At 63.3% G+C, this 54,788-nt stretch carries 52 protein-coding genes and 1 pseudogene (1 of these 53 running past the window's edge); 26 read left to right on the forward strand and 27 right to left on the reverse strand.

Annotated elements, in window-relative coordinates; all coding sequences use genetic code 11:
• Nucleotides 1-64: 64 nt before the first annotated feature.
• Nucleotides 65-739, reverse strand: coding sequence for a ribose-5-phosphate isomerase RpiA (gene rpiA / locus ACTJJN_RS00005; protein ID WP_003249004.1), 675 nt, complete (start codon nt 737-739; stop codon nt 65-67).
• 133 nt (nt 740-872) lie between these two features.
• On the opposite strand from rpiA, the gene ilvA reads away from it, so the two are divergent.
• Together ilvA and ACTJJN_RS00015 are read left to right on the forward strand one after the other, a co-directional pair.
• Complete coding sequence (gene ilvA, locus ACTJJN_RS00010; RefSeq protein WP_012054019.1) at nt 873-2,387, forward strand: threonine ammonia-lyase, biosynthetic; 1,515 nt, start codon at nt 873-875, stop codon at nt 2,385-2,387.
• Nucleotides 2,388-2,456: 69 nt separating this feature from the next.
• Complete coding sequence (locus tag ACTJJN_RS00015) at nt 2,457-2,882, forward strand: DUF2269 domain-containing protein (protein WP_012054018.1); 426 nt, start codon at nt 2,457-2,459, stop codon at nt 2,880-2,882.
• A 129-nt stretch (nt 2,883-3,011) separates the two neighbouring features.
• On the opposite strand, the gene ACTJJN_RS00020 is transcribed toward ACTJJN_RS00015, so the two are convergent.
• Entirely contained in the window at nt 3,012-3,668 is a 657-nt protein-coding gene (locus ACTJJN_RS00020; RefSeq protein ID WP_012054017.1) for an HAD family hydrolase, read from the reverse strand.
• Between the two features lie 141 nt (nt 3,669-3,809).
• Between ACTJJN_RS00020 and ACTJJN_RS00025 the strand changes: the two genes are divergently transcribed.
• The gene (locus ACTJJN_RS00025) at nt 3,810-4,289 is read left to right on the forward strand and encodes an RNA pyrophosphohydrolase (RefSeq protein WP_012054016.1); all 480 of its coding nucleotides are present in this window, start codon (nt 3,810-3,812) and stop codon (nt 4,287-4,289) included.
• A gap of 22 nt (nt 4,290-4,311) precedes the next feature.
• The gene (gene ptsP / locus ACTJJN_RS00030; RefSeq protein ID WP_003249020.1) at nt 4,312-6,591 is read left to right on the forward strand and encodes a phosphoenolpyruvate--protein phosphotransferase; all 2,280 of its coding nucleotides are present in this window, start codon (nt 4,312-4,314) and stop codon (nt 6,589-6,591) included.
• A gap of 237 nt (nt 6,592-6,828) precedes the next feature.
• Here ptsP and ACTJJN_RS00035 read toward each other — a convergent pair whose 3' ends face one another.
• Entirely contained in the window at nt 6,829-7,575 is a 747-nt protein-coding gene (locus tag ACTJJN_RS00035; protein ID WP_012054015.1) for an NRDE family protein, read from the reverse strand.
• Between the two features lie 130 nt (nt 7,576-7,705).
• Between ACTJJN_RS00035 and ACTJJN_RS00040 the strand changes: the two genes are divergently transcribed.
• Genes ACTJJN_RS00040 through ACTJJN_RS00050 form a run of 3 tightly spaced genes read left to right on the forward strand, consistent with a single transcriptional unit; the run spans nt 7,706 to nt 10,334 of the window.
• Nucleotides 7,706-8,488: a sulfite exporter TauE/SafE family protein gene (locus ACTJJN_RS00040; protein ID WP_003249024.1), complete on the forward strand. Its 783-nt coding sequence runs from the start codon at nt 7,706-7,708 to the stop codon at nt 8,486-8,488.
• 16 nt (nt 8,489-8,504) lie between these two features.
• The gene (gene lgt / locus ACTJJN_RS00045) at nt 8,505-9,311 is read left to right on the forward strand and encodes a prolipoprotein diacylglyceryl transferase (RefSeq protein ID WP_003249027.1); all 807 of its coding nucleotides are present in this window, start codon (nt 8,505-8,507) and stop codon (nt 9,309-9,311) included.
• A 51-nt stretch (nt 9,312-9,362) separates the two neighbouring features.
• Complete coding sequence (locus ACTJJN_RS00050) at nt 9,363-10,334, forward strand: thymidylate synthase (protein ID WP_003249029.1); 972 nt, start codon at nt 9,363-9,365, stop codon at nt 10,332-10,334.
• Nucleotides 10,335-10,423: 89 nt separating this feature from the next.
• On the opposite strand, the gene cadR is transcribed toward ACTJJN_RS00050, so the two are convergent.
• Complete coding sequence (cadR, locus tag ACTJJN_RS00055; RefSeq protein WP_003249034.1) at nt 10,424-10,867, reverse strand: cadmium resistance transcriptional regulator CadR; 444 nt, start codon at nt 10,865-10,867, stop codon at nt 10,424-10,426.
• 83 nt (nt 10,868-10,950) lie between these two features.
• On the opposite strand from cadR, the gene ACTJJN_RS00060 reads away from it, so the two are divergent.
• From ACTJJN_RS00060 to ACTJJN_RS00080, 5 genes are all read left to right on the forward strand, one after another.
• Nucleotides 10,951-13,203: a heavy metal translocating P-type ATPase gene (locus ACTJJN_RS00060; RefSeq protein WP_012053981.1), complete on the forward strand. Its 2,253-nt coding sequence runs from the start codon at nt 10,951-10,953 to the stop codon at nt 13,201-13,203.
• 9 nt (nt 13,204-13,212) lie between these two features.
• The gene (locus ACTJJN_RS00065) at nt 13,213-14,082 is read left to right on the forward strand and encodes a LysR family transcriptional regulator (protein ID WP_003249038.1); all 870 of its coding nucleotides are present in this window, start codon (nt 13,213-13,215) and stop codon (nt 14,080-14,082) included.
• A 231-nt stretch (nt 14,083-14,313) separates the two neighbouring features.
• On the forward strand, nt 14,314-15,372 hold the full coding sequence (locus ACTJJN_RS00070) for a putative 2-aminoethylphosphonate ABC transporter ATP-binding protein (RefSeq protein WP_003249040.1): 1,059 nt from the start codon (nt 14,314-14,316) through the stop codon (nt 15,370-15,372).
• Nucleotide 15,373: 1 nt separating this feature from the next.
• Nucleotides 15,374-17,098, forward strand: coding sequence for a putative 2-aminoethylphosphonate ABC transporter permease subunit (locus tag ACTJJN_RS00075; protein ID WP_012053980.1), 1,725 nt, complete (start codon nt 15,374-15,376; stop codon nt 17,096-17,098).
• An 18-nt stretch (nt 17,099-17,116) separates the two neighbouring features.
• Nucleotides 17,117-18,142, forward strand: a complete 1,026-nt coding sequence (locus tag ACTJJN_RS00080) for a putative 2-aminoethylphosphonate ABC transporter substrate-binding protein (RefSeq protein ID WP_012053979.1) — start codon at nt 17,117-17,119, stop codon at nt 18,140-18,142.
• A 156-nt stretch (nt 18,143-18,298) separates the two neighbouring features.
• On the opposite strand, the gene ACTJJN_RS00085 is transcribed toward ACTJJN_RS00080, so the two are convergent.
• Both ACTJJN_RS00085 and ACTJJN_RS00090 read right to left on the reverse strand, forming a co-directional pair.
• Nucleotides 18,299-19,663, reverse strand: coding sequence for a GTPase/DUF3482 domain-containing protein (locus ACTJJN_RS00085; protein WP_012053978.1), 1,365 nt, complete (start codon nt 19,661-19,663; stop codon nt 18,299-18,301).
• A complete protein-coding gene (locus ACTJJN_RS00090) occupies nt 19,656-21,047 on the reverse strand; it encodes a DUF2868 domain-containing protein (protein ID WP_012053977.1) in 1,392 nt (463 codons plus the stop codon). Before ACTJJN_RS00090 ends, ACTJJN_RS00085 begins: the two co-directional genes overlap by 8 nt.
• Before the next feature lie 54 nt (nt 21,048-21,101).
• Here ACTJJN_RS00090 and ACTJJN_RS00095 point away from each other — a divergent pair, with 54 nt between their 5' ends.
• Nucleotides 21,102-21,617 (forward strand): dihydrofolate reductase, encoded by a 516-nt coding sequence (locus tag ACTJJN_RS00095; protein ID WP_003249048.1) that lies wholly within the window; start codon nt 21,102-21,104, stop codon nt 21,615-21,617.
• Between the two features lie 275 nt (nt 21,618-21,892).
• On the opposite strand, the gene ACTJJN_RS00100 is transcribed toward ACTJJN_RS00095, so the two are convergent.
• On the reverse strand, nt 21,893-23,284 hold the full coding sequence (locus ACTJJN_RS00100; protein WP_003249050.1) for an L-cystine transporter: 1,392 nt from the start codon (nt 23,282-23,284) through the stop codon (nt 21,893-21,895).
• A gap of 244 nt (nt 23,285-23,528) precedes the next feature.
• On the opposite strand from ACTJJN_RS00100, the gene ACTJJN_RS00105 reads away from it, so the two are divergent.
• Nucleotides 23,529-24,584: a phosphorylcholine phosphatase gene (locus ACTJJN_RS00105; protein ID WP_012053976.1), complete on the forward strand. Its 1,056-nt coding sequence runs from the start codon at nt 23,529-23,531 to the stop codon at nt 24,582-24,584.
• Nucleotides 24,585-24,699: 115 nt separating this feature from the next.
• Here ACTJJN_RS00105 and ilvD read toward each other — a convergent pair whose 3' ends face one another.
• Nucleotides 24,700-26,541, reverse strand: a complete 1,842-nt coding sequence (ilvD, locus tag ACTJJN_RS00110) for a dihydroxy-acid dehydratase (protein ID WP_003249056.1) — start codon at nt 26,539-26,541, stop codon at nt 24,700-24,702.
• A 270-nt stretch (nt 26,542-26,811) separates the two neighbouring features.
• Nucleotides 26,812-28,008, reverse strand: coding sequence for a class I SAM-dependent rRNA methyltransferase (locus ACTJJN_RS00115; RefSeq protein ID WP_221099935.1), 1,197 nt, complete (start codon nt 28,006-28,008; stop codon nt 26,812-26,814).
• Between the two features lie 175 nt (nt 28,009-28,183).
• Between ACTJJN_RS00115 and ACTJJN_RS00120 the strand changes: the two genes are divergently transcribed.
• Both ACTJJN_RS00120 and mutM read left to right on the forward strand, forming a co-directional pair.
• On the forward strand, nt 28,184-29,002 hold the full coding sequence (locus tag ACTJJN_RS00120; RefSeq protein ID WP_173881454.1) for an HDOD domain-containing protein: 819 nt from the start codon (nt 28,184-28,186) through the stop codon (nt 29,000-29,002).
• A gap of 3 nt (nt 29,003-29,005) precedes the next feature.
• Nucleotides 29,006-29,818 (forward strand): bifunctional DNA-formamidopyrimidine glycosylase/DNA-(apurinic or apyrimidinic site) lyase, encoded by an 813-nt coding sequence (mutM, locus tag ACTJJN_RS00125; RefSeq protein WP_010955661.1) that lies wholly within the window; start codon nt 29,006-29,008, stop codon nt 29,816-29,818.
• Between the two features lie 160 nt (nt 29,819-29,978).
• Here mutM and ACTJJN_RS00130 read toward each other — a convergent pair whose 3' ends face one another.
• From ACTJJN_RS00130 to ACTJJN_RS00150, 5 genes are all read right to left on the reverse strand, one after another.
• Nucleotides 29,979-30,230: a YfhL family 4Fe-4S dicluster ferredoxin gene (locus ACTJJN_RS00130; protein ID WP_003249063.1), complete on the reverse strand. Its 252-nt coding sequence runs from the start codon at nt 30,228-30,230 to the stop codon at nt 29,979-29,981.
• Nucleotides 30,231-30,337: 107 nt separating this feature from the next.
• Nucleotides 30,338-30,817: a pantetheine-phosphate adenylyltransferase gene (gene coaD, locus ACTJJN_RS00135; RefSeq protein WP_003249065.1), complete on the reverse strand. Its 480-nt coding sequence runs from the start codon at nt 30,815-30,817 to the stop codon at nt 30,338-30,340.
• Nucleotides 30,818-30,929: 112 nt separating this feature from the next.
• Nucleotides 30,930-32,528, reverse strand: a complete 1,599-nt coding sequence (locus ACTJJN_RS00140; protein ID WP_012053974.1) for a GMC family oxidoreductase — start codon at nt 32,526-32,528, stop codon at nt 30,930-30,932.
• 20 nt (nt 32,529-32,548) lie between these two features.
• Nucleotides 32,549-33,034, reverse strand: a complete 486-nt coding sequence (locus tag ACTJJN_RS00145) for a hypothetical protein (RefSeq protein WP_012053973.1) — start codon at nt 33,032-33,034, stop codon at nt 32,549-32,551.
• Nucleotides 33,035-33,044: 10 nt separating this feature from the next.
• Complete coding sequence (locus ACTJJN_RS00150) at nt 33,045-34,475, reverse strand: coniferyl aldehyde dehydrogenase (RefSeq protein WP_014754745.1); 1,431 nt, start codon at nt 34,473-34,475, stop codon at nt 33,045-33,047.
• A gap of 151 nt (nt 34,476-34,626) precedes the next feature.
• Here ACTJJN_RS00150 and ACTJJN_RS00155 point away from each other — a divergent pair, with 151 nt between their 5' ends.
• Both ACTJJN_RS00155 and ACTJJN_RS00160 read left to right on the forward strand, forming a co-directional pair.
• Nucleotides 34,627-35,292 (forward strand): TetR/AcrR family transcriptional regulator, encoded by a 666-nt coding sequence (locus ACTJJN_RS00155; RefSeq protein ID WP_003249070.1) that lies wholly within the window; start codon nt 34,627-34,629, stop codon nt 35,290-35,292.
• A 35-nt stretch (nt 35,293-35,327) separates the two neighbouring features.
• Nucleotides 35,328-36,182, forward strand: coding sequence for a sulfurtransferase (locus ACTJJN_RS00160; RefSeq protein ID WP_012053971.1), 855 nt, complete (start codon nt 35,328-35,330; stop codon nt 36,180-36,182).
• A 118-nt stretch (nt 36,183-36,300) separates the two neighbouring features.
• Here ACTJJN_RS00160 and ACTJJN_RS00165 read toward each other — a convergent pair whose 3' ends face one another.
• The 6 genes from ACTJJN_RS00165 to ACTJJN_RS00190 all read right to left on the reverse strand — a co-directional run bounded on the left by ACTJJN_RS00165 (nt 36,301) and on the right by ACTJJN_RS00190 (nt 43,549).
• On the reverse strand, nt 36,301-37,293 hold the full coding sequence (locus tag ACTJJN_RS00165) for a hydrolase (RefSeq protein WP_014754743.1): 993 nt from the start codon (nt 37,291-37,293) through the stop codon (nt 36,301-36,303).
• A 60-nt stretch (nt 37,294-37,353) separates the two neighbouring features.
• A complete protein-coding gene (locus ACTJJN_RS00170; RefSeq protein WP_014754742.1) occupies nt 37,354-38,724 on the reverse strand; it encodes a M16 family metallopeptidase in 1,371 nt (456 codons plus the stop codon).
• Nucleotides 38,717-40,018, reverse strand: coding sequence for a M16 family metallopeptidase (locus tag ACTJJN_RS00175; protein ID WP_041167264.1), 1,302 nt, complete (start codon nt 40,016-40,018; stop codon nt 38,717-38,719). The genes ACTJJN_RS00170 and ACTJJN_RS00175 overlap by 8 nt, the downstream gene beginning before the upstream one ends.
• A gap of 90 nt (nt 40,019-40,108) precedes the next feature.
• On the reverse strand, nt 40,109-40,711 hold the full coding sequence (gene rsmD / locus ACTJJN_RS00180) for a 16S rRNA (guanine(966)-N(2))-methyltransferase RsmD (protein ID WP_003249075.1): 603 nt from the start codon (nt 40,709-40,711) through the stop codon (nt 40,109-40,111).
• On the reverse strand, nt 40,711-42,201 hold the full coding sequence (locus ACTJJN_RS00185; RefSeq protein ID WP_012053967.1) for a M16 family metallopeptidase: 1,491 nt from the start codon (nt 42,199-42,201) through the stop codon (nt 40,711-40,713). Before ACTJJN_RS00185 ends, rsmD begins: the two co-directional genes overlap by 1 nt.
• Nucleotides 42,194-43,549 carry a M16 family metallopeptidase gene (locus tag ACTJJN_RS00190; RefSeq protein WP_012053966.1) on the reverse strand — a complete coding sequence of 452 codons (1,356 nt, stop codon included), beginning with the start codon at nt 43,547-43,549 and terminating at the stop codon, nt 42,194-42,196. The genes ACTJJN_RS00185 and ACTJJN_RS00190 overlap by 8 nt, the downstream gene beginning before the upstream one ends.
• Before the next feature lie 231 nt (nt 43,550-43,780).
• On the opposite strand from ACTJJN_RS00190, the gene ftsY reads away from it, so the two are divergent.
• From ftsY to rpoH, 4 genes are all read left to right on the forward strand, one after another.
• Nucleotides 43,781-45,235 (forward strand): signal recognition particle-docking protein FtsY, encoded by a 1,455-nt coding sequence (gene ftsY / locus ACTJJN_RS00195; protein ID WP_088512580.1) that lies wholly within the window; start codon nt 43,781-43,783, stop codon nt 45,233-45,235.
• Between the two features lie 2 nt (nt 45,236-45,237).
• On the forward strand, nt 45,238-45,909 hold the full coding sequence (gene ftsE / locus ACTJJN_RS00200) for a cell division ATP-binding protein FtsE (protein ID WP_003249079.1): 672 nt from the start codon (nt 45,238-45,240) through the stop codon (nt 45,907-45,909).
• Nucleotides 45,906-46,931, forward strand: a complete 1,026-nt coding sequence (gene ftsX, locus ACTJJN_RS00205; protein ID WP_003249081.1) for a permease-like cell division protein FtsX — start codon at nt 45,906-45,908, stop codon at nt 46,929-46,931. The genes ftsE and ftsX overlap by 4 nt, the downstream gene beginning before the upstream one ends.
• A gap of 111 nt (nt 46,932-47,042) precedes the next feature.
• Complete coding sequence (rpoH, locus tag ACTJJN_RS00210; protein WP_012053964.1) at nt 47,043-47,897, forward strand: RNA polymerase sigma factor RpoH; 855 nt, start codon at nt 47,043-47,045, stop codon at nt 47,895-47,897.
• A gap of 154 nt (nt 47,898-48,051) precedes the next feature.
• Here rpoH and mtgA read toward each other — a convergent pair.
• A pseudogene (mtgA, locus tag ACTJJN_RS00215) lies at nt 48,052-48,797 on the reverse strand (monofunctional biosynthetic peptidoglycan transglycosylase).
• 29 nt (nt 48,798-48,826) lie between these two features.
• On the opposite strand from mtgA, the gene ACTJJN_RS00220 reads away from it, so the two are divergent.
• The 4 genes from ACTJJN_RS00220 (at nt 48,827) to trmB (ending at nt 51,100) form a co-directional block, all read left to right on the forward strand.
• Nucleotides 48,827-49,198 carry a DUF423 domain-containing protein gene (locus ACTJJN_RS00220; protein WP_003249087.1) on the forward strand — a complete coding sequence of 124 codons (372 nt, stop codon included), beginning with the start codon at nt 48,827-48,829 and terminating at the stop codon, nt 49,196-49,198.
• 102 nt (nt 49,199-49,300) lie between these two features.
• Nucleotides 49,301-49,501: a sulfur carrier protein ThiS gene (gene thiS / locus ACTJJN_RS00225; RefSeq protein ID WP_003249090.1), complete on the forward strand. Its 201-nt coding sequence runs from the start codon at nt 49,301-49,303 to the stop codon at nt 49,499-49,501.
• A gap of 54 nt (nt 49,502-49,555) precedes the next feature.
• Nucleotides 49,556-50,368: a thiazole synthase gene (locus ACTJJN_RS00230; RefSeq protein ID WP_003249091.1), complete on the forward strand. Its 813-nt coding sequence runs from the start codon at nt 49,556-49,558 to the stop codon at nt 50,366-50,368.
• A 9-nt stretch (nt 50,369-50,377) separates the two neighbouring features.
• On the forward strand, nt 50,378-51,100 hold the full coding sequence (gene trmB, locus ACTJJN_RS00235) for a tRNA (guanosine(46)-N7)-methyltransferase TrmB (RefSeq protein WP_004575478.1): 723 nt from the start codon (nt 50,378-50,380) through the stop codon (nt 51,098-51,100).
• A gap of 208 nt (nt 51,101-51,308) precedes the next feature.
• Here the strand turns inward: trmB and ACTJJN_RS00240 are convergent, their stop codons facing one another.
• The 6 genes in view from ACTJJN_RS00240 to metX are tightly spaced (at most 22 nt apart) and all read right to left on the reverse strand, a layout consistent with a single transcriptional unit that may run on beyond the window.
• A complete protein-coding gene (locus ACTJJN_RS00240; protein ID WP_003249095.1) occupies nt 51,309-51,635 on the reverse strand; it encodes a DUF3392 domain-containing protein in 327 nt (108 codons plus the stop codon).
• 9 nt (nt 51,636-51,644) lie between these two features.
• Entirely contained in the window at nt 51,645-52,820 is a 1,176-nt protein-coding gene (gene hemW / locus ACTJJN_RS00245) for a radical SAM family heme chaperone HemW (protein ID WP_003249098.1), read from the reverse strand.
• Nucleotides 52,817-53,413, reverse strand: a complete 597-nt coding sequence (gene rdgB, locus ACTJJN_RS00250) for an RdgB/HAM1 family non-canonical purine NTP pyrophosphatase (protein WP_003249101.1) — start codon at nt 53,411-53,413, stop codon at nt 52,817-52,819. Before rdgB ends, hemW begins: the two co-directional genes overlap by 4 nt.
• Nucleotides 53,410-53,844 (reverse strand): DUF4426 domain-containing protein, encoded by a 435-nt coding sequence (locus tag ACTJJN_RS00255; RefSeq protein WP_064613754.1) that lies wholly within the window; start codon nt 53,842-53,844, stop codon nt 53,410-53,412. The genes rdgB and ACTJJN_RS00255 overlap by 4 nt, the downstream gene beginning before the upstream one ends.
• Before the next feature lie 22 nt (nt 53,845-53,866).
• The gene (gene metW / locus ACTJJN_RS00260; RefSeq protein ID WP_088512579.1) at nt 53,867-54,487 is read right to left on the reverse strand and encodes a methionine biosynthesis protein MetW; all 621 of its coding nucleotides are present in this window, start codon (nt 54,485-54,487) and stop codon (nt 53,867-53,869) included.
• 7 nt (nt 54,488-54,494) lie between these two features.
• Nucleotides 54,495-54,788, reverse strand: the 3' end of a protein-coding gene (gene metX / locus ACTJJN_RS00265) for a homoserine O-succinyltransferase MetX (RefSeq protein WP_003249108.1). 846 nt of this gene lie beyond the right edge of the window; only the last 294 of its 1,140 coding nucleotides appear in the window; its start codon lies beyond the right edge, outside the window; the stop codon is at nt 54,495-54,497.

Here is a 54,788-nt window from a genome sequence, read left to right on the forward strand (position 1 = left end):
AGAGATCGCCACGGTTCCAGGCCGGTGGGGTACCTTGTAGGAGCGGGTTTACCCGCGAAGGGTTTTACTCGGCCTTCAGGCTCTTCACGCCTTCAGCGGTACCCAGCAGCAGCAGATCCGCCGGCCGCGCCGCGAACAGGCCGTTGGTCACCACGCCGACGATGGCGTTGATCTGTGCTTCCAGCTCCACCGGGTTGGTGATCTGCAGGTTGTACACATCCAGGATCACGTTGCCGTTGTCGGTGACCACGCCTTCACGGTACACCGGGTCACCACCCAGCTTCACCAGCTGACGTGCCACGTGGCTGCGGGCCATGGGGATTACTTCGACCGGCAGCGGGAAGGCCCCCAGTACCGGCACCAGCTTGCTGCCGTCGGCGATGCAGATGAAGGTCTTGGCCACGGCCGCGACGATCTTTTCGCGGGTCAGGGCTGCGCCGCCGCCCTTGATAAGGTGCAGGTGTGCGTCGCTCTCGTCAGCACCGTCCACGTAAAACTCAAGCTCGCTGACGCTGTTCAGTTCGTAGACCGGGATGCCATGGCCCTTCAGGCGCTGGGCAGTGGCTTCGGAGCTGGCGACTGCGCCGTCGAACGCGGTCTTGTGCTGAGCCAGGGCATCGATGAAGAAGTTGGCGGTCGAACCGGTACCGACGCCTACGACGCTCTTTTCATCCAGCTTGGGCAGAATGAAGTCGACAGCGGCCTGGGCGACGGCCTGTTTGAGTTGGTCCTGGGTCATGCGGGCTCCGGAAGGGGCAGGGCGGTTTCAAAGTTGCCTAGTATAACGGCTCGCACGGCTTTGCTGTGGTCGCCCGACGTAGCGCTGGGGTAGACTCCCAGCCCTCGTCCCGCGGCCCAGTGATGCTTTCCCGATGCTCGAACAGTACGTCAAGAAGATCCTCACCTCGCGCGTCTATGACGTTGCCGTCGAAACCCCGTTGCAGAGCGCCGGGCAGCTGAGCAAGCGCCTGGGCAACCAGATTCTGCTCAAGCGCGAAGACCTGCAGCCAGTATTCTCGTTCAAGATCCGCGGCGCCTATAACAAACTGGCCCAGCTGAGCCCGGAAGAACTGGCCCGTGGCGTGGTCACCGCCTCGGCCGGCAACCACGCCCAAGGCCTGGCCCTGGCCGCGCGCGAAATGGGCATCAAGGCCACCATCGTGATGCCCAAGACTACTCCGGAGATCAAGGTCGAAGGCGTGCGCTCGCGCGGTGGCAAGGTGGTGCTGCATGGCGACTCGTTCCCTGAGGCACTGGCCTATTCGCTGAAACTGGTCGATGAAAAGGGCTTCGTCTACGTTCACCCTTACGACGATCCGCACACCATCGCCGGGCAGGGCACCGTCGCCATGGAAATCCTGCGCCAACACCCTGGCCGGCTGGATGCGATCTTCGTGCCGGTGGGCGGTGGCGGCCTGATCGCCGGCATTGCTGCCTACGTGAAGTACCTGCGCCCGGAAATCAAGGTAATCGGTGTCGAGCCGGACGATTCCAACTGCCTGCAGGCGGCCATGGCTGCCGGTGAGCGTGTGGTGCTGCCGCAGGTCGGGCTGTTCGCCGATGGCGTGGCGGTGGCGCAGATTGGCCAGCACACCTTTGATATCTGCCGCCACCATGTGGACGAAGTCGTCACTGTCAGTACCGATGAAATCTGCGCAGCAATCAAGGATATCTACGACGATACCCGCTCGATCACCGAGCCTGCTGGCGCGCTGGGTGTGGCGGGCATCAAGAAGTACGTCGAGCTATACGGCGTCAGCGGCCAGACCCTGGTGGCCATCGACTCCGGTGCCAACGTCAATTTCGATCGCCTGCGCCATGTGGCCGAACGTGCCGAGCTGGGTGAAAAGCGCGAGGCGATCATCGCCGTGACCATCCCTGAGCGCCCGGGTAGCTTCAAGGCCTTCTGCGAAGCTATCGGCAAGCGTCAGATCACCGAGTTCAACTACCGCAAGCACACCTCTGACGAAGCGCATATCTTCGTTGGGGTGCAGACCCACCCGGAAAACGACCCCCGCGCAGCGCTGGTGCAGCAACTGACCGAGCAGGGCTTCCCGGTTACCGATCTGACCGACAATGAACTGGCCAAGCTGCATATTCGTCATATGGTCGGCGGCCACTCGGCCGGTGCCAGCGACGAAATGGTGCTGCGCTTCGAATTCCCCGAGCGGCCGGGTGCGCTGTTCAACTTCCTCAACAAGCTGGGCGGGCGCTGGAACATCTCGATGTTCCACTACCGCAACCATGGCGCGGCTGATGGGCGCGTGGTGGCGGGGCTGCAGGTACCGGAGGACGAACGTCACCTGGTGCCGGCAGCGCTGGCCAAGATCGGTTACCCGTACTGGGACGAGACCGAAAACCCGGCCTACAAACTGTTCCTGGGCTGAGCGGCTAAGCTAGGGCTGATGGCCCGCGAAGAAGCGACCGCAAAATGCCCGTTTAAGGACGACCGAGACATGGAACACCTGACCACGCTCAAGACCCTGCACATCATCGCCACCGCGCTGCTGCTTCTGGGCGCCCTGGGCCTGGCGATCTGGACCTGGCGCGCCCGCCGCCAGGGCGATGCCGAAGCCTACGCCAAGCTGCTGCGCCGGCCGTTGGTGTTCGTCTGGTTGGTGATGGGCCTGTGCCTGGTGAGCATGCCGTTCACCGGCTGGTGGCTGGTACACCTGGTGGGCTGGCCACTGGGGCAGACCTGGGTGTTGGCATCCAGTGTCATCTATACATTTGGCGCGTTTGCCGTGTGGTGGCTGCTGGTGCGGCTGAACCGGCTGCGCAAGGCCGAGGTGGTGGGGTTGCGGTTTACCCTGGCGCTGGCGGTATTCAGTGGGGTTTGCTTCCTGTCCATTGCCGGGCTGATGGGGGCCAAGCCGGTCTGACAGCCTTGTGCTGATTGTGCCGGCCTATTCGCGGGTGAACCCGCTCCTACAGGTACAGCGCAGCCCTCAAGGCCTGTGGTGATTCCTGTGGGAGCGGGCGTGCCCGCGAAAAGACCGGCACGGAAAACCTCAATCCCGCAGCGAGATCACCGGCCATCCACGCTTATCCGCCTCGGCCCGCAGGTCCGGGGCCGGGTCCACAGCCACTGCATGCGTCACCCGCTGCAACAACGGCAGGTCATTCATCGAGTCGCTATAGAAGTAGCTGTCCTCAAGATCAAAGCCGTTCTCCAGCATCCAGCGTTCCAGCCGCGTCACTTTGCCTTCACGGAAACACGGTATATCGGTACTACGCCCGGTGTAGCGGCCGTCGCGCACCTCGCATTCGGTTGCCAGCAACACCCGCACCCCCAGGCGCCGGGCGATTGGTGCGGTGACGAAGCGGTTGGTAGCGGTGATGATCACCAGCTGGTCGCCCGCCTCGCGGTGCTGCTGCAGCAAGGCCAGGGCCTTGGGCAGGACGATGGGCTCGATGCAGTCGCGCATGAAATCGCGGTGCCATTCGTCGAGTTGGGGCATGGGTGTTGCCGCCAGGATTTCCATGGAAAAGGCCAGGTAGGCCTGAAGGTCCAGGGTGCCATTGAGGTAATCCTGGTAGAAGCTGTCGTTGCGTTGCTTGTAGGCGACCGGGTCGAGAATGCCGCGCTCGCAAAGATAGTCACCCCAGGCATGGTCGCTGTCGCCACCGAGGAGGGTATTGTCCAGGTCGAATAAAGCCAGGCGCATCGCGGTCACTCGCATCAGCCACAGGGTAGGCCCGCAGAATACGGAGTTTTCACGCAGCTGCACATAAGCTTGGCGGGCGCGTTGCTGCGCTCGCAAGCTTTGTGGAACAATGCGTTGACATGCGTTTGCGAGGTTGCTGCCGTGATCGACCCGGATGGTTTTCGCCCCAATGTCGGGATCATTCTCACGAATGATGCCGGGCAGGTGCTATGGGCTCGACGGATCAACCAGGATGCCTGGCAATTCCCCCAGGGTGGTATCAACCCTGACGAGACGCCGGAAGACGCCCTGTACCGCGAGCTGAACGAAGAAGTTGGCCTTGAACGCGACGATGTAGAAATTCTTGCCTGCACCCGTGGCTGGTTGCGTTATCGTTTACCCCAGCGATTGGTACGTACCCACAGCCAGCCGCTGTGCATCGGCCAGAAGCAGAAGTGGTTCCTGCTGCGCCTGTTGAGCAACGAACAACGGGTGCGGATGGACCTGACCGGCAAGCCGGAATTCGACGGTTGGCGCTGGGTGAGCTATTGGTATCCGCTGGGCCAGGTTGTGACATTCAAGCGCGAGGTGTACCGGCGCGCCCTGAAAGAGCTAGCACCGCGTCTGTTGACGCGCGACTGACGACGGAGTTCGACCCCGAGCCATGCTCAATACGCTGCGCAAGATCGTCCAGGAAGTAAACTCCGCCAAAGATCTCAAGTCGGCGTTGGGGATCATTGTCTTGCGCGTCAAGGAAGCCATGGGCAGCCAGGTCTGCTCGGTCTACCTGCTCGACCCGGAAACCAACCGCTTCGTGCTGATGGCGACCGAAGGCCTGAACAAGCGCTCCATCGGCAAGGTCAGCATGGCCCCCAACGAAGGCCTGGTTGGCCTGGTCGGTACCCGGGAAGAGCCGCTGAACCTGGAAAACGCCGCCGACCACCCGCGTTACCGCTACTTTGCCGAAACCGGCGAAGAGAAATTCGCCTCCTTCCTGGGTGCGCCGATCATCCACCACCGCCGTGTGGTCGGGGTACTGGTCATCCAGCAAAAGGAGCGCCGTCAGTTCGATGAGGGCGAGGAAGCCTTCCTGGTCACCATGAGCGCCCAGCTTGCCGGGGTTATCGCCCACGCCGAGGCTACCGGCTCGATCCGTGGCCTGGGCCGTCAGGGCAAAGGTATTCAGGAAGCGCGCTTCGTGGGTGTGCCGGGTTCGCCTGGTGCCGCGGTGGGGCGTGCGGTGGTGATGTTGCCGCCGGCCGACCTGGAAGTGGTCCCGGACAAGACCGTCGATGACATCGACGCCGAACTCAAGCTGTTCCAGAACGCCCTGGAAGGTGTGCGCGACGACATGCGCAAGCTGTCGGCCAAACTGGCCACCCAGCTGCGCCCGGAAGAGCGTGCGCTGTTCGACGTCTATCTGATGATGCTGGAAGACGCAGCCCTGGGCGGTGAGGTGACCGAGGTCATCAAGACCGGCCAGTGGGCCCAGGGCGCCCTGCGCCAGGTGGTTGGTGAGCACGTCAACCGCTTCGAGCTGATGGACGACGACTACCTGCGTGAGCGTGCCTCCGACGTCAAGGACCTGGGGCGCCGCCTTTTGGCCTACCTGCAGGAAGCGCGCTCGCAGTCGTTGGTGTATGCCGACAACACCATCCTGGTCAGTGAGGAACTGACACCGGCCATGCTCGGTGAAGTGCCGGAAGGCAAGCTGGTCGGCCTGGTCTCGGTACTCGGCTCGGGCAACTCCCACGTCGCCATCCTCGCGCGTGCCATGGGCATCCCCACGGTGATGGGCCTGGTCGACCTGCCATACTCCAAAGTCGACGGTATTGAACTGATCGTCGATGGCTACAAGGGCGAGGTGTTCACCAACCCCAGCGAAGTGCTGCGCAAGCAGTACAGCGAAGTGGTCGAGGAGGAACGCCAGCTGGCCCAAGGGCTGGATGCACTGCGTGAACTTCCGTGCGTCACCCCCGACGGCCACCGCATGCCCCTGTGGGTCAACACTGGCCTGCTCGCTGACGTGGCCCGTGCCCAGCAGCGCGGCGCCGAAGGGGTAGGCCTGTACCGCACTGAAGTGCCGTTCATGATCAACCAGCGCTTCCCCAGTGAGAAAGAGCAGCTGGCCATCTACCGTGAGCAGCTGGCGGCCTTCCACCCGCTGCCGGTGACCATGCGTACCCTCGACATCGGTGGCGACAAGGCTCTGTCGTACTTCCCCATCAAGGAAGAAAACCCGTTCCTCGGCTGGCGCGGCATCCGCGTCACCCTCGACCACCCGGAAATCTTCCTGGTGCAGACCCGCGCCATGCTCAAGGCCAGCGAGGGCCTGAACAACCTGCGCATCCTGCTGCCGATGATTTCCGGCATTCACGAGCTGGAAGAGGCGCTGCACCTGATCCACCGTGCCTGGGGTGAAGTGCGTGACGAAGGTACCGATGTACCGATGCCGCCCGTGGGTGTGATGGTGGAAATCCCGGCGGCGGTGTACCAGACCAAGGAGCTGGCGCGGCAGGTGGACTTCCTGTCGGTAGGCTCCAACGACCTGACCCAGTACCTGTTGGCGGTGGACCGCAACAACCCGCGGGTCGCCGACCTGTACGATTACCTGCACCCGGCGGTACTGCAGGCGCTGAACACGGTGGTGCGCGACGCCCATGGCGAAGGCAAGCCGGTGAGCATCTGCGGCGAGATGGCCGGTGACCCGGCGGCAGCGGTCCTGTTGATGGCCATGGGCTTCGACAGCCTGTCGATGAACGCCACCAACCTGCCGAAGGTCAAGTGGATGCTGCGCCAGATCAATATGGGCAAGGCCAAGGAACTGCTGGCCGAGGCCTTGAGCCATGACAACCCGCAGGTTATCCACAGCTCGCTGCAGCTGGCCCTGAAGAACCTTGGGTTGGCGCGGATGATTGGGCCTGGGGCTAATAAAACCTTGTGAGGGTGATGCGGCCTGTCCCGGCCTCTTTGGGGGTGAACCCGCTCCTACAACCGGCCTGCGCCTAAACCCTCGATGTGTGTCACCCGATTATTGTAGGAGCGGGTTTACCCGCGAATACGATGGCGGCGGCAACGGTGAACGGGTGGTGGAGATTGGCCAGCAGGTCCGGCCNGTGTCCAAATCCGTGGTAGGAGCGGGTTTACCCGCGAAGAGGCCCGAACAGACAACATCGAATGTTCAGGCCAACAACTCAATTTCCCCCAAATGCCCGCCAAAAGGCCCGAAACTGCGCTCAACCAGCCGTCTTTGCCCCTGATCATCCACAATGAGCACTGTGCTCGCCCGTGTCCCGTAATTCTGGCTGGCGATGAAGACGCTCGATAGCAACTTCTCGGTTGCCAACCCCACGCCTGTTTCGGGTAGGTCACCATCAGCCGCGGGCTCGTTATCCGCGAGCAAAGCCAGCAGCCTGTGCGGCTCCGGCGTGTCCAGCAGGTTTTCCAGCCCGTCACGTGCCTTCACCAGCTTCGGCCACGGTGTATCCAGCCCGGCGTTCGAAAGCCCGTAAACCCCAGCCTTCAGCAGGCGCGGCGTGGCCTCACGGGCATGCAGATAACCCAGTTGCTGCCCATCACCCACCAGCAGGTTGAACCCCGAGTACTGCCCGCTACGGCTGGTCACCTGGTCCAGGTAAGCCTCAACCCCTAGCTCGCCCTGCAGAAACGCCGCCACCAGCTCACCCCGCGAGCGGGGCCCCTGCGCCTGGCCCGGGTCGCGGATGTTGGTCAGCGCGGCAAAGCGCCCCTGTGGGCCTACGCCCAGCCAGGTACCGCCTGCCTCCAGGTCGCGCCCGGCATGCACCCCAGGTGCATCCTCCCAGGCCGCCAGGGGCTGAGTGGGGCGGGCATAGAATTCGTCGCGGTTGGCCGCCACGATCAGCGGCAGGGCGTGCCCCGGCCGCCAGGCAAATACGATCAGGCACATAGGTTGGGCCTCTGTGTTTTTTTGTCACTGTACCCACAGGAACGATGCGGATCCATCCTGACACAGAGTTCACTAGAGCCCCGAGCCCGGCTTCCGTTACCATGCCGGATTGATTTCTAGGGGATGCCGAATGGAATTCGTGCTCTATCTGTTGTTGGGCGCCTGTGCCGGTGTGCTGGCCGGGCTGTTCGGCGTGGGCGGCGGCATCATCATCGTGCCGGTGCTGGTGTTCAGCTTTACCCTGCAGGGTTTCGACGCTTCGGTGCTGACTCACCTGGCCGTTGGCACGTCACTGGCCACCATCGTCTTCACCTCGATCAACGCCGTGCGGGAGCACCACCGCAAGCGGGCGGTGCAATGGCCGATCTTCATCTGGATGACCATCGGCATCCTCCTGGGGGCCGGTGTCGGTGCCAAGACCGCTTCGCTGATCCAGGGCCCACTGCTGCAAAAGATCATCGGTGTGTTCGCCTTGGTCATCGCCGCGCAGATGGCCCTTGACCTCAAACCCAAGGCCAGCCGTGGCGTTCCCGGCAAACCTGGGCTGATCGGTGCAGGTGGGGTGATTGGCTGGGCTTCGGCCATTTTCGGCATTGGCGGTGGTTCGCTGACGGTGCCGTTCCTCACCTGGCGTAGCCTGCCCATGCAGCAGGCAGTGGCCACGTCATCGGCCTGTGGCCTGCCGATTGCTGTGGCCAGTGCCCTGAGCTTCATGCTGCTGGGTTGGCACGAGGAGCACCTGCCGCCCCACAGCCTGGGTTACGTGTACCTGCCGGCGCTGGTCGGCATTGCCGTGACCAGCATGTTCTTCGCCCGCTTCGGCGCGCGCCTGGCGCACAAGCTGTCGCCCCGTTTGTTGAAACGCCTGTTCGCAGCCCTGTTGTTCTGTGTTGGCCTCAGCTTTTTGATTTGAATCGAGAGGAAGTTCCATGCTGCCTTACCCGCAGATAGACCCCGTGGCCTTGGCCATCGGGCCGCTGAAAATCCATTGGTACGGCCTGATGTACCTGATCGGCATCGGCGGTGCCTGGCTGCTGGCCTCACGCCGGCTGAACCGCTTCGACCCCACCTGGAGCCGCGAGAAGCTGTCCGACCTGGTGTTCTGGCTGTCGATGGGGGTGATTGTCGGCGGGCGCCTGGGCTATGTGCTGTTCTACGACCTGCACGCCTACCTGGCCAACCCGACGCTGATCTTCGAGGTATGGAAAGGCGGTATGTCGTTCCACGGCGGCTTCATCGGCGTGATGCTGGCGGCCTTGTGGTTCGGCAAGCGCAACAACAAGTCGTTCTTCGAGCTGATGGACTTCGTCGCCCCGCTGGTGCCGATTGGCCTGGGTGCCGGGCGTATCGGCAACTTCATCAACGCCGAACTGTGGGGCAAACCCACCGACGTGCCATGGGCGATGATCTTCCCGCCGTTCAGCGACCCGGCCCAGTTGCCGCGCCACCCGTCGCAGCTTTACCAGTTCGCCCTTGAGGGCGTGGCGTTGTTCGTCATCCTGTGGCTGTTCTCGCGCAAGCCGCGGCCGACCATGGCGGTGTCAGGCATGTTCGCGCTGTTCTACGGTATCTTCCGTTTCATCGTCGAATTCGTGCGGGTGCCGGATGCTCAACTGGGTTACATCGCCTGGGGCTGGCTGACCATGGGTCAGATTCTCTGTGTGCCGATGATCCTGGCTGGCCTCGGTCTGATCTGGTGGGCTTATAATCGCAAGCCCACGGCGAAACCCGCCTGATTAATCCCACGGCAGGGGCGATCCCCCTGCCGTTTTTGCTACAGGTAAGCCATGAAACAGTATCTGGACCTGGTCCGCGACGTCATTGATAACGGCACGTTGCAGGGAAACCGCACCGGCATCCGCACCATCAGCCTGCCGGGCGCGATGCTGCGTTTCGACCTGCAGAAGGGCTTTCCGGCCATTACCACGCGCAAGCTGGCGTTCAAGTCGGCGATCGGTGAAATGGTCGGTTTCCTGCGTGGCGTGAAGAACGCCGGTGAGTTCCGCGAGCTGGGCTGCAAGGTCTGGGACCAGAACGCCAACGAAAACGCCCAGTGGCTGGCCAACCCGTTCCGTCAGGGCCATGACGACCTGGGCGAGATCTATGGCGTGCAATGGCGCCAGTGGCCGGGCTACAAGCGCATCCCGCTGAGCAACCCGGCGGCCATCGAAATGGCCGAGCAAGCCGGTTTCCGCCGTATTGCCCAGGACGAAGAGGACGGCGTCGCGTTCGTCATCCTGTACAAGGCGATCGACCAGGTGCGCCAGTGCCTGGACACCATCGCCAACGACCCGGGTAGCCGCCGCATCCTGTTCCACGGCTGGAACTGCGCGCAACTGGACGAAATGGCACTGCCACCGTGTCACTTGCTGTACCAGTTCCACCCGAATGTCGAGACCAGGGAAATTTCCCTGACCCTCTACATCCGCTCCAACGACCTGGGGCTGGGCACGCCGTTCAACCTCACCGAAGGCGCGGCGCTGCTGTCGCTGTTCGGCCGCCTGACCGGCTATACACCGCGCTGGTTCACCTACTTCATCGGCGATGCCCATGTGTATGAAAACCACCTGGACATGCTCAACGAGCAGCTCAAGCGCGAGCCGCTGGAAGCGCCGAAGCTGGTCATCAGCGACCGTGTGCCGTCGTTTGCCGAGACTGGTAAGTACGAGCCGGAGTGGCTGGAGAAGATCGAACCGAGTGATTTCTGGCTGGAAGGCTATGAGCACCATGCGCCGATGACAGCGCCGATGGCGGTCTGATAGATCTCCATTGTTTGAACTGGCCTCTTCGCGGGTGAACCCGCTCCCACAGGGTACTGNGGAGCGGGTTCACCCGCGAAGCTTTTGGCTCAATGCCCGTGACTCCGCCCCACATGCGAATGTTCGGTATCCGGCACCGATACCGCCCCGTTTGTCTCCAGTTGCTGCAAGATCGCGCATTCACTCCCCTGCGTGTTGCAGCGCCGCCGCAGCTCCACCAGCTGCTCTTGCAATGCCACCAAGCCATCGATCCGCGCCTGAACATGCTCGATATGCTCGTCGATCAGCGCATTGACGCTGCCGCACGCGTCGTCGGGGCTGTCGCGCAGGCGTAGCAGGCTGCGAATTTCGTCCAGGGTCATGTCCAGCGTGCGGCAGTTGCGGATGAAGGTCAGCCGCTCCACATGGGCCTGGGTGTACAACCGGTAGTTGCCCTCGCTGCGCGCCGGCTCTGGCAGCAGGTTTTCACGCTCGTAGTAGCGGATGGTTTCCACCGCGCAGTCGGTGGCTTTGGCCAGTTCTCCGATCTTCATCACGAAATCTCCAGCAAGTGGCTTGACCCTATAGTGGCTACAGGGTGTTCACTTGGCAACAGGCTCAATTTAAGGATGACCCCATGAACCAGCCTGTCAGCCACGAACACAAGCATCCGCACGATCACGCTCATGGTGATGACGACCATGGCCATGCTGCCCACGGCCACAGCTGCTGCGGCGCCAAAGCCGCGCCGCCGCTGGTGCAACTGAGCGAAACGGCCAGTGCCCAGGCACAACTCAGTCGTTTCCGCATCGATGCCATGGACTGCCCCACCGAGCAGAACCTGATTCAGGACAAACTGAGCAAGCTGGCCGGTATCGAACAGCTGGAATTCAACCTGATCAACCGCGTGCTTGGCGTGCGCCACACCTTGGACGGCACCGCCGATATCGAGCGGGCTATCGACAGCCTGGGCATGAAGGCCGAGCCGATTGCCGCCCAGGACGACGGCAGCGCCAGCGTGCCCCAACCGGCCAAGGCCCGCTGGTGGCCACTGGCATTGTCGGGCGTCGCCGCGATCGCCGCCGAAATCGTGCACTTTGCTGCACTGGCCCCTGAGTGGGTGGTAGCGGGACTGGCGCTTGCCGCGATCCTCGGTTGCGGCCTGGGTACCTACAAGAAGGGCTGGATTGCCCTGAAAAACCGTAACCTCAACATCAATGCGCTGATGAGTATCGCCGTGACGGGGGCCGTATTGATCGGCCAGTGGCCGGAGGCGGCGATGGTCATGGTGCTCTTCACCGTTGCCGAACTGATCGAAGCGCGCTCGCTGGACCGTGCGCGCAATGCCATCGGCGGGTTGATGCAGCTGACCCCGGACGTGGCTACGGTGCAGCAGGCCGATGGCCAGTGGCGCGAGCTGGAAGTGCGTGAGGTGGCCATCGGCGCACTGGTTCGGGTGCGCCCCGGTGAGCGCATCGGCCTGGACGGTGAAGTGACCAGCGGGCAATCCAGCGTCGATCAGGCGCCGATTACCGGCGAAAGCCTGCCTGTGGAGAAGGGGGTGGGCGACAAGCTGTTCGCTGGCACCATCAACCAGGCGGGGGCGCTGGAGTTTCGCGTCACCGCCGCTGCCGGGCAGTCGACCCTGGCGCGGATCATCAAGGCTGTGGAGGAAGCGCAGGGCGCGCGGGCGCCTACCCAACGCTTCGTCGACCGTTTCTCGCGTATCTACACCCCGGTGGTATTCGCCATTGCCCTGGCCGTGGCGCTGTTGCCCCCGCTGTTCATGGCTGGCGCCTGGTTCGACTGGGTTTACCGCGCCTTGGTGCTGCTGGTGGTGGCCTGCCCCTGCGCGCTGGTGATCTCGACCCCGGTGACCATCGTCAGTGGCCTGGCCGCCGCTGCGCGCAAAGGCATCCTGATCAAGGGTGGCGTGTACCTGGAGGGTGGCCGCCACCTGGATTTCCTGGCCCTGGATAAGACCGGCACCATTACCCATGGCAAGCCGGTGCAGACTGACGCCAAGGTGCTGGCGCCGCTGTTCGAAGACCGTGCGCAAGCCTTGGCGGCCAGCCTGGGCGAGCGTTCGGACCACCCGGTGTCCCGCGCCATTGCCGAGTTCGGCAAGCAGCAAGGCCTGGCCTTGAGCGAGGTCAGTGACTTCGCCGCCCTGGCCGGGCGTGGCGTGCGTGGTGTCATCGCCGGTGAGGTCTACCACTTGGGCAACCACCGCCTGGTCGAGGAACTGGGGCTGTGTTCGCCAGCGCTGGAGGCCCAGCTTGATGCGCTGGAGCGCCAGGGCAAGACCGTGGTCCTGCTGCTCGACCGATCCGGCCCTCTGGCACTGTTCGCCGTGGCCGACACGGTCAAGGACAGCAGCCGTCAGGCGATCGCCGAATTGCATCAACTGGGTATCAAGACTGTCATGCTGACCGGTGACAATCCGCATACTGCGCAGGCCATTGCCGCCGTGGTGGGGATCGACCGCGCCGAGGGCAACCTGTTGCCGGCCGACAAGCTGAAAACCATTGAGGCGTTGTACGCCCAAGGCCATCGGGTAGGCATGGTCGGTGACGGCATCAACGACGCCCCGGCGCTGGCCCGCGCCGAAATCGGTTTTGCCATGGCTGCTGCCGGCACCGACACCGCCATCGAGACGGCTGATGTGGCGCTGATGGACGATGACTTGCGCAAAATCCCGGCCTTCGTCAGGCTGTCGCGCCAAAGTGCGGCGATCCTCATGCAGAACATCGTTCTGGCGTTGGGCATCAAGGCGATATTTCTGGCGATCACCTTTGCCGGCATGGCCACGATGTGGATGGCGGTGTTCGCTGATATGGGCGTGAGCTTGCTGGTGGTGTTCAACGGCTTGCGCCTTTTGCGCAAATAGAGGACGTGCATGCTGAGTTCCGAGCTGAAGGCCTTCTACATGGTGGCCCGTCTGGGCAGCATCACCCAGGCGGCGAAGAAGCTTGGCCTCAGCCAGCCCACGGTGACCACGCAGATCCGCAGCCTGGAAGGCCAGTACGCCGTGGAGTTGTTCTACCGCGGCGGGCGGCGCCTGGTGTTGAGCGAGGAGGGCTTACGCCTGCTGCCGATGGTCAAGGCGCTGCTGCAGCAGGAAGCCGACATCGAGTTCGAGCTGCGCAACAGTGGTCAGGCCCAGGGCAGCCTGCGCATTGCGGCCACTGCGCCTTACTACATTCTCGACCTGGTCAAGATCTATCGCGAACGCTTACCGCAGGTTGAAGTGGCGGTGGAGATCGGCAACTCGCAGCAGGTGCTGGAAATGCTCGAGGATTACCGGGTGGATATTGCCGCGTCGTCGCAATGGGTGGAGGACGCGCGGTTGGTGCGGCGGATACTGGGCACTGACCCTTTGGTGGTGGCGGTGCACCGCAACCACCCTCTGGCCCAACGCCAGACGGTGTCGATCGAGGTGGTGTCGGGGCATTGCCTGCTGATGCGCGAGAAGGGCTCGACCACACGCAAGCTGACCGAGCAGATGATGCAGGAGGCCGGGGTCAAGGCCGGCGCCCTGATGGAAATCGGCAGCCGCGAGTCGATTCGCGAAGCGGTGCTGCGCAATATCGGCATCAGCGTGATTGCCCGCCATGAGGTGCCGCACAACCCCGAACTCCGGGTGCTGGCGCTGGAGAATGCGCCGGTGATGCACGAGTACCTGTATTGCCTGAAGGAACGGCGCCAGGCCCGGTTGCCAGCGGCATTCCTGGGGGTGGCGCAGGAAGTGGCCGGTTCGCAGTTCTAGATTTTTGCTGGCTTCTTCGCGGGTAAACCCGCTCCTACATTTCAGCGTACCCGCGTGCCTGCATTTTCCGCGAACATGCATGCCGTTGTAGAAGCGGGTTTACCCGCGAAGAGGCCGGCACAGGCCACTACTAAATCTGCCTATACCACTATCACCGGCTTTTGCCTTAAAGCCACAGAACCTTCGCACAGCCTGCCTAGCATGGCCCCATCTCTTTGATGAGGCCATGCCATGAACCACACCACCCCCGGCGCACAGATAAAAGTGTGCAACATCCACAAGCGCTTCGGTGCCTTTACGGCGCTCAACGATGTCTCGCTGGACATCGCCGCGGGCGAACTGGTGTGCCTGCTCGGCCCGTCCGGTTGTGGCAAGACCACGCTGCTGCGCTGCATTGCCGGCCTGGAGCGCCAGGACCGCGGTACGCTGTACATCGGCGAACGCGATATCTCCAAGCTGTCACCCCAGGCGCGGGACTACGGCATCCTGTTCCAGTCCTATGCGCTGTTTCCCAACCTTACCGTCGAAGCCAATATCGCCTATGGCCTGACGGGCAGTGGTCGCGAGCAGGCCCGTCAGCGGGTGGCCGAAATGCTCGAACTGGTTGGCCTGTCTGGCAGCGAGAAGAAGTACCCAGGCCAGCTCTCCGGTGGCCAGCAGCAACGTGTGGCCTTGGCCCGCGCGCTGGCACCGTCGCCATCGCTGCTGCTGCTCGATGAGCCGATGTCGGCGCTGGACGCCCGGGTGCGCGAGCACTTGTGCACCGAACTGCGTCAGCTGCAGCGCCAACTGGGCATCACCACGTTGATGGTTACCCACAACCAGGACGAGGCCATGTTGATGGCCGACCGCATTGCGGTGATGAACAACGGCCAGGTCGAGCAGTACGCCACCCCGCAGGAAATCTATGACCACCCGGCCACGCCGTTCGTGGCCGAGTTCGTCGGCCAGGGCAACTGGCTGCCGTTCCAACGCCGCAGCGACAGCCATGCCCTGGTCGGGGACATGAACATGCGCCTGGCGCCGGGTTCAGCCCAGGCCAGCAGTGGCCGGCTGTTCTGCCGCCCGGAGGCGATCACGGTCAACCCGGTGGTGCACGAAGAAAACCTGTTCCCGGCCATGGTCCGCGAAATCACCTTCCTCGGTAACCGCTGCCGCATGAGCTTTGAACTCAAGGCCCTGCCAGGCCATGCCCTGCTGGCCGAACTGGCACCCGAGGCCATGCCGCGCCTGGGTTCGCAGGACATCTGGGTGGCGTTGCCGCCGCAGAGCCTGCAGGTGTTTGCCTGAGATGGCCGCGCCAATGTCCCTGCCGTTGAGCCAGGCCAACGTCGCGCCGCGTGCTGGCATCGCCCTGGGTGACCGGCTGTTCGTCATCGGCGGCAAGAGCCTGCTGCTGATTCTGTTGGTGCTGGCCGTGCTGATGCCGTTGCTGGCGATCTTCTGGCGTGGTTTCAGCGGTGAAGCGGGCCAGGGCGGTGGCTTGCTGGCGGCCCGTGAATTGTTCACCAGCGCCAGCTTCCATTGGTTGCTTGGCAACAGCCTGTCGGTGGCCTTCACTGTCGCGGCCATTGTGGTACCGCTGGCCTATTTGTTCGCCTTTGCCCTGCAACGCACGTTGATCCCGGCCAAGGGCCTGTGGCGGGGGATTTCGCTGCTGCCATTGCTGGCACCGTCGATGCTGCCGGCGATCGCCCTGGTCTACCTGTTTGGCAATCAGGGCCTGCTGCGTGGGTTGCTCAGCGACAATATCTACGGCTTCTGGGGCATCGTGCTGGGCGAGGCCATCTACACCTTCCCGCATGCGCTGATGATTCTGCTGTCGGCACTGTCACTGGCCGATGCTCGCCTGTTCGATGCGGCCTCCAGCATGGGGGCAGGCTCGTGGCGGGCGTTCACCAGCATCACCTGGCCAGCCTCGCGCCAGGCAGTATTCGCGGCGTTCTGCCTGGTATTCACGCTGACTATCACAGACTTCGGTGTACCGGTCGTGGTGGGGGGCGACTATCAAGTGCTGGCGCTGGAAGCCTACAAGGCGGTGGTGGGCCAGCAACAGTTCGGCCGTGGTGCGCTGATCGGCATGGTGCTGCTGTTGCCGGCCCTGTTCAGCTTTACCGTCGACGCCTGGCTGCGTAGACGCCAGGGCGACACCATGGGTGGCCGTGCGCAGGTGTTCGAACCCAAGCCATCACGCGGTCGTGATGCCTGCTTCCTGACCATTGTGCTGCTGGTGTGCGCGGCGTTGCTGGTGGTGATCGGTATGGCGGTGTACTCCTCGCTGGTCACTTTCTGGCCCTACAACCTGTCGTTGTCGCTGCGCCACTACCTGTTCGAAGACACTGCCGGTGGCGGCTGGCTGGCCTACCGCAATAGCGTGACCATGGCCATTGGCACCGCACTGATCGGCAGCATCGTGATCTTCACCGGTGCCTTCCTGATGGAGAAGACCCAGGGCCAACGCCTGCTCAACCATGCGCTGCGCCTGCTCAGCTTCATCCCCATGGCCGTGCCGGGCCTGGTGCTGGGCCTGGGCTACGTATTCTTCTTCAACCTGAACGGTAACCCGCTGCATGTGCTGTACGGCGGCATGGGGTTGCTGGTGGTGTGCACCATTGCCCATTACCTGACCACCGCGCAGATGACCGCGACCACCGCCCTGCGCCAGCTCGACGGCGAGTTCGAGGCTGCCGCGATGTCGCTGAAAGCGCCGCTGTACAGGCACTTCCTGCGCGTGACCGTGCCGATTTGCCTGCCGGCACTGCTGGACATCATCCGCTACCTGTTCGTATCGGCAATGACCACCGTGTCGGCAGCGATTTTCCTGTACAGCCCCGACACCCTCCTGGCTGCCGTTGCCGTGCTGAACATGGACGACGCCGGCAACGTTGGCGGTGCCGCCGCCATGTCCACCTTGATCCTGCTGACCAGTGCCGGCGCTTCACTGTTGCTGGCTGCAGCCTCGCGCGGCCTGCTGCGCCGCTCCCAAGCCTGGCGCCAACGCGCCGCGACCGTCTGACCTGATAGGAACCTACCCATGCACAAGCACCTTGCCCTTGCCGCTGCCGTTTCCGCCGTGTTCAGCCTGCAGGCTTCGGCCGCTGCTACCCAGCTGACGGTCTACACCGCTCTGGAAGCCGAGCAGCTGAAAACCTACAAACAGGCCTTCGAGAAAGCCAACCCGGATATCGAGATCAAGTGGGTGCGTGATTCCACCGGCATCATCACTGCCAAGCTGTTGGCGGAGAAAGAGCGCCCGCAAGCCGACGCTGTGTGGGGGCTGGCGGCATCGAGCCTGGCCATACTCGATCAGAACGGCATGCTCGAAGCTTATGCGCCCAAGGACCTGGGCAAGATTTCCGGCAATTATCGTGACGCCGCCAACCCGCCAGCCTGGGTCGGCATGGACGTGTGGGCCGCCACCATTTGCTTCAACACCATCGAGGCCGAGAAACAGGGCCTGAGCAAACCGGTGAGCTGGCAGGACCTGACCAAGCCTGAGTACAAAGGCAAGATTGTCATGCCCAACCCGGCCTCGTCCGGCACCGGCTTCCTGGATGTCAGTGCCTGGTTGCAAACCTTTGGCGAGCCGCAGGGCTGGGCCTACATGGATGCGCTGCACCAGAACATCGGCCAGTACGTCCATTCCGGCTCCAAACCGTGCAAGTTGGCGGCGGCGGGCGAGTTCCCGATCGGAATTTCGTTCGAATACCCGGCCGTTCAGCTCAAGCGCCAAGGCGCGCCGTTGGACATCGTGTTGCCAAAGGAGGGTTTGGGCTGGGAGATCGAGGCAACCGCAGTGATCAAAGGCTCGCCCAAGGCCGATGCGGCCAAGCGCCTGGCCGATTTCTCAGCCAGCCCGGCGGCCATGGAACTTTACAAGGAAAACTTCGCCGTACTGGCCGCGCCGGGCATCGCCAAGCCGCAGACCGAGCTGCCGGCGGATTATGAGCAGCGGTTGATCAAGAACGACTTTGTCTGGGCTTCTAAAAACCGTGACCAGATTCTGGCCGAATGGCGCAAGCGCTATGACGGCAAGTCGGAGAAGGTGGCCCAGCAGTAACGCTTCACTATTGAGGGCCGGCCTCCACCCGCCGTTCACCGTTGCCGCCGCCACCGTATTCGCGGGTAAACCCGCTCCTACGCAGATTGGGGGTGGGCACACTACACAGGCCGCCGTAGGAGCGGGTTCACCCGCGAAAGGGCCGGGCCTGCTGGCTCAAATCTGTGAAACCAGCGCCTCCAGCTGTTCCTGCCGCTCAGCCTGATTCAGCTTCGCCCCGGGATTCAGGGTGGACCATTGCGGGTGCGCCCGCGCCTTGACCAGCGCCTCCGGCAACTTGCCCTCGCGCCAGGCCTTTTCATCCAGCTCACCCAGCCTGATGCTGTCCTGCGCTGCATGCCCGCGGTTATCCAGCGCCACCATCAACTGCTGCTGACGCAAGGCCAGCAAACGCAATACAGTGTCGTCCACGGTCAGCTCGCGCTTGCCCTTGAGCTTGCCCATCAACCGTGACCCATAGTTGCGCGCCGTCTGCAGCGCGCCACCGGCAATCGCCCCGGCCAGCGCCGCTGCGCCGAGGGTAAGGCCACCAACCAGCAAATCGACCCCGGCACCGGCCGCAGCACCCGCCGCCACACCGCTGCCCAGGCGCACGCCCAGCAGTTTCAACGTCTCTGGATTGAACAAATCATCGCCCCAGCGGCCGTCCAGCAATGGCAGGTCGCTGGCATGGGCATCCTCGCGGCGGAAGGCATACAGCTTGAGCAAGGCTTCGACGCAGCGTTGTTCACGTTGGCGAATGTCCTGACGCAGCGCCGCGATGGCCCGGGCTTCTGCCGCCGGTTCGGCCTCGACACTGCGCCGGCATGCAGCGCAATCGAGCAGCAGTTCGGCAATCAGGCGCTTGCCGCTGTGCCGGCGTGCCAAGCGCTGCGCCTGCTGGTCGTCGATCAGCCGTTGCAGCGCCGGGCGGGCGTTTTCCAGCAGCAGCGCCAGGCTTTCGTACAAACGGCGCTCGCCATCTTCCGGCGGGGCCACGCTGTCGAACCGCACCAATGCGTGAAGCCCAAGCCGGGCAAGGGCTTCACGCCATTCCGGTTCGCGGTGCTGGCTGCTGGCGACGAAGTTGAGCACCGGCAGCAACGGCTTGCCGCAGTTGGCCAGTACTTCCAGTTCGTCGCGGTACTTGGCCAGCACCGGCTCGCGCGCATCAATCACATACAGCCCGGCATTGCTGGCCAGCAGTTGGCGCAATACCTTGGCCTCCTGCTCGAAACGTTGGCGCGCTTCGCTGCCCTGCAGAAAACGCTCCAGCCGGGCCGGGCCATCCAGGCGCTCGCCCGGGCGTTCCAGACGTTCAAGGTAGTCGAGCAGGGCGATGGCATCTTCCAGGCCGGGCGTGTCGTACAGCTCCAGCAGGGGTTCACCGTCCACAGACAGCCGCGCACCTTCCACATGGCGGGTAGTGCTGGGGCGGTGGGACACTTCGCCAAAACCGACGTCGCGGGTCAGGGTGCGCAGTAGCGAGGTTTTGCCAACATTGGTATGGCCGACCACGGCCAGTTTCAGTGGCTCAGTCATGGCCATGCTCCAGCCAGGTCAGCGGTGAGGTGTCGGCATGTTGCAGGCCAAGGCGGTCAAGGGCCTCGTGCCAATCGCCCAGGCGCTCGGCATCGAGGGGCTGGCCTGGTGCAGCCTGCAGCAGCCAGATACGGGTTGCGCCGGCATTGCGCGCCAGTTCGGCGAGCAGCGCCAAACTGCCGCGGTCCGGCGAGCGACGTGGGTCGCAGGCGATGGCCAGGCGTGCCGGTGGGAAGCGGCTGAGCTGTTCCAACAGCCGGTTGCGTGATTCGCGGCTGTCGAGCACGCCGGCATCGGTCACGCTTTTCGGTAAGGCAGGTGGCCAGGGGCGCTGGTCGTCCAGCTCCAGGCCCACCAGCAGGGCACCGCTGCTGCCGCTTTCCAGCTGCCCGGCGGCAAACTGCGGCAAGGCTTGCGGGGCAGCATCCTGCACGCCAATGCGCTCGCTGCGCGGCATCAGTGCCTCGCGCAGTTGCGCGTAACCGGGCAACCCCAGGTCCAGCGTCAGGCGTTCACGGCCCTGGCGCCAGCGCCACAGGCATAACCCGGCCAGCAGCAGGCGGGGCAGCAGGCCGTATACCAGCACCACGCCGAGCAGCCAGCTGGCCCAGGCCTGGCGGGCCACGTCCAGGGCTGGCAGGCTGTCGCCGCTGGCCCGGATCATGGCTTCGTCGGGCACGGCGAAGCCCAGCAACGAGGGGAGGGCGCCCAGCGCTTGGGTCAGGTGAATGAACGGCTCGGCGGCGAGCAAGGTGGTCTCCCAGACAAAGCCATAGCGCCGGGTCGCCAGCAAGACCAGCAGCATGCCCAGCGCGGTGAGCATCGCCAGCAGCCAAAGGCCGTGTACCAACAGGCCGAGCAGCCACCGGTTGAGGCGTTGACGTTGCAGCAGCACCAGCAGCGCTGGCGCCAGGTGCGCGGCCTTGGCATCGCGGGCAAAGCGTTCGCTTAGCCACAGCCACAAGCGGCCCAGCCCTGCGCCATGCTCGCCGCTCAGGGCAAAACCCATGCCCCAGCCAAGTAGCATCAGCAGGTTCAGCCCGAGCAGGCTGCCCAGCGCCCAGAACACATTCACCGGGCGCTGCCCGTCACCGAGGGCGGCCAGCCCCAGGCCCGCGCCGCTGAGCACGGCCATCAGCAACAAGGCCAGCAGCGCCAGGCGCGCGCCCTGCTTCCAATGGCGCAGGGCGCCGGTCATGTCATCGCGCTCGGCCAGGAACAGCGCACGTGTTTCGATGCGCGTGGCCAGGTCGCCACCTAGCTGGCGGGCGTAGCGGTTGGCTTCCTGGTCTTCCAGCGGGCCGGCATGTTCTTCGCGCAGGCGTACCGCTTCGGTGAGCCAGCGCTTGTCCAGTGGCGTGGGTGCAGTCACAAGGTCTTCCATTGCACAGGTCAAGGCAGAAGCATAACCCACACGCCCGGTGCTATCCTCGCTGGCATGAATACATCACTCCCCCTCAGCCTGATCGCGGCTTATGCCGAGAACCGCGTGATCGGCATCGACAACTCCATGCCCTGGCATTTGCCGGGGGACTTCAAGTACTTCAAGGCCACCACCCTGGGCAAGCCGATCATCATGGGGCGCAAGACTTGGGACTCGCTGGGGCGGCCGCTGCCTGGGCGGCTGAACATCGTGGTCAGCCGCCAGCCGGGGCTTGAACTTGCAGGTGCCGAAGTGTTCGCCTCGCTTGAAGAGGCGTTGGTGCGGGCCGAGCAGTGGGCGCGCGAGCAGGGCGTCGGTGAGCTGATGCTCATTGGTGGGGCGCAGCTGTATGGGCAGGCGCTGGAGAAGGGGCTGGTCAGCCGCATGTACCTGACGCGGGTTGAGTTGGCGCCAGAGGGGGATGCGTGGTTCCCGGCGTTTGATGAAGGGCAGTGGAGGCTGACTTCTAGCGAGGCACAGGCTGAGGAAGGTAAGCCGGTGTATCACTTCGAGGTTTGGGATAAGGGGTGAGATTGTTGGGGGCTGCTCTGCAGCCCTTCGCGGGTGAACCCGCTCCTACAGCGGCCTGTGTCCGACCCCCGATGTGTATCCACCACCCAGTAGGAGCGGGTTTACCCGCGAATACGATAGCGGCGGCAACGGTGAACGGCGGGTGAAATTGGCCGGCAGGCCTGGCCCTTTCGCGGGTAAACCCGCTCCTACGGGAGACCGCAGGGTGTTCGGATTTTGAGCAAGACACGAACGAACTTGTTGCGAAAGGGGCGCAACGCGCCCCCGGCGATCTATCAGGTGTGGCTCAGCTCGGCATGTTCATCACCGGCCAGCACTTCCTTGTCAGTCTCTTTCAACAGTTGGCTGGTGACAACGCCCGCCGTCATCGAACCGTTCACGTTCAACGCCGTACGGCCCATATCGATCAGCGGCTCCACCGAAATCAGCAACGCCACCAGTTCCACCGGCAAGCCCATGGCTGGCAGCACGATCAGCGCGGCAAAGGTGGCACCGCCGCCCACGCCGGCAACCCCTGCAGAGCTCAGCGTGACGATGGCCACCAGGGTGGCGATCCACAGCGGGTCGAAGGTGTCGATGCCTACCGCTGGCGCGACCATCACCGCCAGCATGGCAGGATAGAGCCCGGCGCAGCCGTTCTGGCCAATGGTGGTGCCGAACGATGCGCTGAAGCTGGCGATCGATTGCGGCACGCCCAGACGGCGGGTTTGTGCTTCGATGTTCAGCGGAATGCTGGCGGCGCTGGAGCGGCTGGTGAAGGCGAAGGTCAGCACCGGCCACACCTTGCGGAAGAAGCGCAGCGGGCTCACGCCGGTGGCGGCGAGGATGATGCCGTGCACCACGAACATCAACCCCAGGCCCAGGTACGACACCACCACGAAGCTGCCCAGCTTGAGGATGTCCTCCGTGTTGGAACTGGCCACTACTTTGGTCATCAACGCCAGCACGCCATAGGGGGTCAGCTTCATCACGACCCGCACCAGGCGCATTACCCAGGCCTGCAGGGTGTCGATGGCCGACAGGGCGCGCTCGCCCTTCTCGGCGTCGTCCTTGATCAACTGGAGCGCGGCCAGGCCGAGGAACACGGCAAAAATCACCACGCTGATGATCGAGGTCGGCTTGGCCCGCGCCAGGTCGCCTACCGGGTTGCTGGGGATGAACGACAGCAGCAGTTGCGGGATGTTGAGGTCGGCAACCTTGCCCGCGTAGTCACTGTGGATAACCTGCATGCGTGCGCTTTCCTGGGCGCCGGCCACCAGGCCCTCGGCGCTGAGGCCGAACAGGTTGGTCAACACAATGCCGATCAGGGCGGCAATGGCCGTGGTCAGCAGCAGGGTGCCGATGCTCAGCACGCTGATGCGGCCCAGCGAAGAGGCAGTGTGCAAACGTGCCACGGCACTGAGGATCGAGGCGAAGATCAGCGGCATGACGATCATCTGCAGCAGGCCGACATAGCCGTTGCCGACCAGATCGAGCCAGGCGATGGTTGCCTTGAGCACGGGGTGGCCAGCGCCATAGATCGTGTGCAGCACAAGGCCGAAGACCACGCCCAGCACCAGGCCAAGCAGTACCTTCTTGGCCAGGCTCCAGTCGGTGCGGCGGGTTTGTGCCAGGCCCAGCAACAGGGCCAGGAACGCCAGCAGGTTGAGTGACAGCGGCAGATTCATTGAAGCTCCAGCAGAAAAAAGCAGAAGTGGCATCGCCTCTGTGAGCGATTGCGAACGGAAATGCTAACAGCCTGAAAACAAACGAATTTATACCCAAATGGAATTTGCATAGTCGTTTATGGAATAACGGGATGTCGCAGATTGCAATGAACAAGGCGTTTGCGGCTGCCTGGAGGTCGTTATCGGGGGCTTGCAGTGGGGATTGTTGCACTAGCGTTTCTGAGTCATTTCAGGAGATTCGTACATGAAAGTCGCTGTGAAAGCCGCCGCCATTGGCCTGTCCCTGCTGTTCAGTATCGAAAGCTTCGCCACGGAGCTCAAACACTGGCCTGCTGACGCGGCCAAACAGCTCGACAGCATGATCGCTGCCAATGCCAACAAGGGTAACTACGCGGTATTCGACATGGACAACACCAGTTACCGCTATGACCTGGAAGAAGCCTTGCTTCCGTTCATGGAAAACAAGGGCCTGCTAAGCCGCGACAAGCTCGACCCTTCGTTGAAGCTGATGCCGTTCAAGGACACTGCCGAGCACAAGGAAAGCCTGTTCAGTTATTACTACCGGCTGTGTGAAATCGATGACATGGTCTGCTACCCGTGGGTAGCCCAGGTGTTCTCCGGCTTTACCTTGCAGGAGCTGAAGGTGCAGGTGGATGAGCTGATGGCTTCGACCAAGCCGATCCCCAGCACCTATTACGAAGGCGACCAGGTCAAGGCCATCGAGGTTCAGCCGCCCAAGGTCTTCAAGGGCCAGGCCGAGCTGTACAACAAGCTGATGGAGAACGGCATCGAGGTCTATGTGATTTCGGCGGCCTCCGAGGAGCTGGTGCGCATGGTCGCCTCGGACCCCAAGTATGGTTATAACGTGAAGCCCCAGAACGTGATTGGCGTGAGCCTGCTGCTCAAGGACCGCACCAGCGGACAGCTGACCACTGCGCGCAAGCAGATCAGCGCCGGGCACTACGATGCCAAGGCTAACGAGGGCCTGGAGCTGACCCCTTACCTGTGGACCCCAGCCACCTGGATGGCGGGCAAGCAGGCGGCGATCCTTACCTACATCGATGAGTGGAAGAAACCGGTGCTGGTGGGCGGCGACACGCCGACCAGCGATGGCTACATGCAGTTCCATGGGGTGGATGTGGGCAAAGGTGGTATCCACCTGTGGATAAACCGCAAGGCCAAGTACATGGACCAGCTCAACGGGATGATTGCCAAAAATGCGGCAGCGCAGGCCAAGGAAGGGTTGCCGGTGACGGCGGACAAGAACTGGGTGATTGTCACGCCGGAGCAGATCCAGTAAATCTTGCCCTACCTGTGCGGCCCCTGTGGGAGCGGGCGTGCCCGCGAAGGGGCCGGTGCAGGCATAAAAAAACCGGCGCCCAGGGCGCCGGTTCTTATTTCACGCCAAAAGCACCTCAGAGGCCTTCCAGCATCGCCTTGTTACGCACAGCGCCTTTGTCGGCACTGGTGGCCAGCAGGGCATAGGCCTTGAGCGCGGTGGTTACCTTGCGGGGACGGACCTCGGCTGGCTTCCAGCCCTTCTTGTCCTGCTCGACACGGCGTTCCGCCAGCTCTTCATCGCTGACCAGCAGGTTGATCGAACGGTTAGGGATGTCGATCAGTACCTTGTCGCCGTCGCGCACCAGGCCGATGGCACCGCCCGCCGCGGCCTCTGGCGAGGCGTGGCCGATCGACAGGCCCGAGGTACCGCCCGAGAAGCGACCGTCGGTGAGCAGGGCGCAGGCCTTGCCCAGGCCTTTGGACTTGAGGTACGAGGTCGGGTAGAGCATTTCTTGCATGCCCGGGCCGCCTTTCGGGCCTTCGTAGCGGATGATGACGATGTCGCCGGCTTTCACCTCGTCGGCGAGGATGCCGCGCACGGCGCTGTCCTGGCTTTCGAAGATCTTCGCGGTGCCCTCGAACACGTGGATCGATTCGTCCACGCCGGCCGTTTTGACCACGCAGCCATCCAGTGCGATGTTGCCGTACAGCACGGCCAGGCCGCCCTCTTGCGAGTAGGCGTGTTCGAAGCTGCGGATGCAGCCGTTTTCACGGTCGTCGTCGAGGGTTTCCCAACGGGTCGACTGGCTGAATGCGGTCTGGGTCGGGATACCGGCCGGGCCGGCCTTGAAGAAGGTGTGCACCGCTTCGTCATCGGTCTGGGTGATGTCCCATTTGGCGATGGCTTCTTCCATGCTGCGGCTGTGCACGGTCGGCAGGTCGGTGTGCAGCAGGCCACCACGGGCCAGCGAACCGAGGATGCTGAAGATGCCGCCGGCGCGGTGGACGTCTTCCATGTGGTACTTCTGGATGTTTGGCGCCACTTTGCACAGCTGCGGCACTTTGCGTGACAGGCGGTCGATGTCGCGCAGGTCGAACGCCACTTCACCTTCTTGTGCTGCGGCCAGCAGGTGCAGGATGGTGTTGGTCGAGCCGCCCATGGCGATGTCCAGCATCATGGCGTTTTCGAACGCTTTGAAGTTGGCGATGCTGCGTGGCAGGACCGACTCGTCATTCTCGCCGTAGTAGCGCTTGCACAGCTCGACGATGGTGCGGCCGGCCGTGAGGAACAGCTGCTCGCGGTCGGAGTGGGTGGCCAGTGTCGAACCGTTGCCCGGCAGGGCCAGGCCCAGGGCTTCGGTCAGGCAGTTCATCGAGTTGGCGGTGAACATGCCGGAGCACGAACCGCAGGTCGGGCAGGCGCTGCGCTCGTATTCGGCGACTTTTTCGTCGGAGGCCGTGGAGTCGGCCGCGATGACCATGGCATCGACCAGGTCCAGGCCGTGGCTGGCCAGCTTGGTCTTGCCGGCTTCCATCGGGCCGCCGGAAACGAAGATCACCGGGATGTTCAGGCGCAGGGCGGCCATCAGCATGCCGGGGGTGATCTTGTCGCAGTTGGAGATGCAGACGATGGCGTCAGCGCAGTGCGCATTGACCATGTACTCCACCGCGTCGGCAATGATTTCGCGGCTTGGCAGCGAGTACAGCATGCCGTCGTGGCCCATGGCGATGCCGTCATCGACCGCGATGGTGTTGAATTCCTTGGCCACGCCACCGGCGCGTTCGATTTCGCGGGCGACCAGCTGGCCCAGGTCCTTCAGGTGCACATGGCCCGGAACGAACTGGGTGAACGAGTTGGCGATGGCGATGATCGGTTTCTTGAAGTCTTCGTCCTTCATCCCGGTGGCGCGCCACAGGGCACGGGCGCCGGCCATGTTGCGGCCTTGGGTGGAAGTCTTGGAACGATAATCAGGCATGAAACACTCCTGGCGGCTTAATCAGGTCACAAATAGGGGAGTGAGCTTCTCTTGTCCTTTGCGCCGCAGGCCGGTTGCCACTGGCACGGATGGGGCCAAGACCGCGCGGGATCGCCGCGTGCTTGACCAGAGCTCATAAACCCGCCGGGGATGACTGGCGATGAATAGGCCGATTCTACACCGCTGGCGCGGTGAGGGAATGCAGATGTGGATGGTTGGCGGGGGGATTGCGGCAGGAAAGGGCCGCTGGGTGGCCCTTTTTGGCAGATATCAGCTGTTTGGCAGTAACCGGCAGGTGATGCTTTTGATGTAGCGGGTTTCGGCGATGGCCGGGTGTACCGGGTGATCCGGGCCCTGACCGCCTCGCTCGAGCAGCTGCATGTTGCGGTCCAGGTGGCGGGCGCTGGTCAGCAGGATGTTGTTCAGGTCGTCCTCGGGCAGGTGCATCGAGCACGAGGCGCTGACGAGGATGCCGTCTTTGTTCAACATGCGCATGGCCTGTTCGTTCAGGCGGCGGTAGGCCGCTTCGCCGTTTTTCAGGTCTTTTTTGCGCTTGATGAAGGCAGGTGGGTCGGCAATGATCACGTCGAAGCGTTCTTCGGCCGCCTTGAGCTCGCGCAGGGCTTCGAACACGTCGCCTTCGATGCAGGTCAGCTTCTCGCTGATGCCGTTCAGTGAAGCGTTACGCTCCACGCCGTCCAGGGCAAAGCCCGAGGCATCGACACAGAACACTTCGCTGGCGCCGAAGGCACCGGCCTGTACGCCCCAGCCACCGATATAGCTGAACAGGTCGAGTACACGCTTGCCCTTCACGTACGGTGCCAGGCGGGCGCGGTTCATGCGGTGGTCGTAGAACCAGCCCGTCTTCTGGCCTTCGCGCACCGGGGCTTCGAACTTGACGCCGTTCTCTTCCAGCGGCACCCAGTCCGGCACTTCGCCGTAGACGGTCTCGACATAGCGCTGCAGGCCTTCGGCATCGCGCGCGGCCGAATCGTTCTTGAACAGGATGCCGCTGGGCTTGAGCACCTGCACCAGTGCGGCGATCACGTCATCCTTGTGCGCTTCCATGGTGGCCGAGGCCAACTGCACCACGAGGATATCGAAGAAACGGTCGACCACCAGGCCTGGGAGCAGGTCGGAGTCACCGTAGACCAGGCGGTAGCACGGCTGGTCGAACAGGCGCTCGCGCAGCGACAGGGCGACATTCAGGCGGTGTACCAGCAGCGACTTGTCCAGCGGCAGCTTGATGTCGCGTGACAGCAGACGGGCGCAGATCAGGTTGTTCGGGCTCAGTGCGACGATGCCCAGCGGCTTGCCGTTGGCTGCCTCGAGAATGGCCTGCTGACCCGCCTGGAAGCCTTGCAAAGGGGTCGCGCTGACATCGACTTCGTTGCTGTAGACCCACAGGTGGCCGGCGCGCAGGCGGCGGTCGGCATTGGCTTTGAGGCGAAGGCTGGGCAGGGACATGACGTCGCTCCGGGAAAAAGAGCGGGATTATAGCGTGTCTGCAGTGCTTTAGCTTTTACAGGTGTGGTGCCCGGGGGCGCTGAGAGGGTTAAAATCCCCCGTCCTAAACGAGTGTGTACGTATGTCCCAAGAACTCAGCGCCGAACAGATCCAGCAAGCCTTGCAAGGCATCACCATCCCGCCTCAACCGCAGATCATGGTCGATCTGCAGTTCGAGCAGTACATGCCTGACCCAGACCTGGAAACCATCGCCAAGCTGATTTCCCAGGACCCGGGCCTCTCTGGCGCCTTGCTCAAGCTGGTCAACTCTCCGCACTTCGGGTTGTCCAACAAGATCGGTTCGATCCAGCGTGCGGTAAACCTGCTGGGGAGCCGGTCGATCATCAACCTGATCAACGCCCAGTCGATCAAGGGCGAGATGAGTGACGAGACCATCGTTACCCTCAACCGCTTCTGGGATACCGCCCAGGACGTCGCGATGACCTGCCTGACGCTGGCCAAGCGTACCGGCATACAGGCGGCGGACGAAGCCTATACCCTTGGCCTCTTCCATGACTGTGGCGTGCCGTTGATGCTCAAGCGCTTCCCCAATTACATGGACGTGCTGGAAGAGGCATACGCCAAGGCCGACGAAGAAACACGCGTGGTCGATACCGAAAACCGCACGTTCAACACCAACCATTCAGTGGTCGGCTACTTCACAGCCAAATCCTGGCGCTTGCCCGAGCACCTCAGTGCGGCCATCGCCAACCACCACAATGCCTTGGCCGTGTTCCGCGACGATACCTCGCGCAATACCCAGAGCCAGCTGAAAAACCTGTTGGCGGTGCTGAAGATGGCCGAGCATATCTGCGCGTCCTACCGTGTGCTGGGCAACCAGGCGGTGGACCACGAATGGAATGTGGTCGGCCCGTTGGTGCTCGATTACATTGGTTTGTCGGAATACGATTTCGAAAACCTCAAGCAGAACATTCGCGAGTTGGGCGGACACTGACACATGCCGGAATTGCCAGAAGTAGAAACCACCCGGCGCGGTATTGCGCCACACCTGGAAGGCCAGCGCGTCAGCCGTGTGGTGGTACGCGACCGGCGTCTGCGCTGGCCGATTCCGGAAGACCTCGATGTGCGCCTGTCAGGGCAGCGCATCGTCAGCGTGGAGCGACGTGCCAAGTACCTGTTGATCAATGCCGAAGTGGGTACGCTGATCAGCCACTTGGGCATGTCGGGCAACCTGCGGCTGGTCGAGCTGGGCTTGCCGGCGGCCAAGCATGAGCATGTCGACATCGAGCTGGAGTCCGGGCTGATGCTGCGCTACACCGACCCACGCCGCTTTGGTGCCATGCTGTGGAGCCTGGACCCTCTGAACCATGAGCTACTGCTGCGCTTGGGGCCTGAGCCGCTGACCGACCTGTTCGATGGTGAACGGCTGTTCCAGCTGTCCCGCGGGCGGTCGATGGCGGTCAAGCCGTTCATCATGGACAACGCGGTGGTGGTAGGGGTGGGCAACATCTACGCCACCGAGGCGCTGTTTGCCGCCGGTATCGACCCACGCCGGGAGGCGGGCGGGATTTCCCGGGCGCGCTACCTGAAACTGGCGATCGAGATCAAACGGGTGCTGGCGGCGGCCATCGAGCAGGGCGGTACCACCCTGCGCGACTTTATCGGTGGCGACGGGCAGCCGGGGTACTTCCAGCAGGAACTGTTTGTGTACGGGCGTGGCGGACAGCCGTGCAAGGTATGCGGCACTGAGTTGCGCGAAGTGAAGCTGGGGCAGAGGGCGAGCGTGTACTGCCCGCGCTGCCAACGCTGAAACGTTCGCTGCAAACCTGTTGAAGCAAAACCTGAACGTTGGCGCGGTAACTGTGGGGGCGGGCAAGCCTGCGAAGCAGGCGACGCGATGAATGGCACCGGCTACGCCGGTGTTCGCGGCATGCCCGCTCCCACAGGGACCGTGCAGCGAAGGGCAGTGATCAGCCCTTGCCAGTGATCCGGCGATACTTGGCCATCAGCTGTTCTTCGGTTTCCGGGTGCGCTTCATCCAGCGGGATGCAGTCGACCGGGCAGACCTGCTGGCACTGCGGCTCGTCGTAATGGCCTACGCACTGGGTGCACAGGTTAGGGTCGATCACGTAGATCTCTTCGCCTTGGGAGATAGCCTCGTTCGGGCACTCGGGTTCGCAGACGTCGCAATTGATGCAATCGTCGGTGATGATCAGGGACATGGGGACTCCGGCCGGGGCTCACAGCCCGGGCATGTTCAACGCAATGGGCACAATTGTGCCGCATTCGCGCCCGCAGTGCACGCGGGCGCGACAATCAGGCGTCAGGCTTACTTCTTGAAGCGTTCAGTCAGTGCGTCGGCCACCACCGGGTGGACGAACTTGCTGATATCACCGCCCAGCGCAGCAATCTCCCGGACCAGGGTCGAGGAAATGAACGAATAACGCTCCGACGGCGTCAGGAACAGGCTCTCGACATCGGGGGCCAGTTGCCGGTTCATGTTCGCCAGCTGGAACTCGTACTCGAAGTCGGACACCGCACGCAGGCCACGCAGGAAGACGTTGGCGCCCTGTTCCTTGGCGAAATGCGCCAACAGGGAAGAGAAGCCGATGACTTCGACATTGGGCAGGTGCTTGGTGACCTCACGGGCGAGCTCAACCCGTTGTTCCAGGGGGAACAAGGGGTTTTTCTTGGGGCTGGCCGCCACCGCGATGATCACGTGGTCGAATAGCCGCGAAGCGCGCTCGACCAGATCGCCATGGCCTTTGGTAATGGGGTCGAAAGTACCCGGGTACAACACTCGGTTCATCGCGTCATCCTGGCTGGAGTGCGTTGGGGAGTCGGATGGTAGCGCAGCGACGGCGCCCCGGCCAAGTCATGCGGCCGACTGATGGCACTATAGACAGGGGCCATGTTCGTTGTCATGCGCTGTGTGCCAGGCGGCTGACCAGTGCTTCGCTGAGCCTGGCGCTGATGGCATACACCGATAATTGCGGGTTGGCGCCGATGCTGGTGGGGAACAGCGAGCCGTCGTGAATCGACAGGTTTTCCAGCTGGTGATGGCGCCCCAGGCTGTCGCACACCGCCTGACGCGGATCTTCGCCGAGGGCGCAGCCGCCCATCACATGGGCACTGCCCAAGCGCGTGCGGAAGGGCTCCAGGCGCAGTTTGTCGATCATGGTCAGGGCCTGTTCCAGGCGAGAGGCGGCGCTGGCGTCGCTGTGCACTGGGGTTACCTGGGTGGCGCCAGCGGCGAACTGTATGTGCGCCATGCTGCGGTAGGCGCGCCGCAAGCCATCCCGCAGGTAGTCGGTGACCGGGTAATCGAGCACGGGTGAACCATCGCCGCGCAGTTCCACGGCCCCGCCCTGGCTTTCGGGGTGAAAACCATCGCGTAGCAGCGCCAGCATCACATGGGTATGGGGCAGCTCGGCCATGCGCTGGGCACTCTCGTGGCCGTGCCCGCCCAGCAGGGTGCTGGCCAGGGCCGGATGCAGCGGCGGTACTTCCAGCTTGTAGCCAGCCGGGCCGTCTACGCCGCCTTGCCACTGAAAGTGATCGCTGTAGATCGATTGCGGGGCGCCATGGTAGGGGTCGATACGCTCGCTGAAGCGTGCCGCACTGAAGTTGACCAGGTGCAGGAAGGTTCGCTTGCCCAGGCGACCATGCGGGTCGGGCGCGGCAGAGCGCAGCAGCAGGGCCGGGCTGTTGATACCGCCACCGGCCAGGAGGTAATGACGTGCCCGCACGCTGACCTGCCGGCCAGTAGGGTGTATGCCCTGGGCGTCCAGGGCCTGGCATGTCAGGCTCTGAATGCGTTCGCCGTTGTGGGTGAAGCGCTCGGCCCGCGCCAGGTACAGCAGTTCGCCGCCTTGCTCGAGGGTGGCAGGTATACGGGTCACCAGCATCGATTGTTTGGCATTCACCGGGCAGCCCATGCCGCAGTAGCCCAGGTTCCAGCAGCCGCGCACATTGCGCGGGATCACCCCCCAGCGGTAACCCAGCTGTTCGCAGCCCCGGCGCAGCACCTCGTTGTTGGCATTCGGCGGCAAGGCCCAAGGGCTGATGCCCAGTTCCTGCTCCATGCGCTCGAACCAGGGGCGCAGTTCATCCTCGCCCAAACCGTTCACACCATGGACCGACGCCCAGTGCGCCAGGGTTTGCGGCGGGGTACGAAAGCTTGAGGTCCAGTTCACCAGCGTGGTGCCACCCACGGCGCGGCCCTGCAGGATGGTAATGGCGCCATCCTTGCTCATGCGTCCCAGGCCTTCCTGGTACAGGCTTGCGTAGGCTTCACTCTCCAGCAGGTGGAAATCGCTACTGGTTTTCAGGGGGCCTTCTTCGATCAGCAGTACCTTGAAACCGGCAGCGCTGAGCATCTGCGCGCTGGTGGCGCCGCCGGCACCACTGCCGATCACGGCAATGTCGGCCTCCAGAAACAGGTCGTGCTCCAGGCGCGAGGCGTCGTGGGTGATCCAGCCGCGTTCGAGGCCTTGGCGAAACGGGTCGGGGACAGGCATTGGCGATGCTCTTGTTGTTTTCAGATTTTCGGTGGGCCCGGGTAACCGCAGTCTGCCCAGGATTCAGGGCGTTCGTACCAGGCCATTTGCAGCAGTTGCAGCAACGAGGCGTGCCCCATGCGTAGCAGGTTCAGCGAGCTGTCCTGCCAACGCTGCAGGAACGCCGTGACCTGCGTGGCGCAAGCTTGGCCCCAACTGCCCCAGACGCCGGTCAGCGGGCCGCGAGTCAGCGGCAGGCTGAGCACGTCGAATAATTGCCGGGTGAGCTTGAGCATTTCCGGCGACAACGCCGCCAGCTTGTTGTCGAGGCTGCGCAACACCGGCGCATCGGTGGCCTGTGTACCGGCCAGGACCACCGGGATCAGCGCACGCAGCAGGGGCAGGTCGTCGTCACGGAGTACCTGATAGCCGGTCGCGGCGGTTTGCACGCTGCACCCCACCAGGCTGGCACCCGCCAGAAAAGCACTGGCGCCGAGGCTGAAACGCAGCAGGTCGCGGCGGTGCATGGTGCGATCCTCAGCGGATGAACAGTTTGTAGACCAAGCGCTGCAAGGCTTTGCCATAAGGCGGGTAGATCAGCCGTGCGGCGTTGAAGCGTTGTTTGGCAAGTACTGCCTTGGCCTTGCTGAAGGTGAGGAAGCCGTCATGACCATGGTAGTGGCCCATGCCTGAAGGGCCGATGCCGCCGAAGGGTAGATCGTCCTGGGCAACATGCAGCAAGGTGTCGTTCAGGCACACACCGCCGGAGTGGGTGTGACGCAGCACATGCTCCTGGGTGTGGCGGTCATAGCCAAAGAAGTACAGCGCCAGTGGGCGTGGGCGCTGGTTGATGTAGGCCAAGGCCTGGTCGAGGCCGTCATAAGGCACTAACGGCAATAGCGGGCCGAAGATTTCGTCCTGCATCACCTGCATGCTGTCGTTCACATCCAGCAGCAAGTGTGGTGGCAGGCGCCGCCCCTGAGGGGCTTCGCCTGGGTACAAGTCGAGTACTTGCGCGCCTTTGGCGCGGGCATCGTCCAGCAGGTGCTGCAAGCGCTGCAACTGGCGCGGGTTGATGATGGCGGTGTAGTCGGGGTTGTCGGCAATACGCGGGTACAGTCGGTGCACGGCGCGCTGGTAGGCGTCGCTGAAGGCGGGCAGCCGTTCGCGCGGCACCAGTACGTAGTCGGGGGCGACGCAGGTTTGGCCGGCGTTGAGGGTCTTGCCGAAGGCGATGCGTTCGGCGGCGCTGTCCAGCGGCACATCGTCAGAAACAATAGCGGGGGATTTGCCACCCAGCTCCAGGGTGACCGGGGTCAGGTTGTGTGCGGCAGCCTGCATCACCTGGCGGCCCACGCTGGTGGCACCGGTGAACAGCAGGTGATCGAACGGCAGGCGGGCGAAGGCCTGGCCCACCTCGACCTCACCGAGCACAACGCTGACCAGGTCTGTGGGGAACACACGCTCGAGCAGTTGCTGTAGGGCCAGGCCAGTCGCGGGCGTGGCCTCGCTAAGCTTGAGCATGACCCGGTTGCCGGCGGCCAGGGCGCAGGTCAACGGGCCGATGGCGAGGAACAGCGGGTAGTTCCACGGCACCATGATGCCGACCACGCCCAAGGGTTGATAGCGCACCTGTGCGCTGGCCGGCTGGAACGCCAGGCCGACGCGGCGTCGGCGGGTGCGCATCCAGCTTTGCAAGTGCTTTTCGGCGTGACGCAGGCCCTGCACCGACGGTAGCAGTTCGGCCAGCAAGGTCTCATCGGCGCTGCGCCCGGCAAAATCCTGGCTGATGGCTTCGATCAGTCCTGCCTGGCTGCTCAGCAAGGCTTCACGCAGGCTTTTCAGCCACTGGCGCCGCTGCGCCGCTGGTGGCAGCGGGTTACCGGCAAAGGCCTGGCGCTGGGCCGCGAACGTCGTTGCGAGGTCGAGGTCGAATTGCAGAGGGGGCAAGGCACTGGGCGAGTTCATGGTGGTGTCGAGTCCGGGCCGGGGTTGCCTAGAGCCTATACTCTAATTTGTACCATGGTGCGAATTTTTCCATGCCGCTCAACGGTGCATTCCATCTGTAATACGCCGTAAGATAAACCTTTGATGAAAGCCCGCAGACTGGGAGCTGAGCATGGCCCCGCGCATGAAGACCCGAGAGCGCATCGTGCAGAACAGCCTGGAGCTGTTCAACCAGCAGGGCGAACGCAGCGTCAGTACCAACCACATTGCCGCGCACATGGAAATCTCGCCCGGCAACCTGTATTACCACTTCCCCAACAAGCAGGCGATCATTGCCCTGTTGTTCAGCCAGTACGAAGCGCTGGTGGACAGCTTTCTGCGCCCGCCGCAGGGCCGCGCGGCAACCGTGGAAGACAAGCGCTTCTACCTCAAGGCCTTGCTGGCGGCGATGTGGAACTACCGCTTCTTGCACCGTGACCTGGAACATCTGCTGGACAGCGATGCCGAACTGGCCGCCCGTTACCGGCGTTTTTCCGAACGCTGCCTGCGCCAGGGCCAGGCGATCTACCGCGGCTTCGTCGAGGCAGGGATCCTGGCCATGGTGCCGGCGCAGATCGAATCGCTGACCATCAATGCCTGGATCGTGCTGACATCATGGGTACGTTTTCTCAGCACCACACGTGAACATTCCGCGCACTTGGGTGAAGAAGCCTTCAAGCGCGGCGTCTATCAGGTGTTGGTGCTGGAGCTCGGTTTCGTCACCGACAATGCCCGTCCTGCCGTGGACGCGCTGTGTCAGGAATTCCATGTACCGTTCAACCAGGCCCTGGAGCACTAGCCCAGGGCTCTTGTGCCATCGATCAGGAGATTGTCATGCCCCTTGCGCAATTGATCACCCCGCAGCAGTTGGCCGAGCGTCTGGGCTCGCCCAAGTTGGTGATCCTCGACTGCCGCTTTGCCCTCGAGGATGTGGACTATGGCCAGCGCAGCTATGCCCAGGGGCATATTGAGGGGGCGCATTTTGCCGACCTGGACCGGGATCTCAGCGGGCCGGTGAGCAAGGGGCGCACCGGGCGCCACCCGCTGCCCGATGCCCAGCGGCTGGTCGAGCGCCTGCGAGAGTGGGGCCTGGACAATGACAGCGAGGTGGTGCTGTATGACGACGGCCCCGGCGCCTTTGCCGCCCGCGCCTGGTGGCTGCTGGTCTGGCTGGGCAAGCGCAGCGGTGTGGCGATTCTGGACGGTGGCCTGAAGGCCTGGCACGCGGCACACCTGCCGTTGAGCCTGGACCCGCCGCCCAAACGTGAGGGCACTTTCAGTGGGGAACCTGACGCGAAGCTGCTGATCGATGCCGACCATCTGGGCAAGCGCCTTGGTAGTGCAGACCTGACCTTGATCGATGCGCGTGCCTTGCCGCGTTTTCGCGGTGAAGTGGAGCCTATCGACCCGGTGGCAGGGCATATTCCCGGGGCCCAGTGCGCGGCGTTTACCGACAACCTGGGGGCTGACGGGCGTTTTTTGCCGGCGGATCAGCTAAAGCAGCGTTTTGCCGAAAAGCTGGGTGGACGAGCGCCGGAGCAGTTGGTGTCTTATTGCGGGTCTGGGGTAACCGCTTGCCATAACCTGTTTGCAATGGCCCTGGCGGGGTACCCGCTGGGCAAGCTGTATGCGGGGTCGTGGAGCGAGTGGATCAACAACCCGCAGCATGCTGTGGCCACCGGCGAGTAAGCAGACCGGGTTGAGCCCCTGTAGGAGCGGGCCCCCGCGGTGGTTGGCACCGGCAATGCCGGTGTACGTGGGCATGCCCGCTCCCACAGGGGACGCGCAGCCTTTACGCATTCGAGCGCTAGCTACCGTCCACCAGCCACTGCGGAATCCGTCGTTCCAGGTAGTACCCCGGATTTCGCAGGCTGCCATCGACAAAGCCCACATGCCCACCGCGGTCATGCAGTTCGAAGCGGGTTTGTGGTGACAGTTCACGGGTCGTCGGCAGGCTGTGGCTGGACACGAAGGGGTCATCGCTGGAATGGATGATCAGCGTGGGCGTGCGGTTCTGGCCGAGGAAGAAGTGGCTGGATGAGCGACGATAGTAGTCGTGCGCATCGCGAAAGCCATTGAGCGGTGCAGTGACTTTACCGTCGAAGTCCCAGAATGTGCGCAAGTTGGTGAGTTGGCCCAGGCGCTCCAGTGTCGCCAGCTGTTCATGCTGGCCTTGGTCGTGGAAGTGCCGCTGCTTGAGCTGAACATACGCCAGCATCTCGCGCATGAAATGCGCCTGATACACCTTGGAGAACCCTTGGCCGATACGGTCGGCGCAGTGGTCCAGGCGAAACGGCACCGAAACTGCAGCCGCTGCCTCCAGTTGGCTGGCGACGCCGCTCTCACCCAAGTATTTCAACAATACATTGCCACCCAGCGAATAACCCACTGCATACAGCGGCGCCAGCGGGCGCTGGGCGCGAAGATGGCTGACAATTTCCGCCAGGTCTTCGCTGGCGCCGGAATGGTAACTGCGCGGCAACAGGTTGGGCTCGCCTGAACAACCTCGCCAGTTCACTGCCACACTGGCCCAGCCGCGACCTTGCAGCGCTTGCTGCAAGCCTTTCACGTAAGGCGAGTGAGACGAGCCGGTCAGCCCATGCAGCACCAGTACCAGTGGCGCATGGGGTTGGTGCGGGCCATGCCAGTCCAGATCGATGAAGTCGCCGTCGGCCAGCCACAGTCGCTCGCGGTCGCGCTGCAGCTCAGGCAGCTTGCGCCAGAGTGGCCCCCACAGGGTCTGCAGGTGGGGATTGGACAGGCCGATGGCCGGACGGAATGTGGCGTTGTGGCTGGGCATGCTGGGTGGCTCATGATGTGCCTTGCTAGCTTGCCACGAAACAGCGCCACAGTACCTGCGCTATTGGTCGGGGGCTGGCAGCGGCTGTTGCTGAACGCCTGGTCCGACACTGACAAGTACCTTGCGGCTCAGGGCCAGCCGGCGCTGCATGACGGCTCGGACATCTGCCGGGGTAAGTTCGGCAATACGGGCGCTGTACGTGTCGAGATGATCGGCAGGTTGCCGCTGATGGGTTACTTCCGTCAGCAGTGTTGCCAGTTGCCTGTTCTGCGCGATCCCTCGCAGCAACTGCCCTTCCAGCTGTTTGCGTGCCAGTTGCAGCTCCAGCTGGGTGGGCCCTTGGTCGATGAACGCCTGCAGCAGGGTTTCTACCAGTGCCTGCGAGCCCTGCACATGCTGGGGCGCAACCTCCCATTCCACGGTGAACAGGCCGCCTGCACTCAATGGCAATACATGCGTGTGCACGCCGTAGGTCAGGCCGCGTCGTTGGCGCAACTCCACCATCAAGCGCGACTCGAGGCCCTCTCCCAGAACAGCGCTTGCCAAGGTCAGGGCCAGAAACTCCGGATCGTTGGCGGGTACGTTCATGGGCAGTGCCAGCAGGACCGCACTGCTGGCACCGGCCTGTTCGACGACTATCGTCGCGCTGGGGGCCGATGGGGCTGCCGGCAGTTCGGTGGCCGACCAGCCTTGCGGCAGGGCCTGGCTGATCTGCTGTGAGATGGCTTGGGCTTGTGCAAGGGAAAGGTCGCCTACCACGACCATCTCAAGGTTGCTGGCGCAGTAGGCGCGTTGGTGGAATGACCGCAAGTCCTCAGGGGTAATGGCCTCGATACCTTGAGCGGTGCTGCCCAGAGGGTTGCCGTAAGGATGCCCGTTGAACAGGTGTCGGAAGACTTCGCTACGTGCTCTGAAAATGGGTAGCCGCTCGCGCGATGCATGGTTTTGCAGCAACTGGCGCTTGATCTTGGTCAGGGCCATTGGGTGGAAGACAGGGTGGGCCACGAGGTCGGTAAGCAGCGCCAAGGCCGGGTCGAGCAAAGAAGGAGGGCTAAGGCTGCGCAGGCGCAGCGTCGCATGTTCCAGACGTACTTGTTTTTCCATGACCGCGCCCAGGCGCTCCAGGTGCTCAGCCTGCTGGGCAGCCGTGTAGGCCTGGCTACCCTCATCGAGCATGGAGAGCGTCAAGGCTGCCAGGCCAGGGTACAGAGTGTCCTGCGTAGTGCCGGCCTTGAACCGTAGTATCACGTCAACGATTGGCAGTTCCCGTGCTTCAACGAATTTGACGTCCGTGCCCGTAGTCGTCTTCCACGCTTGAACCGGTGTATGGATGGTTTCGAACTGGTTCAGGTCAAGTCCCTGGGCAGAGAGCAGCCCGCCGTAAAGGTTGTTGGCTCCGGCAGGCTGTTGCGGGGTCGTTGAGTCAGTCATGAGCGCTTTCCTTGTGGTGCGTGAACGTGAAGGCTGCACGGGAATCGGTGAGGAATTCATAGGCAGCCAGGCCTACCTGCTCGGCTGTCACGGTCTCGATGGCCTGTTGTTCTTCCTCGAGCGAAATAACCGGCAAGCCACAGGCGGCCTGTTTACCCATGGTTTGGGCCTGTTCGGCAATGTCGTCCCGTTCGAAAATCAGCCTGGCCAGCAGACGAGCCTTGGCACGTTGCAGGTGTTCCTTGGCTGGCGCTGACTGGCGAAACGCTTCGATCTCCTGCATCAGCCGCTCGGCCGCGGTCTCAGGGGTTACGTGTGGGCTGCAGAACGCGTAAAGGGTCAGCAGGCTGTCACCGCGCTGCCAGGGTTCATAGGTCGCTTTCATGTATTGCAGGATGGGTTCGTCCAGCAGCAGCCTGCGCTGGAGGATGCTGCTGTAGCCGTTGGCAAGCAGATCGGGAAGTAGACGCAGTGCGTAGGCCTGCCTGGCAGACTGCGCGGTACGCTGGCTGGGTAGTTTGAAGCTTATGATCGCGCCGTTGTGCAAGCCTGGCAGGCGCAGCGTCTGAAAACGCCGGCCGTGGGAGGAGGGCCCCGTGGGTAAGGGCTGCATCGGCAAGCGATGGGCGGGGATCGCCGCAAAGTGGCGCGTCACCAAGGTTTGCAGTTGTAGCAGGCTGATGTCGCCGGCCACGGCGAGGGTGGCATTGTTGGGGTGATACCAGGTCTGGTACCAGGTACGCGCTGCGGCTGGAGTGAGGCTCTCCAGATCTGACAGGTGGCCAATGACAGGCGTGCCATGGCCACTATTGCCGTAAGCCAGCAAGTCGTGATGCTCCAGTGCCAATGCCCAAGGATTGTTGTCCACTGCCTCGCGCCGCTCAGCCATGACCACTGCCAGTTCCCGAGCAAAGGGCGTATCGCCGAGGGTGGCACTGGCCATGACATCAGCCATGGCCTCCAGGGCAATTTCCAGGTGGCGGGTTGGCAAGGTGAGCGGAAATACCGTGGCATCCGCATAGGTGAATGCATTCGGGTCGCCGCCCAAGCGGGTCATGAGGGTTGAGTACTGGCCAGGCGCCAGCTTGCTGCTGCCCTCGAACAGTAGATGCTCCAAGGCATGGGACAGGCCGGTGTGGCCTTCAGGTTCGTAGCTGGAGCCTACGTGGTACCACAGCTGCACGCTGACCAGTGGCGCACGGTGGTCTTCACGCAGGCAGACGTGCAGGCCGTTGGCGAGGGTAAAAGAACCTTTCGAGCCTGCCATTAGCGGCGGGGAGGGGTGTTCGGCCATGGTTGAACTGCTCCTTCAGGAAATGAAGGAGCAGCTTCAACCATGGCGCAGATGGGGTGCGGTAACTAAGTACACACAACCCGCGGGTAATCAGCCCCGCTGCCAGAGCGCGTAGTGCACCTGGCCGGTCTTCTTCTCGCGGTGCAGGCGCCAGTTGCCTGGCAGCTGCAAGGTCGAGGGTGCCGCTTCGCTTTCTGTGTAGACCCATGCCTGCTCGCTCAACCACTGATGCTGCTCCAGCATGTTGCAGGTGTTGGCCAGTAAGTCCTGGTGGAACGGCGGGTCGAGAAACACGACATCGAACTGCTGCTTGGCCGGGCCTTGCAGGTAGCGCAGGGCGTCGGTTTGCAGAATTTGCCCGCGAGGACAGCGCAGGATTTCGAGGTTGTTCTTCAGGTTGGCGATGGCCGCAGGGTTGCTGTCCAGCGCCACGGCATCCTCGGCCCCACGGGACAGGGCTTCGAGCACCAAGGCACCGCTGCCGGTGAAGGCGTCCAGCACGCGGGCGCCCTCGATGTAGGGTGCCAGCCAGTTGAATACGGTTTCCCGTACGCGGTCAGGCGTTGGCCGCAGGCCTTCGCCTTCCGGCACCGCCAGGCGGCGGCTGCGCCACTCGCCGGCGATGATGCGCAGGTGGCCCTGGCCCTTGCTTTGGCCCGCTTGCGGGCGGGCGGGAGGGGTGGATCTTGGCATTAGTGCTCCGGTACCCCGAGCGGTTGCTCGGAGGGCTTGTCAGTGGGTGCTGGCAGCGGTTTTTGTGGCACTTTCGGGCCAACGGTGACGATCACCAGTTTATCGGCTGACAGGTGTTTGTTCATGGCTGCCTTGACCTGTTCGACGGTAAGGGCCTGGGACTGTTGCATGAAGTCCTCTAGCCAGGTCAGCGGCAAGTTGTAGAAGCCGATCGCGCCCAGTTGGCCGACGATGCTGGCATTACTGGCATTGGACAGCGGGAAGCTGCCGGCCAGCTCGCGCTTGGCATCGTCCAGTTCCTGTTGGGTAGGGCCCGTCTTCAGGTAGTCGGCGAGAATGCCTTGCACCAGCTTGAGCGTACCTTCGCTGAGCTCGGCACGGGTTTGCAGGTTGATCATGAACGGACCGCGTACCTGCATCGGGCTGAATACCGAGTAAACGCCGTAGGTCAGGCCACGCTTCTCTCGCACCTCGCTCATCAGCCGGGTACCGAAGGCGCCACCCCCAAGGATCTGGTTGCCCAGCGACAGGGCTGGCCAGTCCGGGTCCTGGCGGTCGATCCCCAGTTCGGCCAGCATCAGGTGGGTCTGCTTGGACGGGAAGTCGATGTGGGTCAGGCCGGCCTTGGCGTCTGTGGGTTGGGCCGGTGCGGCCAGCGCAGGGCCCTTGGGCAGGCCGGCAGACACCTGGGCGGCGATGGCTTCGGCCTCTGCACGGCTGAGGTCGCCGACGAGGGCGATTACCGCATTGCCGCCGGTATAGGCCTTGGCGTGGAACGCGCGCAGCTGGGCAAGGCTTATGCCCGTGATGCTCTCTGCGGTGCCGTCGCTTGGGTGGGCGTAGGGGTGGTCGCCATAGAGCTTGCCGAAAAGGGCCTTGCCGGCGATCTTGCCGGGGTTTTGTTTCTCATATTCGAAGCCAGCCAGCATCTGGTTCTTGATGCGCTTGAGGGCATCCTCGGGGAATGTTGGCTTGCCCGCCACCTCTGTAAACAGTTTGAGGGCCGGTTCGCGCTTGTCCTTGGCACTGAGACTGCGCAGCGATGCGACGGCCATGTCGCGGTAGGAACCGTTGCCAAAGTCTGCGCCCAGGCCTTCGAAGCCCTCGGCGATGGCGCTGACGTCCTTGCCGGCCACGCCCTCGTTGAGCATGGCGTTGGTCAGAGCGGCCAGGCCTGGCGTGCCGCCGTCCTGGCTGCTGCCGGCAGCGAAGGTGACGCGCAGGTCGAACATGGGCAGTTCGCGGGCCTCGACGAACAGCACCCGGGCACCTTCGGCGGTGTTCCAGTGCTGGATGTTCAGCTGACGCCGGCTGGGTGCCTTGCCATTCAGTTCGGCCAGCGACTGCAAGGTGTTGGCCGGGCGGGCTGCGCTGCTGTCGGCCTTGGCAGCGTTATCGGCCATGGCCGGAGCGGCCAGCACTGCCGCCAGCGCCAGGGCACGAATGCCCGTGGCCAGCAGGGTTGGGCGTGGTGCGCGGCGATCACTCATGGGCGGACTCCTCGGGCAGTACATGGGCAACGCTCAGGCGTTCGCGGGTGAAGTAGGTGCGCGCGGCGTTCTGGATGTCCTGCGGGTTGACGCGCTTGAGCTCGTCCAGTTCGCTGTCGATCAGCTTCCAGGACAGGCCGACGGTTTCCAGCTGGCCGATGGTGGTGGCCTGGCTGCTGATGGAGTCGCGGTCGTAGACCAGGCCGGCGATGACCTGAGCGCGTACGCGTTCCAGCTCTTCGGCGCTGGGCGGCGTGCTCTTGAGTTCTTCAAGCAGCTGCCAGATGCCTTTCTCGACGTCGGCGAGGGTTTTCTGCTTCTGCACATTCGGCGTCGCCGAGATCAGGAACAGGCTGTCGCCGCGGGTGAAGGCGTTGTAGCTGGACGACGCGCCGGCCACCAGTTCCTGGCCACGCTCCAGGCGGGCCGGCATGCGGGCGCTGTAGCCGCCGTCGAGCAGTGCCGAGATCAGGCGCAGGGCATGTACCGTCCGAGGGTCCTTGGCGGTGGGCAGGCCGGGCACGTTGAAGCCGTAGATCAGGCTTGGCAGCTGGGTTCGTACGTGCAGGGTCAACTGGCGCCAACCAGGTTCGGCCAGTTCCAGTGGCAGCTTGGCTGGCGGTACGGCGCGTTTGGGAATATTGCCGAAATACTTCTGCGCCAGGCCCTTGACCTCGGCGGCGGTGACATCACCGACCACCACCAGGGTGGCGTTGTTGGGGGCGTACCAGGACTCGTACCAGTGGCGCAGTTCCTCAACTTTCATGCGCTCCAGGTCGGCCATCCAGCCAATGGTCGGCGTGTGGTAGCCGCTGGCCGGGTAGGCCATGGCGCGGAACAGCTCGAATGCCTTGGCATTGGGCTGGTCGTCGGTGCGCAGGCGGCGTTCTTCCTTGATGACCTCGATTTCGCGGCTGAACTCGTCGGCAGGCAGGCGCAGGCTGGCCAGGCGGTCCGCCTCCAGTTCCAGGGCTACCGGCAGGCGGTCGCGGGCCAGCACTTGGTAATAGGCGGTGTAGTCGTCGCTGGTAAAGGCGTTTTCATCGGCGCCGAGGTCACGCAGAATGCGCGAGGCCTCGCCGGGGCCGACCTTGGCGCTGCCCTTGAACATCATGTGTTCCAGCGCATGGGACAAGCCGGTCTGGCCCGGGGTCTCGTAGCTGGAGCCGACCTTGTACCAGATCTGCGAGACCACCACCGGGGCGCGATGGTCTTCGCGGACCACGACCTTCAGGCCATTGTCGAGGATGAATTCGTGGGTGGGTTGCACATCGGCGGCAAAGGCCGCGAGCGGCAGGCAGAGCGTGCCGAGCAACAGGCCAGCGGCGCGGCGGGCTAGAGCGTTCATACGGTGTTTAACCTGTTCGGCGGCCCGCTGGGTTTAGCGTCGGCGGGCCAGGAGGTGCTAGGATACTGATCCGGTTGCCTGGCGACCATGCCTGTCGCCGTTCTGGCCCACAGGACACTAAGTCAAAACATTGCGCATGAACCAGCCGGCTTCAAGATAGTCTGTTCTGCGTAGAGAGAATTCCCGATTGGCCATAGCTGGCCTATCGCTACCCTGAGATAGCCGTCTTCCATGTTTGGTTCCAACGACGACAAAAAAGCGCCGGCCGAGGCTGGTGAGAAGAAAGGCCTGTTCAGCTGGTTTCGCAAGAAGCCGCAGCCACCTGCGGGAGCGGGCGTGCCCGCGCATGAACCCCCCGCTGTCGAGCAGTCTGCAGCCGCTCCGGTCGAGGGATCTGCCGCCGAAGCGCCACAGGCCCCCGAACCCGTTCAGGCCCCTGCTGCCCCACAGCTGGCTGAGCCGCAGCCGGACGCCGCACCGGCCCGGCCCCCGGTAGTCGAGGCCCCCGTCCCTGAACCGGTGGCGTCCCAGCCATTGCAGGCGCCTGAGCCAGAGCCGGTTGCGTCCATGCCCTTGCAGGCGGCCCCTGTCGAGTCTGCCCCTGTCGAGACCGCAGCGCCGGTCAGCAACCTGGTGCTGCCGGTTGCCGAAGAGCCCGTGGCCCTGGTGCCGGACCTGGAGCCGAAGGCACCGCCCGCAATCCCGGAACGCGCGGTACCCGCCCCGGCGGCGCCTGTTGCTGCACCCGTCGAACAGGCCAAGCCCGGCTTCTTCGCGCGCCTAAAGCAAGGCCTGTCCAAGACCAGTGCCAGCATCGGCGAGGGCATGGCCAGCCTGTTCCTCGGCAAGAAGGTCATCGACGACGACCTGCTCGATGAAATCGAGACGCGCCTGCTGACTGCCGACGTGGGTGTGGAGGCTACCTCGGCCATTGTCCAGAACCTGACCCAGAAGGTCGCGCGCAAGCAGTTGGCCGATGCCGATGCCCTGTACAAATCGTTGCAGGAAGAACTGGCTGCGCTGCTGCGCCCGGTCGAGCAGCCGCTGAAGGTACAGGCCCAGAACAAACCCTATGTGATCCTTGTGGTTGGCGTGAACGGCGCCGGCAAGACCACCACCATTGGCAAACTGGCGAAAAAGCTGCAACTGGAAGGCAAGAAGGTCATGCTGGCTGCCGGTGATACCTTCCGCGCCGCCGCGGTCGAGCAGTTGCAGGTGTGGGGCGAGCGTAACCAGATTCCGGTGATCGCCCAGCACACGGGTGCCGACTCTGCTTCGGTCATCTTCGATGCCGTGCAGGCCGCCAAGGCCCGTGGCGTCGACGTGCTGATCGCCGACACTGCCGGCCGCCTGCACACCAAAGACAACCTGATGGAAGAGCTGAAGAAGGTCCGCCGGGTCATCGGCAAGCTCGACGTTGAGGCGCCGCACGAGGTGCTGCTGGTGCTTGACGCCGGCACCGGCCAGAACGCCATCAGTCAGGCCAAGTACTTCAACCAGAGCGTCGAGCTGACCGGCCTGGCCCTGACCAAGCTGGACGGCACTGCCAAGGGCGGGGTGATCTTCGCCCTGGCCAAGCAGTTCAACATCCCGATCCGTTTCATCGGCGTCGGTGAAGGCATCGACGACCTGCGTACCTTCGAAGCCGAGCCGTTCGTCAAGGCTCTGTTCGCCGAGCGAGATTGACCATGATCCGATTCGAGCAGGTTGCCAAGCGCTATCCCAACGGTCATGTGGGGTTGCATGAGCTGAGTTTCCGGGCGCGCCGGGGCGAATTCCTGTTCGTCACCGGCCACTCCGGCGCAGGCAAGAGCACCCTGCTGCGCCTGTTGCTGGCCATGGAGCGCCCGACCAGCGGCAAGCTGATGCTGGCCGGGCAGGACCTTGGCCAGATCAGCAATGCGCAAATCCCGTTCCTGCGCCGGCAAATCGGCGTGGTGTTCCAGAACCACCAGTTGTTGTTCGACCGCACCGTGTTCAACAACATTGCCTTGCCGCTGCAGATTCTCGGCCTGTCCAAGGTCGAGATCGCCAAGCGCGTGGACTCGGCGCTGGAGCGCGTGTCGCTGTCCGACAAGGGCGAGCTGTTTCCGGCCGACCTTTCCACCGGGCAGCAACAGCGGGTGGGTATCGCCCGCGCCATTGTTCACCAGCCGGCTCTGCTGCTGGCCGACGAACCCACCGGTAACCTCGACCCGCGCCTGGCTGCAGAGATCATGGGCGTGTTTGAGGACATCAACCGCCTGGGCACGACGGTATTGATCGCCAGCCACGACCTGGCACTGATCGCGCGCATGCGCCACCGCATGCTGACCTTGCAACGCGGCCGCTTGATCGGCGATGGGGAGGCCGGGCAATGAACACTACACGCACGCCGAAGGTTTCCGAGCGGGTCGCACCGAAACCGGCCGATCCGCAACCTGCGAAGAAAAAGCGCGGTGAAGACGATGATGGCCCGGACTTCCGCACCCTGCTGCATGCCTGGCTGGAAAGCCACCGTGCCAGCTTGGCCGACAGCCTGCGCCGCCTGGGCAAGCAGCCGATCGGCAGCTTCTTCACTTGCCTGGTCATGGCAGTGGCGCTGAGCATGCCGATGGGCCTGTCCTTGTTGCTGAAGAACGTCGAGCAGCTTGGCGGTTCTTGGCAGCGCGCTGCGCAGATTTCGCTGTACCTCAAGCTTGATGCCGGCAGCCGCGATGGCGAAGCGCTGCGCGACGAGATCAAGGGCATGCCTGGCGTGGCGGACGCCCAGTATGTAAGCCGCGAGCAGGCCCTGGAGGAGTTCCAGCAGCAGTCCGGCCTGGGCGAGGCCTTGCGCGAACTGCCAGACAACCCATTGCCGGGTGTGGTGGTGGTAACCCCGACCGAGGTCGACAAGCCGGCCCTGGACGCCTTGCGTCAGCGCCTGGCGGAGCTGCCGCGGGTGGACGTGGCGCAACTGGACCTGGTCTGGGTCGAGCGCCTGGCAGCCATCCTCAAGCTGGGTGACCGCTTCGTCTTCGGCCTGGCCGTAATGCTGATTTCTGCCCTGCTGTTAGTAATCGGTAACACAATTCGTCTACACATTGAAAACCGTCGTATCGAGATCGAAGTGATCAAGCTGGTCGGCGGCACCGACGCCTACGTGCGCCGGCCGTTCCTGTACATGGGCGCCCTGTATGGCCTGGGCGCAGGCCTGCTGGCGTGGGGCATCCTGGCGTTTGGCCTGAACTGGCTGAACGAGGCGGTGGTAGGGCTTTCCGGGCTGTATGGCAGTGACTTCGCCCTGGGCGGCGTTCCGGCTTCCGATGGTCTGTCGCTCTTGATCGGAGCAGTGTTGTTGGGGTATATCGGTGCATGGATTGCAGTCGCCCGCCACTTGAACGAGCTGGCGCCGCGATAGTTTTTACGTGCCAGCATTGACATTTTCTTCACTGCGGAACTTGTACCGTCGTTCCAGGTCAATGTTGGCAGCGCCCACAAGGTGCGAGTTTTGTAAGTCGGAGGTTCTTGAATGACCACATCGTTGCAACCTGCCTATGCCCTGGTACCCGGTGCAAACCTGGAAGCCTATGTGCACACGGTCAACAGCATCCCGCTGCTGACGGTCGAGCAGGAGCGTGATCTGGGCGAGCGTCTCTATTATGAGCAGGATGTCGAGGCCGCTCGTCAGATGGTGATGGCCCACCTGCGTTTCGTCGTACATATCGCCCGTAGTTATGCCGGCTACGGGTTGGCCCAGGCTGACCTGATCCAGGAAGGCAATGTCGGCCTGATGAAAGCCGTCAAGCGCTTCAACCCTGAAATGGGCGTGCGCCTGGTGTCGTTCGCTGTGCACTGGATCAAGGCAGAGATCCACGAGTTCATTCTGCGCAACTGGCGCATCGTCAAAGTGGCTACCACCAAGGCTCAGCGCAAGCTGTTCTTCAACCTGCGTAGCCAGAAGAAGCGCCTGGCGTGGCTGAACAACGACGAAGTGCATCGCGTGGCGGAAAGCCTTGGCGTCGAGCCGCGCGAAGTGCGCGAGATGGAAAGCCGCCTCAGCGGCCAGGACATGGCCTTCGATCCGGCAGCGGAAGCTGACGACGACAGCGCCTTCCAGTCGCCTGCGCATTACCTGGAAGACCACCGTTACGATCCAGCGGTGCAGTTGGAGGATGCCGACTGGAGTGACAACTCCACCAGCAACCTGCACGAAGCGCTGCAAGGTCTGGACGAGCGTAGCCGCGACATTCTCTATCAGCGTTGGCTGGCGGAAGAGAAGGCCACCCTGCATGAACTGGCAGACAAGTACAGCGTATCGGCTGAACGTATTCGCCAGCTGGAAAAGAATGCGATGAACAAGGTCAAGGCACTGATTTCTGCCTGATCGAGTCTGGGTTGTAAAGAAAAGCCGCTGGCCCTATGGGGTGAGCGGCTTTTTTTGTTTGTGCTGGCTTCGCCGGCCTCTTCGCGGGTAAACCCNNNNGGGGATGCGGTTGCCCGTAGGAGCGGGTTTACCCGCGAAAGGGCCGGGCCTGCATTCAAAGCTTTCTGGATGAGTCCAGCTGCATCAGGTAGCTGGGCCCGCCCAACTGGCTCATCTGCCGGCGAATCCAGCCGGCCCGGCTGGCCACGTAGGCACTCGGCCGGCTGGCACTCCATTTGATTGGGCTAGGCAGCACCGCAGCCAGCTGCGCCGCCTGCTGGCGGCTGAGCCGGCTGGCGTCGACACCAAAGTGATAACGCGCCGCCGCCTGGGCACCAAACACGCCCTTGCCCCACTCGGCGCTGTTCAAATAGACCTCGAGAATCCGCTCCTTCGACCAGAACAGCTCAATCAGTGCGGTGAACCAGGCCTCCAGCCCCTTGCGAAACCAGCTGCGGCCTGACCACAGAAACAGGTTCTTGGCCACTTGTTGGGTCAGGGTGCTGGCGCCGCGAATGTTGCCACCGCGTTCGTTGTGGGCCAGCGCCGCCTGAATGGCCGGGAGGTCGAAGCCCCAGTGGTTGGCGAACTTCTGGTCCTCGCCAGCAATGACTGCAACCTTGAGCTCATCGGAGATGTTCTCCCAAGGCTCCCAGTCGCGCTGCAGGTCGATCGGTTCACCATTCACCCAAGACTGTACCTTGCGCTCGACCATCAGCGCCGTGCCGGGCGGTGGTACCCAGCGGAACACCAGCACCAGCACGATGCTGCCGGCAACGAACCAGAGCAGGGCGCGGGAGAGGCGACGGATAAGCGTTGACAGCATGTCGATGGCTTGGCCCTAAGGGTGGAAGGGGCCATTATACAGACCCGATACAAGGAGTCGTCCCATGCTTCGCAGCTTCCTGATGCTTGCCGCCTTTTTTGGCTTTACCGGTGTCGCCCTGGGCGCCTTCGCCGCTCATGGCCTGAAAAACCGGCTGACGGCTGACTACCTGGCAATCTTCCATACCGGCGTGACTTACCAGCTGGTCCATGCCTTGGCGATCTTCGGCGTTGCGGTGCTCTCGGCGCACCTGCCCGGGCGCCTGGTCGGGTGGGCTGGCGGCCTGTTTGCGTTGGGCATCGTGCTGTTCTCCGGCAGCCTGTACCTGCTGACCCTCAGTGGCCTTGGCAAGCTTGGCATCATCACCCCGATGGGTGGCTTGTGCTTCCTTGTCGGCTGGCTGTGCCTGGGCCTGGCAGCCTGGCGGCTGGGCTGACCGAGTGGTCCACAATCACGACTAATGGCGCGCACCGCCCTTGGGTTGCAGGGCGGTTCGGCGCTAGAATGCTGGCCCCAAAGAACAATGGTGGCCGTGCGCATGCGCATTAAATTGAACGGTGAACCTTACGAACTGCCTGCCGGCGAAAGCGTTGCAGCCCTGCTGGCGCGCCTGGAACTGACCGGGCGCCGTGTTGCAGTGGAACTGAACCTGGATATCGTGCCGCGTAGCCAGCACGACAGCACGCTGCTGAATGACGGCGACCAGGTCGAAGTGGTCCACGCCATCGGTGGCGGCTGACAGCAGCCCGGCGGTTCACAAGCAAGCCCTGCAACCTTTTCCCGAGGAACAACGATGAGCAACGTTCGTAGCGACAAGCCCTTCACCCTGGCCGGGCGTACTTTCCAGTCGCGCCTGCTGGTCGGTACCGGCAAGTACCGTGACATGGAAGAAACCCGCCTGGCCACCGAGGCCTCGGGTGCCGAAATCGTCACCGTCGCTGTGCGCCGCACCAACCTTGGCCAGAACGCGGGCGAGCCGAACCTGCTCGATGTACTGTCGCCCGACAAGTACACCATCCTGCCGAACACTGCAGGCTGCTTTGACGCGGTGGAAGCGGTACGCACTTGCCGTCTGGCCCGCGAACTGCTCGATGGGCGCAAATCGCACGAGTCCCGGACGCTGGTGAAGCTGGAAGTGCTGGCCGACCAGAAAACTCTGTTCCCCAACGTGATCGAAACCCTCAAGGCCGCCGAAGTGCTGGTCAAGGAAGGTTTCGACGTCATGGTCTACACCAGCGACGACCCGATCATCGCCCGTCAGCTGGCCGAAGTCGGCTGCATCGCGGTCATGCCGCTGGCTGGCCTGATTGGCACCGGCCTGGGTATCTGCAACCCCTACAACCTGCAGATCATCCTGGAAGAATCCAAGGTGCCGGTGCTGGTCGATGCTGGCGTGGGTACCGCATCCGACGCCACCATCGCCATGGAAATGGGCTGTGAGGCAGTACTGATGAACTCGGCCATCGCCCACGCCCAGCAGCCGGTGCTGATGGCCGAGGCCATGAAACACGCCATTGTCGCGGGTCGCATGGCCTACCTGGCCGGTCGTATGCCGAAGAAACTCTATGCCAGCGCCTCCTCGCCGCTGGATGGTCTGATCAAGTAAGAGCAACTGATGACTGAATCGCACGATACGCCGATCACCCCCGACGGCGAAGCCCGCCCACACCGCCGCATCAAGAGCTTCGTGATGCGTGCCGGGCGCATGACCGAAGGCCAGCAACGCGGCCTGGACCAAGGCGGCCCGCTGTACATCCTGCCACTGGCTGACAGCCCGGTGGACTACGACCAGGTGTTCGGCCGTTCGGCCCCGCGCACCTTGGAGATCGGCTTCGGTATGGGCCATTCCCTGCTGGAAATGGCCGCTGCTGCACCTGAGCAGGACTTCATCGGTGTGGAAGTGCACCGCCCGGGTGTTGGCGCGCTGCTCAATGGCGTGCTGACCCAGGGGCTGAAAAACCTGCGGGTGTATGACTGCGATGCTATCGAAGTGCTGAACCGCTGCGTGGCGGATAACAGCCTTGATCGGCTGATGCTGTTCTTCCCAGACCCATGGCACAAGGCGCGTCACCACAAGCGCCGCATCGTCCAGCTGGAGTTCGCCGAGCTGGTACGTCGCAAGCTCAAGCCTGGTGGTGTGTTCCACATGGCCACCGATTGGGAGCCGTATGCCGAGTACATGCTGGAAGTGATGAGCGCAGCTCCTGGCTATCGCAACCGTGCGGCAGACGGCACCTATGTGCCGCGCCCCGAAGAGCGCCCGATCACCAAGTTCGAACGCCGCGGTGAGCGGCTGGGGCACGGGGTGTGGGACTTGAAGTTCGAGAAGGTCGATTGAGCGGCTGATACGGCTTCTCGATGTGCCGATGCTTGCAGGAATGCAGGCGAAAAAAACCGCCTTGAGAAGGGCGGTTTTTTCTTTGTAGGAGTGGGTTCACCCGCGAATACGGTAGTGGCGGCAACGGTGAACGGCGGGTGGAGATTGGCCAGCACGGCCGGCCCTTTCGCGGGTGAACCCGCTCCTACAAGGGCCCGGGGCCATTGGGTCAGCCTCGGCGATCCGCCACCACGCCAATCAATACCAGCACCACCAGCAACACAGGCGCCAACGCATAGTTGTTGAACTGGCTGAGCCCCTTCACCACCCACGGTGTGGCATAGATCAGCGCAGCACCGCTACCGATCATGACCATCAGCGCCATGAACGGCACGCGCAGGGCGCCCGCGAGGCCGCCCAGGCGCTGCTCGGCCCAGGCTTTGACATCAGTGCCGAACAGCACCAGCAGGCAGCCTACCAAGGCCAGTGAAATCTCCGACAGGTTGCTGCGGCTCCAGCGGGAAACCGTCGCGAGCAGATCAAGTACCAGATCCATGGGTCATCCTTAGGTCAAGAAATACTGCAGCAGGTCATTGAGGAACAACTGGCCCCTCGGCGTGGCTACCAGTCGATCCGGTTCGACCTGCAAAAGGCCCTTTTGTTCGGCGGCACGGCGTGCTTCCTGCAGCTGTGACAGCGGCAAGCCGGTGCGTTGGGTGAACAGTTCGGCTTCCACGCCATCGGTCAGGCGCAGGGCGTTCATCAGGAACTCGAACGGCAGTTCATCGACTGGCAGCAGCTTCTCGCCGGCCTTGAACGGCTTGGCCAGGTTCAGGTAATCCTTGGGCAGGCGGGTCTTCCAGGTACGCAGGATGCGCCCGTCGGCAAAGGTGAGCTTGCCGTGAGCGCCAGCGCCAATGCCGATGAAGTCACCGAAGCGCCAGTAGTTGAGGTTGTGCCGGGCGGCGCGGCCTGCCTGGGCGTAGGCCGATACCTCGTACTGGCGGTAGCCGTGCTCGGCCATCAGCGCTTGGCCGGCTTCCTGAATATCCCAGAGGATGTCGTCTTCGGGCAGCTCTGGCGGCTGGTTCCAGAACACCGTGTTCGGCTCCACGGTCAGCTGATACCACGACAGGTGGGTCGGCCCCAGATCGATGGCCTGGCGCAGGTCACCCAGCGCATCGTCCAGCGACTGGTCGGGCAGGCCGTGCATCAGGTCCATGTTGAAATTGTCGAAACCGGCCGCGCGCGCCATGTCGGCGGCCCGAACCGCTTCGTCGCCATTGTGGATGCGCCCCAGTGCCTCCAGCTTGGCTGGCTGGAAGCTCTGCACGCCGATCGAAAGACGGTTGATACCGGTCTGCCGGTAGGCCTTGAACTTGTCCTGCTCGAAGGTGCCCGGGTTGGCTTCGAGGGTGATCTCGATGTCTGGCGCGAACGGAATACGTTGCTCTATGCCACGCAGTAGCCGGCCAAGGGCGTTGGCACTGAACAGGCTTGGCGTACCGCCACCGAAGAAGATCGAGCTGATCGGGCGACCTTGTACGGCAGCCAGTTCCTGGTCGAGGTCGTCGAGCAGGGCTGTGACGTAGGCATCTTCCGGTAGTTCAGGCCCGGCTGCGTGGGAGTTGAAGTCGCAATAAGGGCATTTGCGTACGCACCACGGAATGTGGATGTACAGCGCCAGCGGCGGCAGGCTGCTAAAGCCTGCCGCGCCGGGGGGCGACAGCATTTCGATCATGCCAGGCCCAGACGTTTGCGCAGCAGGGCCATGGCACGGGCGCGGTGGCTGAGCTGGTTCTTGTCTGCTGGGGCTAGATCGGCGCTGGAGCAGTTGCGCTCCGGTACCCAGAACAGCGGGTCGTAGCCAAAGCCCTGCTCGCCGCTGGCCTCGAACAGGATGCGCCCGTGCCACAGGCCTTCGCACAGGATCGGCAATGGGTCGTCGGCGTGACGCACCAGCGCCAGAACGCAGACGAACTGTGCACTGCGCTCAGCTTCAGGCACGTCTTTCAAGGCTTCGAGCAGCTTGGCATTGTTTGCCGCGTCACCTTTGCCATCGGCATAGCGCGCCGAGTAGATGCCCGGCGCGCCGCCGAGGAAGTCCACTGCCAGGCCAGAGTCATCGGCCAGGGCCGGCAGGCCGGAAATGCGGGCGGCGTTGCGCGCCTTGAGGATGGCGTTCTCGACGAACGACAGGCCGGTTTCTTCCGGCTCCACCTGGCTGAACTCACCAATCGAGTGCAGCTGCACGGAATGGCCGAGCATGGCCTGGAGTTCCTTCAGTTTGCCGGCATTGTGGCTGGCCAATACGAGTTGCTGGAAATTCATCATTCGCCTGGGAACACTTCCTGGTTGAAGCTGAGAGAGTTGCTGATGCCGCCGGTTTCGATGTTCAAGTCGAAGGTGACGGTTTCTGGCTGGTCGATCTTGAACTGGGCGATGTAATACACCGCGCCCTGTTCGGTAATCTGCTTGAACGACAGCGGGCTGCTGCGCCCGGTCAGGTCCTTGACCGTGCCGCTGATCACCGCTGTTGCAGGTTTGCTGGCCTTGAGGACGGTAATGTTGAGCACGCCCTGGTTCTTGCTGCGCACCAGGCCGGTGGCCGCGGCCACCTCGGGTGTGAGCATGCTCGAGGTGAATGCGCTGTAGTGCACCGTCACGTCACCAAATACCTCCTTGCGCTCGGGGCGTGCGGCATCGGCAGCCAATACTGGCAGGGCCAGGCACAGGCTGATCAGGAACAGGGCTAGGCGACGCATGGTGCGATTCCTCCGGTGGGCGTCAGACCGCGAGCTGATGCTCTTGCAGGCCCGGACTGCTGACGCGGTAGATGCCGATCTCACCTAGAAGATTAGGCCATAGCCGGCCACCCCACCCGTTGCGGTGCAAGTGGTCGACCGCCAGGCGGTCGAGTACCTTGGCTCGGCGTTCGTGCACAAGTTCTTCGAAGTCGGCGAAGGTGCAGAAGTGGATGTTCGGCGTGTTGTACCAGGTATACGGCATGAAGTCCGATACCGGCATGCGGCCTTTGGTCGCCAGGTACCAGCGGCAGCGCCAGTGGCCGAAGTTCGGGAAGGTGATGATGCACTGACGGCCTACTCGCAGCATTTCGTCGAGGATGCGGTCGGGGTATTCCACGGCCTGCAGGGCTTGGGTCATGATCACCACGTCGAAGCTGTTGCTGGCGAAGTTGCCCAGGCCTTTGTCCAGGTCCTGTTCGATGACGTTGACGCCCTTGGCCACGCAGGCGGCGATATTGTCGGCGTCGATTTCCAGGCCGTAGCCGGTGACCTGTTTGCAGTCACGCAGCGAGGCCAGCAGTTCGCCGCTACCGCAGCCCAGGTCGAGTACCCGGCTGCCGGCGGGGATCCAGTCGTGGATGATTTCCAGATCGGCTCTCATGCTGTCCTCAGATGGCAATGCGGTTCATGTAGTTCGAGAAACCCTGCATGTAGCGAGGTGTGGGGATCAGGAAGGCATCGTGCCCGTAGGGCGAATCGATCTCCAGGTAGCAGACGTTCTTGCGCGCGGCCATCAGCGCGTCGACGATCTCGCGCGAACGGGCCGGAGAGAAGCGCCAGTCGGTGGTGAACGACATGATGCAGTAGTCTGCCTTGACGTGGGCCAGGGTGGCGGCCAGATCACCACCGTGCGTGGCGGCCGGGTCGAAATAGTCCAGTGCCTTGGTCATCAGCAGATAGGT

The organism is Pseudomonas sp. 22515, assembly GCF_052044625.1.
GTDB lineage: Bacteria > Pseudomonadota > Gammaproteobacteria > Pseudomonadales > Pseudomonadaceae > Aquipseudomonas > Aquipseudomonas alloputida.

What these genes read in the sequence shown, in the direction of transcription:
- rpiA (WP_003249004.1), bottom strand. Translation starts at nt 739, where the DNA reads ATGACCCAGGACCAACTCAAACAGGCCGTCGCCCAGGCCGCTGTCGAC.
- ilvA (WP_012054019.1), top strand. Translation starts at nt 873, where the DNA reads ATGCTCGAACAGTACGTCAAGAAGATCCTCACCTCGCGCGTCTATGAC.
- ACTJJN_RS00015 (WP_012054018.1), top strand. Translation starts at nt 2,457, where the DNA reads ATGGAACACCTGACCACGCTCAAGACCCTGCACATCATCGCCACCGCG.
- ACTJJN_RS00020 (WP_012054017.1), bottom strand. Translation starts at nt 3,668, where the DNA reads ATGCGCCTGGCTTTATTCGACCTGGACAATACCCTCCTCGGTGGCGAC.
- ptsP (WP_003249020.1), top strand. Translation starts at nt 4,312, where the DNA reads ATGCTCAATACGCTGCGCAAGATCGTCCAGGAAGTAAACTCCGCCAAA.
- ACTJJN_RS00035 (WP_012054015.1), bottom strand. Translation starts at nt 7,575, where the DNA reads ATGTGCCTGATCGTATTTGCCTGGCGGCCGGGGCACGCCCTGCCGCTG.
- ACTJJN_RS00040 (WP_003249024.1), top strand. Translation starts at nt 7,706, where the DNA reads ATGGAATTCGTGCTCTATCTGTTGTTGGGCGCCTGTGCCGGTGTGCTG.
- lgt (WP_003249027.1), top strand. Translation starts at nt 8,505, where the DNA reads ATGCTGCCTTACCCGCAGATAGACCCCGTGGCCTTGGCCATCGGGCCG.
- ACTJJN_RS00050 (WP_003249029.1), top strand. Translation starts at nt 9,363, where the DNA reads ATGAAACAGTATCTGGACCTGGTCCGCGACGTCATTGATAACGGCACG.
- cadR (WP_003249034.1), bottom strand. Translation starts at nt 10,867, where the DNA reads ATGAAGATCGGAGAACTGGCCAAAGCCACCGACTGCGCGGTGGAAACC.
- ACTJJN_RS00060 (WP_012053981.1), top strand. Translation starts at nt 10,951, where the DNA reads ATGAACCAGCCTGTCAGCCACGAACACAAGCATCCGCACGATCACGCT.
- ACTJJN_RS00065 (WP_003249038.1), top strand. Translation starts at nt 13,213, where the DNA reads ATGCTGAGTTCCGAGCTGAAGGCCTTCTACATGGTGGCCCGTCTGGGC.
- ACTJJN_RS00070 (WP_003249040.1), top strand. Translation starts at nt 14,314, where the DNA reads ATGAACCACACCACCCCCGGCGCACAGATAAAAGTGTGCAACATCCAC.
- ACTJJN_RS00075 (WP_012053980.1), top strand. Translation starts at nt 15,374, where the DNA reads ATGGCCGCGCCAATGTCCCTGCCGTTGAGCCAGGCCAACGTCGCGCCG.
- ACTJJN_RS00080 (WP_012053979.1), top strand. Translation starts at nt 17,117, where the DNA reads ATGCACAAGCACCTTGCCCTTGCCGCTGCCGTTTCCGCCGTGTTCAGC.
- ACTJJN_RS00085 (WP_012053978.1), bottom strand. Translation starts at nt 19,663, where the DNA reads ATGACTGAGCCACTGAAACTGGCCGTGGTCGGCCATACCAATGTTGGC.
- ACTJJN_RS00090 (WP_012053977.1), bottom strand. Translation starts at nt 21,047, where the DNA reads ATGGAAGACCTTGTGACTGCACCCACGCCACTGGACAAGCGCTGGCTC.
- ACTJJN_RS00095 (WP_003249048.1), top strand. Translation starts at nt 21,102, where the DNA reads ATGAATACATCACTCCCCCTCAGCCTGATCGCGGCTTATGCCGAGAAC.
- ACTJJN_RS00100 (WP_003249050.1), bottom strand. Translation starts at nt 23,284, where the DNA reads ATGAATCTGCCGCTGTCACTCAACCTGCTGGCGTTCCTGGCCCTGTTG.
- ACTJJN_RS00105 (WP_012053976.1), top strand. Translation starts at nt 23,529, where the DNA reads ATGAAAGTCGCTGTGAAAGCCGCCGCCATTGGCCTGTCCCTGCTGTTC.
- ilvD (WP_003249056.1), bottom strand. Translation starts at nt 26,541, where the DNA reads ATGCCTGATTATCGTTCCAAGACTTCCACCCAAGGCCGCAACATGGCC.
- ACTJJN_RS00115 (WP_221099935.1), bottom strand. Translation starts at nt 28,008, where the DNA reads ATGTCCCTGCCCAGCCTTCGCCTCAAAGCCAATGCCGACCGCCGCCTG.
- mutM (WP_010955661.1), top strand. Translation starts at nt 29,006, where the DNA reads ATGCCGGAATTGCCAGAAGTAGAAACCACCCGGCGCGGTATTGCGCCA.
- ACTJJN_RS00130 (WP_003249063.1), bottom strand. Translation starts at nt 30,230, where the DNA reads ATGTCCCTGATCATCACCGACGATTGCATCAATTGCGACGTCTGCGAA.
- coaD (WP_003249065.1), bottom strand. Translation starts at nt 30,817, where the DNA reads ATGAACCGAGTGTTGTACCCGGGTACTTTCGACCCCATTACCAAAGGC.
- ACTJJN_RS00140 (WP_012053974.1), bottom strand. Translation starts at nt 32,528, where the DNA reads ATGCCTGTCCCCGACCCGTTTCGCCAAGGCCTCGAACGCGGCTGGATC.
- ACTJJN_RS00145 (WP_012053973.1), bottom strand. Translation starts at nt 33,034, where the DNA reads ATGCACCGCCGCGACCTGCTGCGTTTCAGCCTCGGCGCCAGTGCTTTT.
- ACTJJN_RS00150 (WP_014754745.1), bottom strand. Translation starts at nt 34,475, where the DNA reads ATGAACTCGCCCAGTGCCTTGCCCCCTCTGCAATTCGACCTCGACCTC.
- ACTJJN_RS00155 (WP_003249070.1), top strand. Translation starts at nt 34,627, where the DNA reads ATGGCCCCGCGCATGAAGACCCGAGAGCGCATCGTGCAGAACAGCCTG.
- ACTJJN_RS00160 (WP_012053971.1), top strand. Translation starts at nt 35,328, where the DNA reads ATGCCCCTTGCGCAATTGATCACCCCGCAGCAGTTGGCCGAGCGTCTG.
- ACTJJN_RS00165 (WP_014754743.1), bottom strand. Translation starts at nt 37,293, where the DNA reads ATGCCCAGCCACAACGCCACATTCCGTCCGGCCATCGGCCTGTCCAAT.
- ACTJJN_RS00170 (WP_014754742.1), bottom strand. Translation starts at nt 38,724, where the DNA reads ATGACTGACTCAACGACCCCGCAACAGCCTGCCGGAGCCAACAACCTT.
- ACTJJN_RS00175 (WP_041167264.1), bottom strand. Translation starts at nt 40,018, where the DNA reads ATGGCCGAACACCCCTCCCCGCCGCTAATGGCAGGCTCGAAAGGTTCT.
- rsmD (WP_003249075.1), bottom strand. Translation starts at nt 40,711, where the DNA reads ATGCCAAGATCCACCCCTCCCGCCCGCCCGCAAGCGGGCCAAAGCAAG.
- ACTJJN_RS00185 (WP_012053967.1), bottom strand. Translation starts at nt 42,201, where the DNA reads ATGAGTGATCGCCGCGCACCACGCCCAACCCTGCTGGCCACGGGCATT.
- ACTJJN_RS00190 (WP_012053966.1), bottom strand. Translation starts at nt 43,549, where the DNA reads ATGAACGCTCTAGCCCGCCGCGCCGCTGGCCTGTTGCTCGGCACGCTC.
- ftsY (WP_088512580.1), top strand. Translation starts at nt 43,781, where the DNA reads ATGTTTGGTTCCAACGACGACAAAAAAGCGCCGGCCGAGGCTGGTGAG.
- ftsE (WP_003249079.1), top strand. Translation starts at nt 45,238, where the DNA reads ATGATCCGATTCGAGCAGGTTGCCAAGCGCTATCCCAACGGTCATGTG.
- ftsX (WP_003249081.1), top strand. Translation starts at nt 45,906, where the DNA reads ATGAACACTACACGCACGCCGAAGGTTTCCGAGCGGGTCGCACCGAAA.
- rpoH (WP_012053964.1), top strand. Translation starts at nt 47,043, where the DNA reads ATGACCACATCGTTGCAACCTGCCTATGCCCTGGTACCCGGTGCAAAC.
- ACTJJN_RS00220 (WP_003249087.1), top strand. Translation starts at nt 48,827, where the DNA reads ATGCTTCGCAGCTTCCTGATGCTTGCCGCCTTTTTTGGCTTTACCGGT.
- thiS (WP_003249090.1), top strand. Translation starts at nt 49,301, where the DNA reads ATGCGCATTAAATTGAACGGTGAACCTTACGAACTGCCTGCCGGCGAA.
- ACTJJN_RS00230 (WP_003249091.1), top strand. Translation starts at nt 49,556, where the DNA reads ATGAGCAACGTTCGTAGCGACAAGCCCTTCACCCTGGCCGGGCGTACT.
- trmB (WP_004575478.1), top strand. Translation starts at nt 50,378, where the DNA reads ATGACTGAATCGCACGATACGCCGATCACCCCCGACGGCGAAGCCCGC.
- ACTJJN_RS00240 (WP_003249095.1), bottom strand. Translation starts at nt 51,635, where the DNA reads ATGGATCTGGTACTTGATCTGCTCGCGACGGTTTCCCGCTGGAGCCGC.
- hemW (WP_003249098.1), bottom strand. Translation starts at nt 52,820, where the DNA reads ATGATCGAAATGCTGTCGCCCCCCGGCGCGGCAGGCTTTAGCAGCCTG.
- rdgB (WP_003249101.1), bottom strand. Translation starts at nt 53,413, where the DNA reads ATGATGAATTTCCAGCAACTCGTATTGGCCAGCCACAATGCCGGCAAA.
- ACTJJN_RS00255 (WP_064613754.1), bottom strand. Translation starts at nt 53,844, where the DNA reads ATGCGTCGCCTAGCCCTGTTCCTGATCAGCCTGTGCCTGGCCCTGCCA.
- metW (WP_088512579.1), bottom strand. Translation starts at nt 54,487, where the DNA reads ATGAGAGCCGATCTGGAAATCATCCACGACTGGATCCCCGCCGGCAGC.